This is a genomic window from Streptomyces sp. NPDC043878 (assembly GCF_056435735.1).
Genome location: NZ_JBWKDW010000028.1, coordinates 4,625 through 60,039, shown reverse-complemented (window position 1 = coordinate 60,039; position 55,415 = coordinate 4,625). Strand labels below are relative to the sequence as shown.

Sequence of the window (55,415 nt, the reverse complement as noted above, 5' to 3'; positions counted from 1 at the left end):
GTTCCGGCTGATCGTGAAGGACGCCGACAAGCCCGTCGAGACCTTCGACGTCAGCGCCAAGAAGGGCGGCCGCAACTACGTCGTCACGCAGGTGAAGGAGCGCTCGAAGCTCATCACCGTGCAGGAGGCCGCGCCGGCCGCGCAGCTCGTCCGGCCCGACAACCAGACCGTGGCGCTCGCGTCCCCGGCCACCGCGGCCGCCCCGGCCGCGCCGGCCGACGAGGACGACGCCCACCCCGGCCCCGCCGAGTACCTCGGTGACTCCGCCGACCGCACCGGCTTCGGCGGCCTGGAGGCGGTGGACGAGATCTCGATGGTCGCCGTCCCCGACCTGATGGCCGCCTACCAGCGCGGCGCGATCGACCTGGAGGCCGTCAAGGCGGTCCAGCTCGGTCTGATCGCGCACTGCGAGCTGATGGGCGACCGCGTCGCGGTGATCGACCCGCCGCCCGGCCTCAACGCCCGTCAGGTGCGCGTCTGGCGTCAGGAGACCGCGGGCTACGACTCCAAGTACGCGGCCCTGTACTACCCGTGGATCAAGGTCTTCGACCCCGCCTCCGGACAGTCCCGGGTGATCCCGCCGAGCGGTCACGTCGCCGGCATCTGGGCCCGCAACGACTTCGAACGCGGTGTGCACAAGGCGCCGGCCAACGAGGTCGTACGCGGTGCGGTGGACCTGGAGATCCAGATCACCCGCGGTGAGCAGGACCTGCTCAACCCCATCGGCGTCAACTGCATCCGCGCCTTCCCGGGCCGCGGCATCCGCGTCTGGGGCGCCCGCACCATGTCCTCGGACCCGGCCTGGCGCTACCTGAACGTGCGCCGGTACTTCAACTACCTGGAGGAGTCGATCCTCCTCGGAACCCAGTGGGTGGTGTTCGAGCCCAACGACCACGCGCTGTGGGCCCGGATCCGGCGCAACGTGTCGGCGTTCCTCGTCAACGAGTGGCGCAGCGGCGCCCTCTTCGGCCAGCGGCCGGAGGAGGCGTACTACGTCAAGTGCGACGAGGAGACCAACCCCCCGGAGTCGGTGGACGTGGGCCGCGTCATCTGCGAGATCGGTGTCTCGCCGGTCAAGCCGGCCGAGTTCGTGATCTTCCGGCTGGCCCAGTTCTCCAGCGGCGGCGGGGAGCTGGAGGAGTAGGTCCGGCCTGCGCCTCAGTCCCACGCGATCGTCACAAAGCCTTAGAAGGTTAGAAGGACAGCGAACAGATGACTCTCACCCAGGGTGACTCCCTTACCTCACACAATTTCGGTCTCCAGATCGACGGGGTGATGGTCGAGTACCTCACGTCGGTCGACGGCCTCAACATGGAACAGGACGTCATCAAGAGCCCGCAGAACTCCTCGCAGGGCCGGCCCGAGATCACCCTCATGCCGGGCGTGCAGAAGGACGGACAGGTCACCGTGGTGCGCGGGATGACCATGTCCTCGGCGTTCACGACGTGGATCAACGACTCCATCGCCGGCCGGATGGGCACGGCCCGCAAGAACGCGTCGATCATCATGATGGACTACGAGTACAACCCGGTGAAGCGGTACAACATGCGCCGCGCCTGGTGCAGCAAGATCTCCGCCAGCACCCTGAAGGCCGGCGAGGCCTCCGCGCTCACCGAGACCGTGACGATCGTCTTCGAAGAACTGGTCATCGAGTAATGCGCCGTACGGCTGCCAGGGCGGGCGCGGGCCCGATCGTGGACGTCCCGGCGCCGGAGGCGGCGCAGGGGCCGGAGCGGACCGCCGCACCGGCGCCCGCGCCCGCCCCGGCGCCGGTCCCGGCGGCGCAGCCGCTGCGGACCGAGTTCCCCTTCGAACTGCCCCGCGGCTACGTCGACGACGCGGGCACGGTCCACCGGGACGGCGTGATGCGCCTGGCGACGGCCCGGGACGAGCTGATCCCGCTGCGGGACGTCCGTGTCCAGGAGAACCCCGCCTACCTGTCGGTGGTCCTGCTGGGCCGGGTCATCACCCGCCTCGGCACACTGCCGATGGTGCACGACGGGATCGTGGAGAACATGTTCGCCTCCGACCTCGCGTTCCTCCAGGACTTCTACCGCCAGGTGAACGCCGAGGGCCACACCCGGGCGGCGGTGGAGTGCCCCCACTGCTCGGAGCCCTTCGAGGTGGAACTCGGCGGGAGCCGCCTGGGGGAATCGTGACGTACGCGACCGACCGGCTGCACGAGGAGATCGCGTACGTCGCCTACCACTTCCACTGGAGCCTGGAGGAGATCCTGGACCTCGAACACGAGGACCGCCGCCGCTACACGCAGCAGATCGCGTCCCTGGTGACGCGGGCCGGGTCGGAGGGCTGACCGATGGCGTTCCTGGACCGGCTGCGCGGGCGTACGAACACGACGGCGGCCACACCGCCCCCGGCCGGCACCGCCGCGCCCGCGCCCACACCCGTGTCCACGGGCGGTGGCCCGGTGGTGGCCGCCTCCTGGTCGGGGCTGCCGCCGATCCAGCGGGCCATGACCGAGGGGCGGGCCGCGGTCGCGGACGCCCGGTTCAGCGGGCGGCTGCCGACGTGGCAGAACCCGTCCTTCATGGGCACGGCGTCCCACGCGGTGCTGGACGGCCGGTCCGGCGCGATGCTGGGCGAGCCGGCCCACGCGCCCTCGGGCCGACCCGTGCCGGGCCTCGAACGCCCCACGGGCACCCTGCCGTTGGGCGGCGCCGAACCGACCGTGCAACGCGCTCCGGCGGTACCCCTGCGGGTCCTCCCGCACGGCGGACCGGCGTCCCCGGGACACCCCTCGCCCACGAAGAACCCGGCGCGGGCCACGCCCGTGCCGGTCGGGGGAGCCGGCGGGGCGGGTTCCCGTCCGGGTGCGGGTGCGGCGCGTGGCCCGGCCGCGCGGGCGGCCTCGGCGACGGCGGCGGCTTCTGCTGCTCGGACGAGTACGCCGTCGGGTGCGCCGGCTTCTCCGGCCGGGGTGAGCGGTCCGGGCGGACAGGCTCCCTCGGTCCAGCGTGCGGTCGCGGACGGTGTCGGTCCCGGTTCCTCGGTCTCCCCGGTGCTTCCTCCTCCCCCGGTTCCCTCCGTGGTTCCTCCGGTGGTTCAGCGGTCACACGGGGCGCAGGTCGCTCCGGCAGTGCAGGTGTCTCCCGGCGCCTCGGGGGCTTCGGCGGGTTCGGGGGCCTCGACGGCTGCCGGGGCTTCCGTGTCGTCGTCCGGCGGCGGTCCGGCGTCCGCGCCGGCTCCGGTCGCCACGACCGGGCCGGCCACCCCGGCGGTGCGGCCCGCCGTACGCCCTGCCCCCGGTGTCCGGGTGACTCCGGTGCCGGCGCAGCAGGCGTCCCGGCCGAGGTCCCTGACGACGGCGCAGGCCGCGCCGCACGCGGTACAGCGGCGGACGCTGCCGGTGCCGCGCCGGACACCCGCCCCGACAGGCGGTACGACGCCCGGGGCGGGCGGGCCGTCCTCCACGAGGTCGACGGAGGCGGGTGGAGCGGACGTTCACCCCGCCACGCCCGTTTCCGGAGGTCACACCCCCGTCCAGCGGGACGTGGCTCCGCCCGGTGCGGGTACGGCGGAACGGTCCGCCGCCACGGTGGCCGGCGGCGCTCCCGACAGCACGCCGCGCTCTTCCGGCACCGGCGGTACGGCCGCCGGTGGCGCACCGGTACAGCGGGCGGTGACCCGGCCGGCCGGCGACGGACGTCCGGCGACCGGCGGTCCGCCGCCGCCCTCGGGCACGACCGGCGGCCGGCCTCCCGCCCCCGGCGACCGGCCGAGCGGACCGACGCCGGCTCCCGCGGCTCCGCGTGCGGCGGACCCGGGTGTCGGCGGAGGGCAGCGCCCCGTCCAGCGGCGGACGACGTCCGGATCCACGTCCGGATCCACGTCCGGATCGGGCTCGGTGTCCGGCTCCGGCCAACCGCCCACTCCCTCGGCCGACCCGGGGACCGTGTCCCGGTCGACGCCCCCGGCAGGCTCGACGGCTGCGCCCGCTTCGACGTCTGCGTCTACGTCTGCTCCTGCTCCTGCTCCTCGTGAGACGGCCGCCGGCTCCGGTGGATCGACGCCCGCCGTCCAGCGGCGGCCCGTGTCCGACTCGGGTTCGGCAGCCGCCACGGCTCCTGTGGCCCCCCGCACGACCGGCTCCGGCTCCGGCTCCGGCTCCGGCTCCGGCTCCGGCTCCGGTGGGGCCCTGCCACCCGTCCAGCGCCGGTCGGCGGCCGACTCCGGGTCCGTGCCGGTAGCCCCCGCGGCCCCGCGTCCGGCCGGTGCCGGCGGCGGGTCCCGGCCCACCGTCCAGCGCCAGCCGGCTACCGGCTCCCCCGCCGCTCCGGCAGCCTCCACGCCCCCGGCGCCCCCCGCGGTCCCGCGCACGACCGGCACCGGTTCGGAAGCCGGGCAGCCCCCGGTCCAGCGCCGACCGGACTCCACCACCGGCCCGGCAGCCCCCACACCTCCCGCCGCCGTACGCGCGACGACCTCCGGCACCGACGCGGGCGCGGGCGAATCTCAGCCCACCGTCCAGCGCCGGGCCGCCTCCGGCTCCCGCCTGCCGCAGCCCTCGCCGTCCGGCGGTGGAGCGAGCGGCCCGGCGGCGACCCCGCCTCCTCCCGCTCCTGCCGTCACCCCGCACCAGGCGGCCACCGCTTCCGGTGCCGGAACGCCCCCCGTCCAGCGCCGCCCGGTGTCCGCGTCGGACGACAGCGGCCGTACCCCCTCCTCCACACCCGCGCAGGCACCCGCACCCGCACCCAGCCGTCCCGAGAGCCCCCCGGTGGCACCCGCCGGCCAGGCCGGCACGGCACCCGGATCCACCACCGTGCCCTCCGCCGGTGCCCGTCCCGCAGCCGGTGCGGTACAGCGGGCTGCGGTCTCGCCGAGCCCCGCGGGCACCCCGCCCACGCCCACCGCGCGGCCCGGGCACACCCCGAGCGCCGGCTCTCCCGCAACTCGTCCGGCCACGACGGCCGTACAGCGCGCGGCTGTCGGTCCCGAGAGCTCCGCGGCGACCGCGCACCAGCCAGTGACCGGCGCGGCCCCCTCCGGCTCTCCGCGCCCGACGGCCGGATCCACCCCGTCGGCCGCCGCACCCGCACGGCCCGCCGGGGACATCACGCCCCCGGCCACCGCACCGAGCGACCCCCAGGCCCTCGCGGCGCCGGCCGCCCGCTCCTACGGCGTGACCCCTCCCGTGCAGCGCAGCGCCTCCGGTCGCCCTCCGCGTCTGGGCCTCGGCGCCCCGATCTCCTCGCAGCCGGTCACCCCCGCGAACCCGCCGGCCCGGCCGGCCCGGCCGGTCCCACCGCTGCCGGTCAACTCGGCGTCGCCGCAGCCGCGTTCGGCGGACGTGTCCCACCCCGCGCCGCCGCCCACCACGTCACCGGTCGTCCAGCGGACCTCCGCCACGGCACCCTCCGTGCCCGGGCGCCGTCGCTCTCCCCTGGGCGCCCCCCTGAGCAGCTCACCCGCCGGCGCGGCCCCTCTCCAGGCGGCCCCGTCCGGTTCTGCGACACCGCCTGCCGGGGCACCGGGACAGCCGACGGCCCCCCTCGCCGCCGCCCCCGCACCCGCACCCGCGCCGCCCACCCCGGCCATACCCCAGCCGTTGCCCCAGCCCCAGCCCCAGCCCGCCTCAACGCCCCTCGTCACTCCGGCCGTTCAACGCCTGACGGCCCCCACCAGGGCCGTACCCCTGCGTCACCCGGCGCCCCCCACCTTCACCACCAGCGCGTCCACCACCAGCACCGGCAGCGCTCCCCTCCCCGTGGCTCCGCTCACCCGCCCCTCGCTTCCCGTGTCGGCGCCTCCCGCCGTCCCCGGCTCGGCCGGCGCTCCGGCGCCCGTCGTGCAGCGTCTGTGGAACCGGAGCAAGAACCAGGTAAAGGCTCCGCACAGGCCCCCCGTCAGGTCCTCGGCCACGGGTGCCCTCGCGGCCGCCGCCGCGGCCACCGTGCACAGCACGCTGCCCCTGGTGCCGCACCCGCCCGCGCGCGGACACCGGGCCGACCCGCCACCGCCGTACACGCCTCACGGCAGCACGTCCCAGCAGGCGCCGCCCCCGTACTCGCCCCCGGCGCGCACGTCGTCGTCCGCGCACGCGCCGACGCCACCGCCACCGGAGTACACGGCGGTCCCGGCCGGTGGGTTCGACCCGCGTGAGCTCACCGACTTCCAGCTCGACGAACTGGTGCACCGGATCATCGGCCGTATCACCCGGCTGATCCGCACCGAACTGCGCATGGACCGTGAACGGATCGGCAAGCTCCGCGACCCCCGCCACTGACCGGCCCCCGGCTCACACCGCCCCACCGGCACGAACGACCGGCACGAACGACAGAAAGGCCCACCCGCGATGCCCCGCCAGGACCCGGGCTCCACCATCTGGTTCACCCTCAGCATCGACGGCGAGAGCCTCGGCTACTTCAACGGCTGTGAAGGGCTGTCGTCGCAGGTGGAGGTCGAGCACCGCCAGGAGGGCGGCAACAACGGCTTCGTGTGGCAGCTGCCGACCCGTGTCACCTTCTCCACGATCCGGCTGACCCGTCCGCTGACCCCGGACACCACCAAGGTCGCCAAGTGGATCTCGTCTGTGCAGACCGGGATCAAGCGGCCGACCGCGCAGATCTCGGCGCTCCGCGCGGACGGGTCGGAGGTCGCGCGGTGGGGGCTGCTCGAGGTGCTGCCGGTCAGCTGGACGGGACCGAGCCTGGACCCGGCCAACCCGGCCGTCGCGACGGAGGTCCTCGAGATCGCCCACCACGGGTTCACGGACTGAGGGGGCGACAGACATGGCGACAGGCAGCAAGGGCGCGGGCAAGAGTCTGGTCCGCGCCACCCTCGCGATCCACGAGCCCCCCGTCGGGGGCAGCACCACGCCGGGCGGGATCATCAAGACCTTCAGCTTCGACTTCAACCCCTCCCAGCTGTCGCTGACCCGCCGCGCGCAGTGGAAGTCCACCCCCGCGCAGATCGAACGCGACGGTTCGCTCCCGGAGTTCATGGGTGCGGAGCCGCGCGAGATGAGCGTGGAGATCTTCCTCGACTCCTCCGACAAGCCGACCAGCAACACGGTGTTGAAGAAGGTGGAGTCGCTGCTCGACTGCTGCGAGGTGACCACCAAGAGCATCGCCGCCAAGCAGCCGTCGCCGCCCTGGGTGGTCTTCCAGTGGGGGTCGTTCTCGACGGCCCGCTTCACGGCGTACGTCAGTGCCGTGGAGGCCGCCTACTCGCTGTTCGGCACCACCGGTGTCCCCATCCGCGCGACCTGCCGGCTGCAGCTGCACGAGATCCCCAGCAAGACCAAGGGGCAGAACCCGACGTCGGGAGCGCTGACCGCGCAGCGCGTGCACCGGGTGGTGGCGGGGGACTCGCTCCAGTCGCTGGCCTGGCGTGAGTACGGCGACGCGAGCGCGTGGCGCTCCATCGCGAACGCCAACGGCATCGACGACCCGGGGCAGTTGCGCAACGGCGTGGAACTGGTGCTGCCCGCCGCCGACGAGGTGCGCGGCTGATGCCCCGGTACGCGTTCTCCAACGTCATCGGGGTGAAGATCGGCGGCGCCGACCTGCCGTCCGAATACGCCCGCGGCCTGGTCGAGAGCTGGGTCGACCAGGGCGCCGGTGTGCCCGCCGCGTTCCGGCTCACCTTCCGCGACCCCTACCGGCTGATCCTCGGCAAGCTGAACGTCACCTTCGGCACGAAGGTCGTCCTCACCCCGATGGCCGACGGCCAGGGCGCCGGGGACCCCCTGCTGACCGGCGAGGTCACCGGCCTGGAGGCCGACTACGACGGCACCGGCACCTTCACCGTCATCCGCGGCTACGACTACGGGCACCGGCTGCTGCGCCAGCGCCGGGTGGCCGCGTACCGCAACCAGAGCGCGGCCGACATCGCGCGCAAGCTGGCCGCCCAGGACGGGGTGCCGGTCGGGCGGATCCAGTCGACGAAGACGGTGTACGACTTCATCAGCCAGTCCAACGTCACCGACTGGGACTTCCTCGCGCGGCTCGCCGACGAGAACGAGATGGTCATGTCCGTCGACGCCGACGGCAAGTTCCAGTTCGTGGAGCCGAAACCGTCGTCCGGGGCCCCCTCGCCGAAGACCGAGGGAGACAAGAGCCCCTTCGTGCTCCAGGCCGGCCACGACATCCTGCGGCTGCGGTCCGCCGTCACCGCCGCCGACCAGGTCGCGAAGGTCGAGGCGCGGGGCTGGGACGTCACGACGAAGAAGAAGATCACCGCGACCAGCCCGGGCGACTCCAACCCGGGCATCACCATCGGCACCACGCCCGGCGCGGCGGCCGGCAAGTTCAAGGCGGCCAAGCTGGTCGAGACGGGCACGCCGTACGACAAGCAGAAGGAGGTGGCCTTCGGAGCCGCCGCCCTCGCCGACGACGTCACGTCCTCGTTCGCCGAGCTGGAGGTCATCGCCCGCGGAAACCCCAAGCTGCGCCCGGGAGTTCCGGTGGCGCTCGCGGACGTCGGCCCGCCCTTCGAGGGCAAGTACACGGTCACGTCGGTGCGGCACGTCTTCGGTGACGGCAAGCACTACGAGGCGTGGGTGACCGTCAGCGGACGCCAGTGGCGTTCGCTGTACGGGCTCGCCTCCGGCGGCGCGGGGACCTCGCCCCGGCTGCCCAGCGTGGCCAACGCGCTGGTGACAGACGTACAGGATCCGCTGCGGCAGGGCCGGGTGAAGCTCCAGTTCCCGTGGCTGGACGACGCCTACGTCAGCGACTGGACGCGGACCGTGCAGATGGGCGGCAAGGGCGGGGGCGGGATCTTCCCGATGGACGTCGGCGACGAGGTCCTCGTGGCGTTCGACCGGGGCGCGCTGGACCATCCGTTCGTCATCGGCGGGCTCTACAACGGCCGGGACAAGCCGACCGTGGTCAGTGACGTGCCGCTGCACGACGGGCTGAAGAAACAGGCCACCCGGCACACGGTGTCCGACCGCAAGGGCAACCGCATGGACCTGCTCAGCCAGCAGACCGGCGCCCGCAAGCAGGGCGTACGGCTGCGCACCGGCAACGACAAGCTGACCATCAACCTGGACCGCACCAAGACCGAGATCACGGTGGACAGCGCGGGCAAGGTCACGATCAAGGGCGGCACGTCCGTGTCGGTGGAGGCGGGCACGGACCTCACGCTCAGCGCCCGGCGCAACGTGACCATCAAGAGCGGCGGACTCGTCAACATCCAGGGCCGCGGCATGGTCAACGTCAAGTCCCTCACCGGTGGGGTGATGCTCGACGCGATGGGCGCCCTGAGCCTGAAGGCGGTGGGTGCCGCGACGCTCACCGCGGGCGGCGCCGTACAGGTCAACTCCATCGCCAACGTGGGCATCCGGGCCGTCACCCTCACACTCCAGGGTGCCGTGCTGGTCAACGCCAAGCCGTATCCGCTGCCGTGAACGGGTTCTCCGGAAGCTTCAGCCATGTCAGACACGTCAGAGGTTCGGGAAGGCGGGTGGCTCACTGATGGCCGAGCAGTTCGTCGGGTCCGGCTGGTCGTTCCCGCTGCGCATCGGGCCGACCGGCGGTATCGCCCTGGTCAGCGGGGAGCGGGAGGTCGAGGAGGCGATCCGGCTGGTGCTGTCGACGGCGCCGGGCGAACGCCCCATGCGCCCCGACTTCGGCTGCGCGATCCACGACCTGGTGTTCGCGCCGGTCAACGAGCAGACCGCGGGCCGCATCCAGCACGAGGTGTACGTCAGCCTGGACCGCTGGGAGCCCCGCATCGAGGTCGACGACGTCGAGGTCAGCACCGGTGACGACCAGAGCGTCCTCTTCATCGACGTCCGGTACTCGATCCGCGGCACCAACAACCCGCGCAGCCTCGTCTTCCCGTTCTACGTCATTCCGTCCCACGACGAGCCGGACAGCTCCGGCGCGGGCAACTCCCCCGAAAGTGACCGCTGATGGCCCTGCCCTCACCGAACCTCGACGACCGCCGCTTCCAGCAGTTCGTCGACGACGCCAAGCGCTACATCCAGCAGCGCGCCCCGGAGTGGACCGACCACAACGTCTCCGACCCCGGCGTCACCCTTGTCGAGACGGTCGCGCACATGGCCGACCAGATCGTGTACCGGCTCAACCGGGTGCCGGAGAAGAACCATCTGGCGTTCCTCGACCTGGTCGGGATCACCCTGTTCCCGCCGTCCGCCGCCCGCACCGACGTGACGTTCTGGCTGTCGTCGCCGCAGGAGGAGACCGTGGCGGTGCCGGTCGGCACCGAGGTCGCCACCCTGCGCACCGAGGGCGAGGAGGCGGTCGTCTTCGCCACCGAGCGCGACCTGAACGTCGTGTCCAGTGAGCTGCGCCATCTGCTGGTGCAGGAGCAGGGCCGGCCGGTGGTCGACCGGACGCACGACCTCGCCGAGGACGACAAGGACCTGCTGTGCTTCGCGGAGTCGCCCTCGCCCGGCGACTGCATGCTGCTCGGCCTGAGCGCCGCCGTGCCGCACTGCGCGCTCGCCCTGGACCTGGACAGCCGGGTGGACGGCGTCGGCGTCGACCCGCGGCAGCCGCCGCTGGTGTGGGAGGCGTGGACCGCGGACGGCTGGCAGCCCTGCGAGGTGGACCGGGACGGCACCGGCGGCCTCAACCGCCCCGGCGAGATCGTGCTGCACGTCCCCGGCGGACACGTCCTGTCCCGCAACGCCGGCCACCAGGCCGCCTGGTTGCGCTGCCGGGTCACCGAACCCCTGCCCGGCCAGCCCTTCTACACCACCTCGCCCACCATCCAGGCCGCCGAGGCGTTCACGATCGGCGGCACCACGACGGCCGTGCACGCCGAGACGGTGTACGACGAGGCGCTCGGCGAGTCCACCGGGCTGCCGGGGCAGCGGCTGCGGCTGGAACACGCTCCCGTGGTCGGCGACACCCCGCCGGTGCTGCTGCAGACCGCCGAGCACGACGGCTGGACGGACTGGGAGGTCGTCCCGCACTTCTCGGCCTCGGGACCGGAGGACCGGCACATCACGCTCGACGCGACGACCGGCGAGATCGCCTTCGGCCCGGCCGTGCGCGAACCCGACGGCTCGCTGCGCCAGTACGGCATGGTCGCCCCCAAGGGCTCCCCGGTCCGCGCCCGCCGCTACCGCACCGGCGGGGGCCGCGCGGGCAACGTGGCGCGCGGCGCCGTGCAGATCCTGCGGACCTCCATCCCGTACGTCTCCGAGGTCGTCAACCGGGAGGCGGCGCGCGGCGGTGTGGAGGGCGAGACCGTGCAGGAGGCGAAGGTCCGCGCCCCGATCACCCTGCGCGCCCAGGAGCGGGCGGTGACGCTGCGCGACTACGAGGAGCTGGCCCGCCGGGCCGCCCCCGAGACCGCGCGGATCACCTGCCTGGAGGGCGAGGAGGGTGAGCACGGGGCCTACGCGGTACGGGTGCTGGTGGTGCCGCAGGCGGTCCCGGACCCCGGCGGCCGGCTGCGCTTCGAGCAACTGGTGCCCGGCGACGCCCTGTTGGACCGCATCACCCGCCACCTCGACGAACGCCGGCTGATCGGCACCCGGCTCGCGGTGGGGCCGCCGTACTACCAGGGCGTCACCGTGGTGGCCTCCGTGCACGCCTTCCGGGGCGTCGACACCGACCGGGTGCGCCGGCAGGCCCACGACGCCCTCTACCGGCACCTCGACCCGCTCACCGGCGGCGCGGACGGCAGGGGCTGGCCGTTCGGGCGGCCCGTGCAGGCGGGCGAGGTGTTCGCGGTGCTGCAACGTGTCCCCGGCGTGGAACTCGTCGACGAGGTCGTCCTGCACCCCGCCGACCCGCTGACCGGCAAACGCGGCGAGGCGACCGACCGCATCGACCTGTCGCCGCCGTCCCTGGTGTTCTCCTTCGACCACCGTGTGCGCGTGATCGGGGAGGGCGCCTGATGACCAGCGTCCTCCGGCCCGGGAGCCCCGGATGAGGGGCTCCATCGACGGCCTCGGCTCGTCCGCGCCGATCGGCATGATGCTGCCCGCCGTGTTCGCCGACGACGACCTCGCCATGCGGTTCGTCGCCGGGCTCGACGAGGTGGTCGCGCCCATCCACAGCGTGCTCGACTGCCTCGACACCTACTTCCGGCCGTCCCTCGCCCCGCTCGACTTCACCCAGTGGCTGGGCAGTTGGGTCGGCGCCGAGACCGACGGCACCGAACCCGAACCGCTGCTGCGCGCCGCCGTGGCCGCCGCCGCGCATCTGCACCGCATCCGCGGCACGCGGCGCGGCCTCGCCGAGGCGGTCCGGCTCGCGTTCGGCGTGGAACCCGAGATCACCGAGAGCGGTGCGGCCGACTGGAGCGCCCGCCCGCTCGGCCCGGTCCCCGGCGAACCGCGCCCCCGTCTGCACGTACACCTGCGGCTGCCCGAGCCGACCCGCGCGGACCACCACCGCCTGGACAGCCTCGTGGCCGCCGCGCGCCCAGCCCATATGCCGTACACGGTCCAGGTGACCGCCGGCGAACCCGCCGAAAGGACCCCGGAGAGATGACGACCACCCAGAACTGCGCCGACTGCGGCACCCGCGCGGAGCCTGGCCAGTCGTTCTGCGACGCCTGCGGGGCCGTCCTCAGCTGGACGGACCGGGCGAACGCCCGGGGGGCGAGCGGGGCGTCCGGCGGTGCGTCCGGAGCGGGCGGTTCCTCCGATGGCGCGAGCGGTGCGTCCGATGGCGCGGGCGGTGCGGGCGGTTCCTCCGCCGCGCCGGCCGGCGACGGGGCGGCGGACAGCGGCGGGGAGGGGCCGGACGGTTCCTCCCCTGCCCCCCGCCCGGCCCCCGCCACGGTGGACTCCCTTGCTGCTTCCGGCAGTTCGGCCCCCTCGGGCCCCTCCGCCCCCTCGGCCGGCGACGGTCCCGGGTGGGACGCCTTCGCACGGTCCGACGGAGGTGCGGGACTGGCCCGCACCCAGCGCGAGCTGCTGGGCGCGAGGACGGCCACGGCGGAGCCCGCCACGGCCGCAGCCACCCCCGCCGCCCCGCCCGCCCCCGCCGACGATGCCGACGACACCGCACCGGCGCAGACGGACTCGGCCCGCCCCGCCCCGGGCAACACGCCCTCCTGGGTCCGCACGCAGACCGTCGCACCCGACGCGCCCCCCGCCACCACCACCCCGACGCCCGGCGCCCACCCCGACGCGCCCCCCACGGCCACCGCCACCCCGGCCGTGGACGAGACCGCCGAGACCGAGCCCCTGCGCACCACTGGTGCCCCGAGGCCCGCCCGACCGGCGGCGGGCGGCGACGACATGGCCGACCGGGCCCGCCGCCTGCTCGTCCCGGTCGACGACCCGGAGCCCCGCCCCGCCGCCGCCCCCTCCGTCGCGCCGGTCCTGCCCGGCCGCCCGGCCGCCGCGCGCCCGCAGGTCGTCAGGGCCCCGGGTGAGGAACTCGGCGCGGACGGCGGCATCCCCTGCCCGTGGTGCTCCACCCGCAACCGGCCCGAGCGGCACTTCTGCGCCCGGTGCGCGATGCCCATGACCGGCGACGGGCCCAGGCCGGGCGGTCGTCTGCCGTGGTGGCGCCGGCTCGGCTTCCGCAACCGGGAGGTCCCGTGGGCGGGCGATCGCCCCCGCCTGCGCCGTACCTTCGACCGGGTCCTGTCCTGGCTGGCGGGGGCGGTCGTCCTGACCCTGTTGATCGTGCTGGCGTTCAACATCCCGAAGGGGATCCAGGCGACCCGCGACCACTTCGCCAAACGCGCCTGGGTGGCCCCGGACAGCGTCAGCGCGTCCCGTTCCTATCCGGGCCACAAGCCCGACCTGGCCTTCGACCAGATCAGCAACACCTGGTGGGGGCCGGGGGTGTCCGAGTCGGGCAAGGGCCAGTGGATCGAGGCCCGCTTCGACGAGCCGACCCGGCTGCTCGACCTGATCATCACGCCGGGCGTCTCCTCCCGCGCCGACCAGAACTCGAAGGCGGCCCTTCCACACCGGCTCCAGGCCGTCATCACCACGGACAAGGGGAAGACCATCACGCGGAAGATCGTCCTCGACCAGGGGGCCGGCGGCCAGCTGCGCGCCTTCCGGGTCGGCACGGTCACCAAGGTCCGCTTCGTCATCGAGTCCGCCCACCGGGCCTCGCCGAGCAAGCAGGTGTCCATCGCCGAGATCGAGTTCTTCGGACCGTCGAGCGCCAACTCCTCCTGACTCCCCCACGCGACGAGGTGCCGGCACCCGGTGGGGGCCGGCACCTCGCGGTCGCGGGTCTCAGGGCCGGCTGCCGCCGGCGGACGGGACGCCGGCCTCCTGGCGTGCCGTGGACGGGGCGGGAGAGGCGGGGGTCGGTGCGGTCGACGGCTCCACCGACACCGGGACCTCCGGCGTGGGCGTGCGGAGGGAGGTCGGCCGGGCGGTCGTCGCGGCGGGACCGGCGGACGCGCTCCGCGGGTCCGGGACCGGAACGGCCGGCGCGGTCGTCGCGGCGCGGCCGCCGGACGGCGCCGAGGGTGTGCTCGCGGGCGGCGGGGCGAGCGGCACCACCGGAGAGGCGGGGGTCCCGGACGTCGTGAGCCGCAGCGGCAGCACGACACACGCGGCGACCGCGCACACCACGCCGGCCCCGGCCGCGGCACGGACCAGCCGGCGGCGGGCGGCGCCGCGGCGGATCGCCTCGTAACGGCCGGCCGGCGGGCCGAGGTAGCCGGAGGCGGGCCGCAGAATGACGGCGAGCGGGTCGTCGGGGTCGAAGTCCGGACCGTCGTCAGACTGTGTGATCAAGACTTCTCCTCAGGTGGGCGCGGAGCAGTTCGCGGGCCGCGTGGAGGTCGGCCTTGACGGTTCCTTCCTTGCGCCCGGTCAGCGCGGACACCTCCCGGATCGGCATGTCAGCGTAGTAGTGCAGCAGGATCGGCACGCGCAGCCGTTCCGGCAGCGACTGCACCAGCAGACGTACCGACGGATCGGCGGGTTCGGCCGGCGGGCGTACGGCGGCCTCGTGGGTGGCGCGGTGCACGGCCCGGCGCTCGCGCTCCAGCTTGCGCCAGTGGTCGCGGACGAGGTTCGCCGCGGTGACGTAGAGGAACCCTCGGGGCTCCGCCACGGCGGTCCAGCGGGCCCAGAGCCGGGTGAACGCCTCCGAGGCGATCTCGTGGGCCGTCTCGTCGTCGTCGACCAGGCGGCGGCACCAGCCGGCGAGGCGCGGGTAGAGGGCGGCGAACAGTTCGGACGCTGCCTTCTCGCGGGACCGTTTCAACGCTCTCCATGGTCGTGGGCGACTCGTGGGCGCCGGTGGGCGCTCACGGAGGAGGAGCCCGGGCCGGCGGCGTACGTTCCGCCGGCCCGGGAACCGTGTGCCGTCGGGTCAGGGGCTCGCGGACGCCGGCGCGGCGAACACGATCACGTTGTCGAGGTATCCGGCCCCGCTGCGGGGGCCGCCGCACGTGATGAGCCGCAGCTCCGGACGGTCCACGTCGCCGTAGACCTCGTCGGTCGGGAAGTCCGCCTTGGCCACCGTGCGGACGGAGGTGACGGCGAACTCCGCACGGCTGCCGTTCTCCAGGCGCGCCACGACACGGTCGCCCCGGCGCAGCTCCGCCAGGCGGCGGAAGACCCCGTCACCGTAGGCGCCGACCGTGACATGGCCGAGGATCACCGACGGGCCGACCTGACCCGGCGTCGGCGAGTGCCGGTACCAGCCGGCCCGGTCGTGGGCCTCGACCGGGGGCACCTGCATGCTGCCGTCGGCGGCCAGCCCCAGCCGCATGACCGGGGTGTCGACCCCGATGGCCGGGATGCGCAGCCCGACCGGCACCGAGCGGGCGAGGGTCCGCGGCGCGGCCTTCCCGGCGGACCGGGAGGGTGCCGGCGTGCGGGTGGGGCGCGCGGTCGCGGGACGGCCGCTCTCGTGGCCGGCGCAGCCCGCGAGCAGCGAGGCCGTCGCCGCGGTGACGAAGGCGCGCCTGGAGAGGGAGGTCATTCCCCGGTCGCCCGCCGGCGCCGTACGACGAGGACGGCCGCGCCACCGACGGCGAGCGCCGCGGCCGCGCCGCCGCCGACCGCCGCGGCCGGTGTTCCGGACCCCTGCGACGTCGGCGCCACACCGGTGTTGGGCGCCGTGCTCGGTACGACGGACACCTGGGCCGGGGCCGGGGTGGCCATCCGGGTGGGCTCGGCGCTCGGGGCGGGCGTGGCGGCGCGGGTGGGCGCGGCGCTCGCCGCCGGGGTGGCCGCCTGGGTCGGCGCGGCGCTCGGCCTGGTGGTGGCGGCCGGGCTCGCCCCGTCGGCGAACGCGGGCACGGTGCCGGCCAGTACGGCGGTGGCCGCGAGTGCCAGGGCGCTCAGAACAGTTCGGCGCATGGATCGCTCTCTTTCGTCGGTCCGCCCACCCGGTGGACGGGCGGGTCGGGCTGGGGATCGAGCGGAGAGACGAGGCAGCGGCCCGGCAGGTTGTAAAGAGAAGGCAAAGTACGCGAGGGGATGTCGACGGCCGCGCGGGAGCGGGGAGTTCGGCACCCTCCGGTTCGAGCCGGCTTCGTGTCCGGCTCGCGCTCGGTTCGTGTCCGGCTCGCGCTCGGCAGGCGTCCGGTTCACGCGCGACCCTCGTCCAGTTCACGCTCGGCCCGCGCCCTCTTCACGCTCACCTCGCGCTCGGCCCGCGCCCTCTTCGCGCTCGGCCCGCGGCCGGTTCACGCGCGGCTCGCTTCCTACGCGCGCGGTTCGCGCCGGCGGCTTTCTCCCGGCGCCCGCACGGGCACGCGCGGGTGACTCGATTCCTGTCCCGCCCGGGCACATTTCCCGGCACAGGCAACCCACAGGGCCCGTTTCGCTTCCTCCGGGGCGCGAGGGGCTCCCGGGACCGACGCGGCGCCCGCGCTCGAAACGTGAGGAGGGGACCCTTTGAACCACACCCGGCGCATAGGTGTCACCGCCGTGGCCGTGCTCGCGGCCCTGGCGGGCTCACCAGGGCTGGCCCAGGCCCAACAGCCGCCCCATGTAGGGGCGTTGGCGGTGGACGCGGACAGTCCACTGCCGCCGGGCTGGCGCGTCACCGGCAAGGGCGTGACGCGTGAACTGGTCTGGCGCTCCGACCGGCGCGTGCCCGCGGGTGACGCCCGCGTCGAGTTCCACGCGGACGGACGGCTGCTCGGTGTGCCGAAGGCCGCCGGGGACGGCCGCACCTTCCGGCTCGCCCTGACCGACGCCACCCCGCTCAAGGACCTCCAAGTCCTCGCCGCCGGACGCCGGTTGGACGCGTCCGCCGACGCCGCCGGCCGGAAGCCGAACAACTCGGCGGTGGCCGTGACGCCGCCGGCCCGGCTGCCGGCGAACCCCGTGGACCCGGGCAGGCCCGGCGCGTACCGCACGGCCACCGGCGAATACACCCTCGACTCCGTGAAGTTGCCGGGCTTCGCCCAGCCGGTCGAGATGCGGGCCGTCGTCGTGGCCCCGAAGGGCGCCACCGGCAAGCGGCCGCTCGCGCTGTTCCTGCACGGCCGTCACGCCACGTGCTTCAAGCCGGGCGGCACCGAGGACGACGTGACCATCGACTGGCCCTGCGCGCCCGGCACCCGGCCGATCCCGAGCTACAAGGGCTACCTGGAGGACCAGGAACTGCTGGCCTCCCAGGGCTATGTGACGGTGTCGATCTCGGCGAACGGCGTCAACGGCCAGGACGGGGAGGCCGAGGACGCCGGCGCGCAGGCGCGCTCCTCCCTGGTGCGGCAGCACCTCGCCACCTGGGCCCGCTGGGCCACCCACCCGCGCACCGCCCCCGCGGGCGTACCCGACGCGGCCGCGGCCGACCTGTCCCGCGTCCTGCTCGTCGGCCACTCCCGCGGCGGCGAGGGCGTCAACAGGGCGGCCATGGACAGCCTTTACCCGCCGCCCGCCGCGCAGGACGGATACCGGGGCCCGGTCCGGTGGAAGATCCGCGGGACCGTTCTCATCGGACCGACGATCTTCGGCCAGAATCCGGTCGCCGACGTGCCGTCCACGACGATCCTCCCCGGCTGCGACGGTGACGTCTCCGACCTCCAGGGCGAGGTGTACACCGACGGGACCCGCGGGGTCAGCCGGGGCACCGCCCTGCACAGCTCCGTCTACGTCGTCGGCGCCGACCACAACTTCTTCAACACCGAGTGGACGCCGGGCAAGTCCCAGGCGCCCTCCTCCGACGACTTCTACGAGGAACCGGGCAGTCCGCGGGACCGGTTGTGCTCCCCGGGCGCCCGCACCCGGCTGACGGCCGACCAGCAGCACCGGGCCGGCGCCACCTACATCGCCGCCGCCGCCCGGCTGTTCGTCGCCGGCGACGACCGGGTGCGCCCGCTGCTCGACGGCACGGGCCGGCGCGCGCCCTCGGCCGACCCGGCCCGCGTGCTCACCCACGCGGTGGGCGCCCGCCGCACGGGCGGCCTCCTGCCCGACACCCCGGGGGTGAAGGTGAGCGGCGGCAGGCTGTGCTCGGCGGTCGACCCCGACCCGGCGGTGGCCTGCCTCGCCCCCGACACCAAGGGCTCCTCGCCGCACTTCGCGTCGTGGGCGACCGAGAAGGAGGCGGGCCGCCGCGCGGTCGCGCTGAAGTGGTCCGCGCCCGGCACGGTGACCACGGTCCGCCCCGCCGCACCGGTGTCCCTCTCCGGCGCCCGGAGCCTGACGCTGCGCGTCTTCGTGCCGCCGAACACGACCGGCACCAAGCTGGACGTGGCCGTCACCGACTCCTCGGGACGCCGGGCGAAGCTCGGCCGGGTCCGGGTCGACGGACTGCCCGGCACCGGGCGCACCGCCTCCTACTGGGCGCGTGAGGTGCGCGTCCCGCTGACCGCGGCCACCCGCGCCCACCTCGACCTGAGGCACGTCAAGTCCCTCGACCTGACCGCGCGTTCACGGTCCGGGCGGGCCTGGCTGATGGACGCCTGGGGCTGGGCCCCCGGCACCCCGGCGGTGAAACCGGTGGCGCTGCCGCGCGTCGACATCGGCCGGCTCAGTGTCCAGGAGGGTGACTCCGGCACCCGCACCTACCATGTCCCGGTCCGTGTCTCCGGTCACGGCACCGGCAGGGTCCGCTTCTCCGTCCTCGACCCGGACACCGGTCGGGCCGAGGACAAGCTGGTCACGGTCCGGCCGGGCAGCACCCCGATCGACGTGCCCGTGGTGGTGAAGGGCGACACCCGCTTCGGCTACGACAAGCAGCAGGACCTCGTCGCCAAGGCAGTGCGCGGCGCCGTGGTCGGCTCGTACGTGGGCGGGGTCACCGCGCTGAACGACGACCCCGTGCCCGAGGTCACCCTCACGCCGGTCACGGACCGGGTGACCGAGGGCGGGACGCTGACCTGGCGGCTCTCCCTCCCCGAACCCGCCGACGTGGAGATCTGGCAGCCGATCCGGGTCGTTCCGGTCACCGAGGGCGCCGAACTGTCCACCAAGGACGTGGACCCGCAGTGGCTGATGGACTACGCCGGTGACGTCCCCGACCCGGAGCGCCCGCTCTCCCGGGCGAACCTGTGGGTGTGGACCGGCGTCCCGGCCGGCGCCACCACCGCCGACTTCGTGGTGCCGACGGTGAAGGACCACCTGACGGAGCCGACCGAGTCGGTGCGCCTCGCCCTGACCGACGACAACGCCAACCCCCTCCCCGGCCGTCCCACCCTGACGGGCACGGTGGAGGACACACCGTAACCACGTGTACCGGGGGCGTGGACAGGCCGGCCGAGTGCCCCTGTCCACGCCCTCACCCGTGCCCGGCCCGCACCTGCTCCGGAACCCGGCCGTCGCCCCCCGCCGAGCCCCCCGTCACCGCCTACAACCCCACAACCGCGTTCCACCGCCTCGCGAACTCCACCCGTTCCGTCGACGTGATGTCCCGGGCGACGGACAGCCGGCCGCGCATCGTGTCGTCCGGGAAGATCAGCGGGTTCTCGGCGAGGGCGGCCGTGTCCTCGTCGCCGGACGCGGCGAGTACGTCACGGGCGGCCGGGACGGGGCAGACGTAGTTCACCCAGGCGGCCAGTTCCGCGGCGGCCTCGGGCTCGTAGTAGTAGTCGACCAGCCGCTCGGCGTTGGTCTTGTGACGGGCCCGGTCGGGGATCATCAGGGAGTCCGACCACAGCTCGGCGCCCTCCTCGGGCACGACGAAGCGGATGTCGGGGTTGTCGGCCTGGAGCTGGATGACGTCCCCGGAGTACGCCTGGCAGGCCAGCACGTCTCCGCTGACGAGGTCCTTGGTGTAGTCGTTGCCGGTGAAGCGGCGTATCCGGCCGGTGCTGACGTACTTCTCGACCTGGTCGACGACCCGGTGGAAATCGTCCGCCGTCCAGGCCGTGATGTCCACGCCGTTGCCCTGCATGAGCAGCGCGAACGCCTCGTCCAGGCCCGACAGCAGCGTCACCCGGCCCTTCAGGTCGCTCGCCCACAGGTCGGAGACCTGGCGCAGTTCCCGGCCCAGCCTGCGGCGGTCGTAGGCGATGCCGGTGATGCCGGACTGCCACGGCACGGTGTAGCGGCGGCCCGGGTCGAAGGCGGGTGAACCCAGCAGCGGGTCCAGGTACTTGGTGACGTGCGGCTGACGGGCCCGGTCCATCTCCTGGACCCAGCCGAGCCGGACGAACCGCGCGCACATCCAGTCGCTGACGACGATCAGGTCCCGGCCGGTCTGCTGGTGGTTCATCAGTGCCGGGCTGATCTTGCCGAAGAACTCGTCGTTGTCGTTGATCTCCTCGACGTAGTCGACGGAGATCCCGGTGCGTTCGCGGAAGGCGTCCAGCGTGGGCCGGCCGGTGCTGTCCTCGTCGTCGGTGTCGATGTACAGCGGCCAGTTGGCCCAGGTCAGCCGTTTCTCGTCGGCGGAGAGGTCCGCGCCGGCCCGGTCGCCCGGCGCCACGTACGCGCCGGGCACCCCGCAGCCGGCGAGAGCGCCGAGCGCCCCACCCGCTCCCAGCGCGCGCAGCAGGGTCCGGCGGGTGAGCGAGGAGGTGGTGCGTGTCAGGCGCATGGACGCAGCCTGCCGGGGAGCCGGGCGCCGGACAATCGACGCTGCGTCGAGCACACCGCCCCCGCCCGGACACCTTGTCGAGAACCGAAGGCAAACCCCTCAGGGGCGCGGGGAACCGCGCGACCAGCCACAACGCACCGGCAGCCGCCCCGCACCCCCACAGGCAGCGAAACCCGCGGAGCGCTACGCGTCGAGCGAGGTCATGACGTGCTTGATCCGCGTGTAGTCCTCGAAGCCGTAGCCCGAGAGGTCCTTGCCGTAGCCGGACTTCTTGAAGCCGCCGTGCGGCATCTCGGCGACGAGCGGGATGTGGGTGTTGATCCACACGCAGCCGAAGTCGAGCTTCTTGGACATGCGCATCGCGCGGCCGTGGTCCTTGGTCCACACGGAGGAGGCGAGGGCGTAGTCGACGCCGTTGGCCCACTCGACGGCCTGCTCCTCGTCGGTGAAGGACTGCACGGTGATGACCGGCCCGAAGACCTCGTTCTGGATGATCTCGTCGTCCTGCTTCAGCCCGGAGACGACGGTCGCCGCGTAGAAGTAGCCCTTGTCGCCGACCCGCTGACCGCCCGCCTCGACCTTGGCGTGGGCGGGCAGCCGCTCGATGAAGCCGCTGACCTGCTTGAGCTGGTTGGGGTTGTTCAGCGGGCCGAAGAGCACGTCCTCGTCGTCCGGCTGCCCGGTCTTCGCCTTCGCGGCGGCCTTGGCCAGGGCGGCGACGAACTCGTCGTGGATGTCCTCCTGGACCAGGACGCGGGTGGCGGCCGTGCAGTCCTGGCCGGCGTTGAAGAAGCCCGCGACGGAGATGTCCTCGACGGCCTTGGCGATGGCCGCGCTGTCGAGGTCCCCGAAGACGACGACCGGCGCCTTGCCGCCCAGCTCCAGGTGGACCCGCTTGAGGTCCTTCGACGCGGACTCGGCGACGGACATGCCCGCGCGCACCGAGCCGGTGATGGAGGCCATCGCCGGGGTCGGGTGCTCGACCATGAGGCGGCCGGTGTCCCGGTCGCCGGTGACGACGTTGAAGACGCCCTTGGGCAGGATGGAGCCGACGATGTCGGCGATCAGGACGGTCGAGGCGGGCGTGGTGTCCGAGGGCTTCAGGACGACCGTGTTGCCGGCCGCGATCGCCGGCGCGAACTTCCACACCGCCATCATCATCGGGTAGTTCCACGGCGCGACCTGGGCGCAGACGCCGACCGGCTCACGGCGGACGATCGAGGTGAGGCCCTCCATGTACTCGCCGGCCGAGCGACCCTCCAGCATCCGGGCGGCGCCGGCGAAGAAGCGGATCTGGTCGATCATCGGCGGGATCTCCTCGTCCCGCGTCAGGCCGATCGGCTTGCCCGTGTTCTCCACCTCGGCCGCGATGAGTTCCTCGGCCCGCTCCTCGAACGCGTCCGCGATCTTCAGGAGGGCCCTCTGCCGCTCGGCGGGCGTCTTGTCGCGCCAGACCGGGAAGGCGGCGGCGGCGGCCGCCATGGCGGCGTCCACGTCCGCCTGCCCGGACAGCGGGGCGGTCGCGTACGCCTCGCCGGTGGCGGGGTTGACGACCTCGGTGGTCCGTCCGTCGGCGGCGTCCCGGAACTCACCGTCGATGTAGTTGCGCAGACGACGCAGCTCGGTGCTCACTGCCGGCCTCCTGTCGGTTTCTTACTGCTGGGGGTGTGCGTGCGATCCATGGGCACTCTCGGGGAGTGTCCACTCACTGAGACACCCACCCTAATCGGCAGGCCCACGTTTTCAACACCCCCGCTCCGCGCCTCGCTGCGAAATCCGCAGGTCTCGGTCACGTAAACAACGAATTTCATTGGTGCGGCCTTGCGGAACTGTCGAGACGTCGTGCACAGTGAAGCCCGTGGCCAGTCGAAGCGCAGACCCCAGGGACTCCCGCGAGTCCAGGAACGGCAGTCCCCAGCTGGACTCCGTCTCCCTCGCCATCATCGAGCAGCTCCAGCAGGACGGCCGCCGGCCGTACGCCGCGATCGCCAAGGCCGTCGGCCTGTCCGAGGCCGCCGTGCGCCAGCGCGTGCAGAAGCTGCTCGACCAGGGCGTGATGCAGATCGTCGCCGTGACGGACCCGCTCACCGTGGGCTTCCGCCGGCAGGCGATGGTCGGCATCCACGTCGAGGGCGACGTGGAGTCCGCGGCCGAGGCGCTGAGCGCCATGCCCGAGTGCGAGTACGTGGTGATGACCGCGGGGTCCTTCGACCTCATGGTGGAGGTCGTCTGCGAGGACGACGACCACCTCCTGGACGTCATCAACAAACGCATCCGGGCCCTGCCCGGAGTGCGCTCCACCGAGAGCTTCGTCTACCTCAAGCTGAAGAAGCAGACCTACATGTGGGGAACCCGATAACCGTGAGCTCCAAGGACCTCAGCCGAACCGCGTACGACCACCTGTGGATGCACTTCACCCGCATGTCCTCGTACGAGAACTCCCCCGTCCCGACCATCGTCCGGGGCGAGGGCACCTACATCTACGACGACAAGGGCAAGCGCTACCTCGACGGTCTCGCCGGACTGTTCGTGGTCCAGGCCGGCCACGGCCGCGTGGAACTCGCCGAGGCGGCGTTCAAGCAGGCGCAGGAGCTGGCGTTCTTCCCCGTGTGGTCCTACGCCCACCCGAAGGCCGTGGAGCTCGCCGAGCGGCTCGCGGACCACGCCCCGGGCGACCTGAACAAGGTCTTCTTCACCACCGGCGGCGGTGAGGCGGTCGAGACCGCCTGGAAGCTCGCCAAGCAGTACTTCAAGCTCCAGGGCAAGCCCACCAAGTACAAGGTCATCTCCCGCGCGGTCGCCTACCACGGCACTCCGCAGGGCGCCCTGTCCATCACCGGTCTGCCGGCCCTCAAGGCGCCCTTCGAGCCGCTGGTGCCGGGCGCGCACAAGGTCCCGAACACCAACATCTACCGCGCCCCGCTCTTCGGCGACGACCCGGAGGCCTTCGGCCGCTGGGCCGCCGACCAGATCGAGCAGCAGATCCTCATGGAGGGCGCCGACACCGTGGCCGCGGTCTTCCTGGAGCCGGTCCAGAACGCCGGCGGCTGCTTCCCGCCGCCGCCCGGCTACTTCCGGCGGGTGCGCGAGATCTGCGACCAGTACGACGTGCTGCTGGTGTCCGACGAGGTCATCTGCGCCTTCGGCCGCCTGGGCACGATGTTCGCCTGCGACAAGTTCGACTACGTGCCGGACATGATCACCTGCGCCAAGGGCATGACCTCGGGCTACTCCCCGATCGGCGCCTGCATCATCTCCGACCGCCTGGCCGAGCCGTTCTACAAGGGCGACAACACCTTCCTGCACGGCTACACCTTCGGCGGCCACCCGGTGTCGGCGGCCGTGGGCCTGGCCAACCTCGACCTGTTCGAGCGGGAGGGCCTCAACCAGCACGTGCTCGACAACGAGGGCGCCTTCCGCTCCACCCTGGAGAAGCTGCACGACCTGCCGATCGTCGGCGACGTCCGCGGCAACGGCTTCTTCTACGGCATCGAGCTCGTGAAGGACAAGGTCACCAAGGAGTCGTTCGACGACGAGGAGACCGAGCGCGTCCTGTACGGCTTCCTCTCCAAGGCGCTCTACGACAACGGCCTGTACTGCCGTGCCGACGACCGCGGCGACCCGGTCGTCCAGCTCGCCCCGCCGCTGATCTCCAACCAGGAGACCTTCGACGAGATCGAGCAGATCCTGCGCGCCACGCTGACGGAGGCGTGGACGAAGCTCTGATCTTCGGATCTTCGCCCGCCGCCGGGTCCCCGTCACCCACACGGGTCCCCCGGCGTCCCGGATCCTTCCGATCCTGTGATCAACACCGGCCCCGGTGCCGCCCATTCGAGTGAGAATGGGCCGCCCGGGGCCGTGTGCTGTCCGGCCTCCCCCCGCGCACTGCCTAGCGTGCCGAGTGACCGATCGGCCCTGTCTTCGTTCCCCCGCACGGGGGACAAGGCAGGGAAAAACGGATCAGAACGAGGTGTACGCACATGGAGGCCCCGCCCGACAACGACGTGCTGTGGGCACGCGCCCTGCACTTCCGGTACCAGGACGGATCACCCGGACTCACCGGCGTCTCCCTCGGCGTCCGCGAGGGCGAGATCCTCGCCGTCAACGGGCCGCGCGGCAGCGGGAAGACGACCCTGCTGCAGTGCCTGGCCGGTCTGACCCCGGTCCAGCGCGGCGAGGTCTGGTTCAACAGCGTGCCCGTGCACACGATGGGCCCGCTGACCCGGGAACGGCTGCGCCGCGACCGCTTCGGCTGGATCGACCCGGCCCCCGTACTGGTCCCCGAGCTGAACGTCTGGGAGAACGCGGCCCTGCCCCTGATGCTGCGCGGCACCAGCAGGCGCCGCGCCCGGACGGCCGCCCTGGAGTGGCTGGAGCGCCTCGACATCGGTGACAGCACCCGCAAGCGCCCGCACGAACTCCTCCAGGCGGAGCGGCAGCGCGTCTGCATCGCCCGCGCCCTCGCCCCCGCGCCCTCGGTCCTGTTCGCCGACGAGCCGACGGCGCCCCTGCACCGCGCCGACCGCGCCCACGTCCTGCGCACCCTCACCACGGCGGCCCGCTCGCACGGCATCACGGTCGTCCTCGCCACCCACGACCCGGAGACCGCCGCCCTCGCCGACCGCACGGTGTCGCTGCTCGACGGACGGCGCGTGCACACCGTGCACCTGCCGCCGGTCGCCGAGACGGAAGGCCGGGCCTCGTGCTCGCTGTCCGTCTGACGCGCGGCGCCCGTCCCGCCGTACAACTGCGCCGCCTGCTGGTGGCGGCGGCGTCGGCGGGCACCGGCTTCCTGTTCCTGTGCACCCTCGGACACGCGATGGGTCACCCGGAGGCCACCGCCGGCGCGCTCCTGCGGCTGGCCTGGTGCCTGACCCCGCTGGCCGCCACGGTGTACCTCGCGGTGGCCGTCGCCCGCACCGACCCGGGCACCAGGCCGCGCCCCGGGCTGTCGGCGATCGGGCTGGGCCCCGCCCGGCTGATGGCCGTCTCCGCCACGACGACCGCGCTGTCCTGCACGCTCGGCTCGATGCTGGCCCTCCTCTTCTTCCTGCACCTGCGCGGCGACCTGACGGGGATGCCGTTCGACGGGGCGGCGGCGGGATTCCTGGCCGCCGACGTGCCGCTGCCGCTGCCGGCGGCCCTGACCCTGCTGGCCCTGGCGCCGGTGATCGCCTCGGCGGCGGTGGCCATGACCCTGCGACCGCGGGAGACGCGGTCGTCGGGGGCGCGGGACGGGAGCGCCCCCGGCACGGCCCGACGGGTCCCGGCGCGCGGGTACGGCCGGTTCGGCGCGTACCGGCAGTCGACGGCGCGGGAGACCTTCGGGGCGTACGGCAGGTTCGGCGCGAGGCTCCGGGCCCGCCCGGCGACCGGCGCCCGGACCACCGGGGCGGCACCCCACCCCGGACCGGACAGCGCCCCGCACACGACGGTCACCGCGACCGCGGACACCACCGTGGCCACGACCGAGCCGGACGCGGACGGGCCCGCCGCCCCCCACGAGGCGCCCGGCGGGCTTCCCTGGGGCATCGCCGTCCTCGCCGCCGGTCTCGCGGTCGAGTCGTACGCGGGCCGGTCCGCGGGCGGCTCCGGCCTGAGCCTGCCCGGCGGCCTGACCACCGGCCCGGTCGGCGTCCTCGCCGGCTGGATCCTCGCCACCCTGGGCCTCGCCCTGGCCGGCCCCGGCCTCACCCATCTGTGCGGCCACCTCCTCCAGGCCGCCGCTCCCGGTCCACTGCGACTGCTGGCCGGCCGGGTGCTGATGGCGGAGGCCGGCCGGATCGGCCGCCCGCTCGGCGTCGTCTGCGCGGTCGCCTCCGCGGCGTACGCGGCGGGCGCGCTGGCCGAGGGCCCGTCGTTCGGCCCGCTGAGCACCCTCGGGGCGCTGGTCGTGAGCGGCTGCGCCGTCGCCACCCTGCTCACCGCGGCCGTCGAGGCCAAGCACGCCCGCGCCGACACCACGTCGGCCCTGTTGAGGCTCGGCGCACCGGCCACGATGCTGCGCGGCGCCGCCGCCCTGCGGGCCGGCGCCCTGCTCGCGCTGTTCGTCCCGCTCACCCTGGCCGTCGCCCGGCTCGCGGCGCTTCCGCTGACCCGCTGACCGGCCCGGCGGAAGAAGCCGCGCGGACGGCGATGAGTTCCGGGCCGGCCCCCGGTCTACCCCACCGAACAGCACGCACCCGACGGGAGAGGCCCCCATGTACCAGCAGATGATCTTCGTGAACCTGGCCGTGAACGACGTCGACGTCTCGAAGAAGTTCTTCACGGAACTCGGCTACACGATCAACGCGCAGTTCAGCGACGAGAACAGCGCCAGCGTGGTGATCAGCGACACCATCGTCGCGATGCTGCTGAACAAGCAGCGCTACGCGGACTTCACCAAGAAGGAGATCGCGGACTCGACGAGGACCAGCGAGGTCCTGCTGTGTCTGAGCGCCGAGAGCCGCGAGAAGGTCGACGAGCTGTGCGACCGGGCGATCGCGGCGGGCGGCTCGGCCTCCGGCGAGACCCAGGACCACGGCTTCATGTACGGGCGCGCGTTCGACGACCCGGACGGCCACACCTGGGAGATCATGTGGATGGACCCGGCGGCGGTCCAGGGCTGAACCCACCGGACCGACCGCCGGTGCCCGGTGCCGCGACCGCCCTCTCGCGGCTCCGGCCGAAAGCCCCGGTACGTCCGGTACGGGGACGTCCGGCCGGCACGCCGAGAGCCGGCACCGGACGCCGCTCCCTGACGGGCAGACGTCGCCTGTCGCGGCCCTAGCATGGGCGGGTGCATCCGACACCCGCCCAGCCGGCCCACCCCTTCCAGCTCGCCGAGCCGCACGCCGGCTCGCGCGACCGCGAGATCGAGTCCCTCGCCGAGTTCGACGAGGTCGTCTCCACGCACCGCTCGCTCACCCACCACCGCGTGCAGGCCGTCGACCTGACGGGCCGTGGGGACGTCCTGCTCACGGTGGACGTCACGGGCGCCGTCTTCCTCGGCTGCCCGATGGACCCCGAGGCGACGGCCCGCATCCGAGCCGCCGGCGCCCTGGTCTTCCCGCCCGTCCCGGGGCTGCCCTTCGATCCGTACCGCGGTTTCGTGTACTCCCCCGACGAGTTGTTCGCCTCCCTCGACCAGGGGTACGAGGCGACCCCGGACGCGCTGGCGTACGCCTGGTTCCAGCGGACCAAGGCGGACGGCGACATCTTCGCGTCCATGCTCCGCTCGATCCACGACGACGCCGTCTCCGACGCGCTCGACGAACTCCTCGCCGGCGCGCGGGTGGTGGGCGTCATGGGCGGCCACGCGATGGAGCGCGGTACGCAGGAGTACGCGGGCGCCGCCCGGCTGGGGCGTGAACTGGCCCGCTCCGGCTTCACGGTGGCCACCGGCGGCGGTCCGGGCGCGATGGAGGCGGCGAACCTCGGCGCGTACGCGGCCCCGTTCGAGGAGAGCATGCTGCGGGAGTCCCTCCAACTGCTCGCCAAGGCGCCGTCGTTCCGCCCGTCGGTCGCCGACTGGGCGCGCGCCGCCTTCGACGTCCGCGCCGCCTGGCCCGGCGGCGGCTCCTCGGTGGGCATCCCCACCTGGTTCTACGGCCACGAGCCGCCGAACGCCTTCGCCTCGGACATCGCCAAGTACTTCGCCAACGCCACGCGTGAGGACGGCCTGCTGGCCCGCTCCAACGCCGGCGTGGTCTTCCTGCCGGGCGCCGCCGGCACCGTGCAGGAGATCTTCGACAACGCGACGCCGAACTACTACGAGTCGCGCGGCGAGCCGACGCCGATGGTCCTCGTCGACCGCGCGCACTGGACGGAACGGCTGCCCGCGTGGCCGCTTCTGCGGGCGCTGGCCCGGGAGCGGGCGATGGAGTCCCGTATCGCCCTCGTTGACCGAATCGAGGAGGCGCCCGAGGCGTTGAAACGTCTCGGCGGTTAATAAGCAGGCAAAGTCAGGGTACTTGGGGGGCATATTCATTGACATTGCTTATGGAACGCTTATAGACCTGTGAGACTGCTGGGGGTGGTGACGCCTCACCTCAAGCTCGCGTCATCTCCCCCTGAGACCCCCCTCAGTTGCGCATCCCGTGAAGGGCAAACGTGTCCATAACTCGTCGCACCGCACGTCGTTCCGTGCGCATCCTCGGTGTCGCCTCCGCCTCGGCCGCGCTCGCGCTCGGTGTCGCCGGACAGGCGCTCGCCTGCAACATCAGTGAGTTCTCCGCCGAAGCCACCTGCGACGGCGCCAACGGTGTCATCACCGTCACCGACAAGGACGCCTCCGGCACCCCCGCCACCGTCACCGTGTTCCTCGAGAACAACGGCGGCGACGTGAAGAAGGTGGGCGAGCAGGAGATCAAGGGCTCGCGTGAGGGTGTCACCATCACCTTCACCGAGAACTGGAAGCCGGACGCGGTCTACCGCGTCCACGTCCTGGCCGGCAAGCAGGTCGACAAGGACATCAGTCCGAACCTGACCACCCCCTCCACCGCCTGCGAGGCGGAGGACACCGGCACCCCGACTCCCACCCCGACGGGCACGCCGTCGCCGTCGGAGTCCGCCTCGACCCCGGCCGGGGAGTCGAAGTCGCCGACCCCGTCGGCGTCGGAAGGCGGGAGCACCGCCCCCGCCGACACCTCCAGCAACGCCCCGTCGCCCGCGGCCGGTGACTCCCACCTCGCCGAGACCGGTGCGAACTCCAACACCGGCCTGATCGCCGGCATCGCGATCGCCCTCGTCGCCCTCGGCGGCGGCGCGGTCTTCTTCGGCCTCCGCCGCCGCGGCACCTCCCGCTGACCCAGGCCGCACCAGCGCAACGGCCCGCCCCCGCACCGGGGGCGGGCCGTTCGGCTGCCGGGCCCGTGCGGTCGTCAGCCGAGGACGACGATCTCCGCCGGGTCGAACTGCGCCCCGACCGGGTCGCCGACCTCCGGTGCCGTGCGCAGGGGGCACGCCGCCTCCAGGGGCGGCGCGTCCTCGGGGCGCAGGCGGACGGCGACGTGGGTGCCCTTGAACGTGCGGGCGGTCACCGTGCAGGGCAGGCCCTCGCCGGGGGGTACCAGCCGTACGCCCGCGGGGCGCACCAGCAGGGTGCGGGGGCCCTGCGGCGCGTCCGCCGGGACCGGCAGCTTGCCCCAGGGGGTGCCGGCCACCTCGCCGGCCACCGTCCCCTCGACCACGTTGTCGAAGCCGAGGAAGCGGGCCACGAACTCGTCGGCCGGGCGCTGCCACACGTCGAGAGGCGTCCCGGACTGGGCGATCCGGCCGTCGCGCATCACCACGACCCGGTCGGCGAGCGCGAACGCCTCGCCCTGGTCGTGCGTCACCGCCAGCACGGTCGTGCCCAACACGGCGAAGAGTTCGCGCAGTTCGACCACCAGGCGCTCCCGCAGCGAGCGGTCGAGCTGCCCGAGCGGCTCGTCCAGCATCAGCAGCCGAGGCCGGGGCGCGAGAGCGCGGGCCAGCGCCACGCGCTGCTGTTCCCCGCCGGACAGGGAGGCGACGGCCCGGCGGCCGGCGCCCGGCAGCCCGACCAGGTCCAGCAACTCCTCCACGCGCGCCAGCTGTTCGCCCTTCGGTGCCCGGCGCACGCGCAGCCCGAAGGCGACGTTGCCGGCCACGTCCCGCTGCGGGAACAACTGGTGGTCCTGGAACATCAGGCCGACACCCCGCCGGTGCGCCGGCACGCCCGTCTGGTCGCGCCCGTCGAGCAACACCCGGCCGGAGTCCAGGGGTTGCAGTCCCGCCACCGCCCGCAGCAGCGTCGACTTCCCGCTGCCGCTGGGCCCGAGCACGCACACGACCTCGTGCTCGGCGACGCCCAGGCCGACGGCGTCCAGCACGGCCCGCCCGCCGAACCGCACGGTCGCGTCCTCCAGGCCCAGCAGCATCAGAACTCCCCCGTCCGGTCGGTCCGCAGCCGCTCCAGCACCAGCAGCGCCACCGCGCACACCACCATCAGAATCGTCGAAAGGGCCATCGCCTGGCCGTAGTTGAGTTCGCCGGCCCGGCCCAGCAGTCGCGCCACGGCGACCGGCAGCGTCGGGTTGTCGGGCCGCGCGATGAACACGGTCGCCCCGAACTCCCCGAGCGACACCGCGAACGCGAACCCGGCGGCGATCAGCAGCGCCCGCCGCACCATCGGCAGATCGACCTCGCGCCACACCCGCCACGGCGACGCCCCGAGCACCGCCGCCGCCTCCCGCAGCCGCCCGTCCACGGCCCGCAGCACGGGCAGCATGGTCCGTACGACGAAGGGGACCCCGACCAGCGCCTGCGCGAGCGGCACCAGGATCCACGACGACCGCAGGTCCAGCGGGGGTTCGTCGAGCGCGATCAGGAAGCCGAAGCCGACGGTCACCGCGGACACCCCGAGCGGCAGCATCAGCAGCGCGTCGAACCCGCGGACGAGCCGGCCCGCGTCCCGCCGGGTCAGGGCGACGGCGGCGAGCGCGCCGACCAGCACGGCGATCCCGGTGGCGGCGGCGGCGTACTCCAGCGAGTTGCCGACCGCCTCGATGGGCGCGACGAGGAAGAGCCCGCCGTCGTCGCTCGTCAGCGCCCGGTAGTAGCCGAAGTCCGGCGCGTCGAGGGAGCGCCGCACCAGCACGGCCGGCGGCAGCACCAGCAGGACGGCGACGGACCCCAGGACACCGGCGAGCAGCGCCCACTGCCCGGCGCCGCGCGGCCGGCGCGCGGTCAGGGAGGCGTCCACCAGCCGCAGGGCCGTCTCCCTGCGCCGTACGCTCCAGGCGTGCAGGGCGAGGACGGCGCCCACCGCCGCGAACTGGATCAGCGTCAGCACGGCGGCCGTGGACAGGTCGAAGATCTCCGAGGTCTGCCGGTAGATCTCCACCTCCAGCGTCGAGAAGGTGGGCCCGCCGAGGATCTGCACCACGCCGAAGGACGTGAAGGTGAACAGGAAGACCATGAGCGCGGCGGCGGCCACGGCGGGCCCGAGCGCCGGCAGGGTCACCCGCCGCCAGGCCGCCGCCGGCGAGGCGCCGAGCATCCGCGCCGCCTCCTCCTGCCGCGGGTCGAGTTGCGCCCACAGCCCGCCGACCGTCCGTACGACGACCGCGTAGTTGAAGAAGACGTGCGCGAGCAGGATCGCCCACACGGTGGTGTCCAGCCGTACGCCCCACAGCTCGTCCAGCAGCCCGCCGCGTCCGACGAGCGCCAGGAACGCCGTACCGACGACGACCGTGGGCAGCACGAACGGCACGGTCACCACGGCCCGCAGGACCTGCTTGCCGGGGAAGTCGAGGCGGGCGAGGACATACGCGCCCGGCAGCGCGACCAGCAGGGTCAGCGCGGTGGAGGCGAGCGCCTGCCAGGTGGTGAACCACAGGACGTGCCGAATGTCGGGCTGCGTCAGGACGTCCGCGACGCGGCCGAGCCGCCACACACCGCCGACGTGCAGGCCGCGCGCGAGGATCGCGGCGACGGGGTAGGCGAAGAAGACCGCGAAGAACGCGACCGGTACGACCATGAGGCCGAGCCGGGCCGCGCTCCCGCGCCGGGTGCCGGCGGCCCTGGCTACTTCAGTACGAGTGAGGTCCACGACTTGACCCACTGGTCGCGGTGGCCGGCGATCGCGGCCGGGTCCATGGTCTCGGGGTGCGCGGCCTGCGGACCGTACTTCGTGAACTCCGCCGGCACCCGGGCGCCCTCCCGCACGGGGTAGACGAACATGTTGAGCGGCATGTCCTCCTGGAACTCCTCGGTGAGCAGGAAGTCGAGGAGCGCCTTGCCGCCCTTGGTGTTGCCCGCGTTGCCCAGCAGCCCCGCGTACTCCGTCTGGCGGAAGCAGGTGCCGGTCGCGACCCCGGTCGGCGCGGTGGCGGGCCGGGGGTCGGCGTAGATGACCTCGGCGGGCGGCGAGGAGGCGTAGGAGACGACCAGCGGCCGGTCGGCCTTGGCCTTCTTTCCGCCGGCCGAGCCGGAGAACTCCTCGTTGTAGGCCTGCTCCCAGCCGTCGACGACCTTGACGCCGTTGGCCTTCAGCTTCTTCCAGTACCCCTCCCAGCCGCCGTCGCCGTAGGAGGCGGCGGTACCGAGCAGGAAGCCCAGGCCCGGTGAGGAGGTGGCGGCGTTCTCGGTGACGAGGAGGTTTTTGTACGCCGGCTCGACCAGGTCGGCGAAGGAGGCGGGCGGGGTCAGCTTGTGCGCGCTGAACCAGCCCTTGTCGTAGTTGACGCAGATGTCGCCGGTGTCGATCGGCGTGACCCGGTGCCTGTCCCCGTCGACGCGGTACTCCGCCTTGACCAGGCCGGCGCCCTTCGCCTCGTACGGCTGGAACAGACCGTTGTCGAGCGCCCGCGACAGCAGTGTGTTGTCGACGCCGAAGAAGACGTCGCCCTGCGGGTTGTCCTTGGTGAGGATGGCCTTGTTGACGGCCTGCCCGGCGTCGCCGTCCTTGAGGACGCGCACCGTGTAGCCGGACCGCTTCTCGAAGTCCGCGAGGACGCTCTTGGAGACGGCCCACGAGTCGTGGCTGACCAGCGTCACGGTCCGGGAACCGGAGCCCGAGCCGCTGCCGTCCGAGCCGGACGAGGACCCGCACGCGGTGAGCGCGGGCAGCGCGACGAGGCCCAGCCCGACGGCCGCGGCCGTGAACTTCCTGGTGGTGCTCACTGATTCCTCCTGGCTGACCAGGAAGAGACGCGGCCCCGCCCGGACCGGCGGACGGTCGCGGGCAGGGCGCAACAGCTTGAGTGATGACCGAACTTCCTACCCAGAATGACCTGGGCGAGGTTCAGAGGGTCTGCGGTCTGTCCCGCACTCTCAGCGCTGTGGCGCTCCCCTGTCGGAATATGAAGACGAGTATGAAGTTGTCCTGACCCGATCAGACTACCGCTCGGTCGCGGCGAGCTGACCACACGCCCCGTCGATCTCCTGACCACGGGTGTCCCGGACGGTCACCGGTACACCGTGCGCGGCGATCGACTCGACGAACGCCTTCTCGTCCTCGGGCCGCGAAGCGGTCCACTTGGACCCCGGTGTGGGGTTCAGCGGGATCAGGTTGACGTGCACCGGCTTGCCCTTGAGCAGCCGGCCGAGCCGGTCACCGCGCCACGCCTGGTCGTTGATGTCCCGGATCAGCGCGTACTCGATGGACAGCCGGCGCCCCGACCTGGCGGCGTACTCCCATCCGGCGTCCAGCACCTCGCGCACCTTCCACCGCGTGTTCACGGGGACGAGGGTGTCACGCAGCTCGTCGTCCGGCGCGTGCAGCGAGATCGCGAGCCGGCACTTGAAGCCCTCGTCGGCGAAACGGTGGATCGCCGGGACGAGCCCGACCGTCGAGACGGTGATCCCGCGCTGGGACAGCCCCAGCCCGTCGGGCTCGGGGTCGGTGAGCCGCCGGATCGAGCCGACCACCCTGTTGTAGTTGGCGAGGGGCTCGCCCATGCCCATGAACACGATGTTGGACAGCCGTGCGGGACCGCCGGGGATCTCGCCCTCCCGCAGGGCCCGCATGCCGTCCACGATCTGGTGCACGATCTCGGCGGTGGACAGGTTCCGGTCGAGGCCCGCCTGCCCCGTCGCGCAGAACGGGCAGTTCATCCCGCAGCCCGCCTGGGAGCTGATGCACATGGTGACCCGGTCCGGGTAGCGCATGAGCACCGACTCGACGAGGGTTCCGTCGAACAGCTTCCACAGCGTCTTGCGGGTGGTGTCCTGGTCGGTCGACAGATGCCGCACGACCGACATCAGCTCCGGCAGCAACGCCTCCCGCAGCCTGCCGCGCGAACCGGCCGGGATGTCGGTCCACTGCTCCGGGTCGTGCGCGTACCGCGCGAAGTAGTGCTGCGACAGCTGCTTGGCGCGAAACGGCTTCTCCCCGATCGCGGCGACGGCTTCCCGTCGCTCGGCGGGCGTGAGATCGGCGAGATGCCGCGGCGGCTTCTGGGCTCCGCGGGGGGCGACGAAAGTGAGTTCTCCGGGCTTCGGCATAACCCTTCCAGTGTCGCAGATCGAACGGGGTGCCCCGGGGCCCCGGCGGACGGGGGTGATCGCCGCTGGTCATCCGGGTCGTCGCGCCGACCGGGAGACGACCCGGAGACGGCCCGAGGACGGCCTGAGGACCGCCCGAGGACCGCCCGAAGACGGCCCGAAGACGGCCCGAAGACGACGCGGAGGCGGCCCCGCGCCGCGATCCGCGCGACGCCCTCCGCCGCGCGGACGCGCGGCGCCCGGTGTGATGCCGGGCGCCGCGCGGTGCGGGCGCCTGCTCAGGGGCGTTGCCGCACCCGGTCGACCACCCCGTCGGCGGCCACGTACGACCACTGGTCGTACGTCCTGCTCCCCGCTGTGCGCCGGTCATGCATGCCGAGGTACCGGTACGTCCTCGCGTCGAAGACCAGGACCGGTCCGCCGTCCGCCCAGGGCGTGCCGGGCTTGCCGACGTACTGGACGCCGATGCCCGCCCGGCCGCCGGCGTCCGTCCGGCCCGGCAGCACCCTGATCCCCGGGACGGTGGCCAGTGCCTCGAACGCCGCGGGGCGCAGTCCCCCCGGCAGCACCGGGGTGCGGAGCAGGCCGGAGAGGAAGACATGGATCATCGGCCACTCGTCGGCCCTCGTCGGCCGGCCGAAGTCCGGTGTTCCGCCCATGTCGCGCAGGGTGACCGTCAGCCTGTCCGGGTCGGTGGGCAGCCGCTTCAGCTCCGACCACCTTCTGGGCGGCCAGCTGCCCTGCCCCGGCCGGTCCGCCGGGACCCACTGGGTGCGGCCCAGTTCGCTGACGTAGGACTTCCGGGAGCCGTCGACCGAACTCCAGCTCTCGTCGACGTACGTCCTGCTCGAGCCGCCCCCGGCCGGGGTCTCCTTGATGACCTCCTTCGTGTAGACGAACTGGTCGTCACGCGGCGCGAGCGGCTTCTCCAGCCTGCGTTCCTCGGCCGCCGCCCCGTGCAGCACGGTGGCCGCGCCGACCGTCCGGACGTGCGGCGAGGTCCCCGTGTCCCCGGCGACCACCACGGTCGCGGTGACCGCCGCCGCGGCGGCGCAGGCCACCGCGATCCGCAGCAGCGGACGGCGGGCAACGACCGCCGGGGCGGCGGGCGCCAGCATCACCTGGTGGAGGCGGGCGCGTGTGCGGACACGGACGGAGTCCGCGAGCGGAGGAACGTCCGCGTCCCACTCCCTCAGCAGCTCGATCTCATTCATCGTCGGTTTCCTCTCGGAGAGCGGTCGGATCGGACATCGTCGGGTTCCTCACGGAGAGCGGTCGGGCCGGACATCGTCGGGTTCCTCTCGAAGAGCGGTCGGATCGGATCCACCCAGGGCCTCACGAACATGTCTGCGAGCCCGGTGCAGCCGTGACCGGACCGTCCCCACCGGCACGCCGAGGGCCCGCGCGACCTCCTCGTAGCCGAGGTCGGCCCAGGCGACCAGCAGCAGCACGTCCCGGTGCCTGGCGGGCAACCGGGCCAGCGCACCGGCGAGTTCACTGCGTACCGCGTGGGCGCTGACCCGCGCCGCCACCCGGTCCGCGACCGTCTCCTCGGCCTGGGCGCCGGGGGCGGCCGACGGCAGCCGTCCGAGCGCCCTGAGCCGCCGGGCCTCGGCGCGCCGGTGGCGGCCTATGAGGTTGGTGGCGATGCCGAACAGCCAGGGGCGGGCGTCGGCGAGCTCCGTGTTGTACCGGAACCGCTGCTGGAACGCGGTGGTGAACGTCTCCGCCATGACGTCCTCGCCCGCTTCCGCACCCAGCCGGCGCGCCGCGTAGCGGTGGACGGCGACGGCGTGGCGGTCGAAGAGCACGGCGAACACCTCGGGCTCGTCCCACGACCGTTCGACCATCGAGGCGTCACTGTCCTGCCCCAGCCTGACGCCGGATTCGACGGTCATCGGGGCCTCCTTTCACCGGTTCGAACGCTTTGCTTCTCGGGCTCACACCGGTACTTCGCCGATGGCCGCGATCGGGTTCCCCGCACCGTCACCACGCCTCGCGGGTGCGGGGGTCGCCCGTCCGGCGGGGTGGCGGCACGCGCGGGTCGCGAGGCGGTGGTTCAGCCCGCTCCACCGTCGGTCCGGGAGGCCGGTCCCTCGTGGTGGCGGCTGCGGGGCGGGATCGTCGGAGACGCCGGGCGCTTCCCCCGGCAAGGGCCGTCCACCGACCCAGGTGCCGACCCGATGCCGATCCATGTGCCGCCCCATCCGCCCCATCCGCCCCTGAGAAAGGGAACCTCCCATGGCCGCGAAACACCGACGCCGTATCGCCAGCCTCGCCACCGCGGTGGCCGCCGCAGGACTGATCGTCGGGCTGACAACCGGTTGCGAGGACGCCGACAGGTCACAGGACTGCGCAGGCGACCACCGCACGATCGCCGACGGTCTCAAGGCCCTGCACGAGGCCGGGCTGGACGCGGCGAGCGATCCGTCGAGGACCGACGAGTCCATCGCCACCATCGAGAAGAACCTCGACAGGATCCACGCCGGGAACGACGACGCGCGAAGCGGCAAGGTCGACCGGGCCCTCAAGGACCTCGACCGGGCGGTCTCGGACTACGACAAGGCCGTCCTGAACGGCGAGAAGCCCGACTCCGGCGAGGTCGACGCCGCGGCCGACGAGCTCAGGGACGTCTGCGGATCATGACGGGTGGGACCGGTACCGGTGCCGTGCCGTGCCGTGCCGTGCGAGCGTGCGGGCGCACGCTGGCGAGACGCGGGAGCCCCCGCCCTCGAGGAACGAGGGCGGGGGCTCCGACGCGCGTACGCGGACCGGTCGGCGGGATCCTCAGCCGGAGCCGACGAACAGCACCAGCAGCAGCCACACCACCGGCGCCGTGGGCAGCAGGGAGTCCAGGCGGTCCATGATGCCGCCGTGCCCCGGCAGCAGCGTGCCCATGTCCTTGATGCCCAGGTCCCGCTTGATCATCGACTCGCCGAGGTCTCCGAGCGTGGCGCTGGCCGCGACCGCCAGGCCCAGCACCAGGCCCTGCCACCAGACGCCGTCGTCGATGAGGAACTGCATGCACAGCGCGCCCGCCACCATCGCGAACGTGACCGCGCCGACCAGGCCCTCGCGGGTCTTGCCGGGGCTGATGCGCGGGGCCAGCCTGTGCTTGCCGAAGCGCCAGCCGACGGCGTAGGCGCCGGTGTCGCTGACCACCGTGAGCAGCAGGAACGTCAGTACGCGCCACGCGCCGTCGTCGGCCGTCAGCATCATCGCGACGAAGGTGGCGAGGAAGGGGACGTAGAAGGCCGCGAAAACGCCCGCCGTGACGTCCTTGAGGTAGCCCTCCGGCGGCTCCGTCATCCGCCACACCAGGACGGCCAGCGCGGTGAGCGCCATCGCCACCCAGGCGCCCTCGGCACCGCGGACGTAACCGGCGACGACCATCGCCGCGCCGCCGACCGCGAGCGGGACGAGGGGCGCCTTGATGCCCTTGCGCTCCTCCAGCCGACTGGTGAGCTCCCAGAGTCCCACCACGACGGCGACCGCGACCACACCGACGAACACGGCCTTGACCACGAACAGGGACGCGACGATCACCGCGCCGAGTCCGACCCCGACGCCTATGGCCGCGCCCAGGTCCCGGCCCGCGCTCTTCTTCTGCGGCGCGGGCGCCGGCTGCGAGGCGTCGGGCATGGGCTCCGGATTCTGCGGCACCGCCCCGTAGGGCTGCGCCTGCGGCGTGTCGTAGGGCCCGTCTGAGTGGGCCTGCGGCGGGTCGTACGACGGAGTCCGCTGTGGGTCGTACGGCCGCGGCTGCGGCGGTTCGTCGCGGAACAAGGGGCCGCTCAGCCGAGCGGCCCCCCGATCGTCATCCTGGTTCCCGCCACTCGCGGGTACGTCGGGCACGATGGGCATGGGGCGAGTGTGCTGCGCGTCATGCGCATCGTACGCGGGACCCGCCGGGGCAGCCCCCTGGGCAGGCCCCTGGTCGGACGGCCCCCAGTACCCGGCTTGTGGCGGCGCTCCCCAGGAAGAGTCGTTCATCAGACCTCGAGCAGCTCCGCTTCCTTGTGCTTGAGCAGCTCGTCCACCTGGGCGACGTACTTCGCGGTGGTGTCGTCGAGCTCCTTCTCCGCACGGCGGCCCTCGTCCTCGCCGACCTCGCCGTCCTTGACCAGCTTGTCGATGGCGTCCTTGGCCTTGCGGCGGACGGCGCGGATGGACACCTTGGCGTCCTCGCCCTTGCTCTTGGCGACCTTGATGTAGTCGCGGCGGCGCTCCTCCGTGAGCTCGGGGAACACCACCCGGATGATGTTGCCGTCGTTGCTCGGGTTGACGCCCAGGTCCGAGTCGCGGATCGCCTGTTCGATGTTGCGCAGCGCGCTCTTGTCGAACGGGGTCACGACCGCCATGCGCGGCTCCGGCACCGAGAACGAAGCCAGCTGGTTGATCGGCGTCGGCGCACCGTAGTAGTCGGCCACGATCTTGTTGAACATCGCCGGGTGCGCACGGCCGGTGCGGATCGCGGCGAAGTCCTCCTTGGCGACCACGACGGCCTTCTCCATCTTCTCCTCGGCCTCGAGGAGGGTCTCTTCGATCACCACTTGCTCCTGCGTGTCTTGAGTAGGCCCGGCTGCGGTTCCGCCACGGGGCGGCGGCCGGCTGCGTCGCGTCTTGTTCCTGCACGGTTCCCGACCGTCAGGACATTGTCCATCCCCCGGTCAGGGTCCGTCCGCCGTCCTGGTGTTGCGCCACGGACAGGTGTCGTACGGCGGACGGGGTGGTGCACCGGTCAGTCCCGGCTGCCCTGGTCACCCACAAGCGTGCCGATCTTCTCACCCTTGACGGCGCGTGCGATATTGCCCTCCGCCAGAAGCTCGAAGACCAGGATCGACAGCTTGTTGTCACGGCACAGCGTGATGGCGGTCATGTCGGCGACCTTGAGGTCGCGGGTGATGACCTCGCCGTAGCTGAGCGAGTCGAACTTGACGGCCTCGGGGTTGGTCTTCGGGTCGGAGTCGTAGACCCCGTCCACGCCGTTCTTGCCCATGAGCAGGGCCTCGGCGTCGATCTCCAGGGCGCGCTGGGCGGCGGTGGTGTCGGTGGAGAAGTAGGGCATGCCCATGCCGGCGCCGAAGATGACCACGCGGCCCTTCTCCAGGTGACGCACGGCGCGCAGCGGGATGTACGGCTCGGCGACCTGGCCCATGGTGATGGCGGTCTGCACCCGGCTGTCGATGCCCTCCTTCTCCAGGAAGTCCTGCAGGGCGAGGCAGTTCATCACCGTGCCGAGCATGCCCATGTAGTCGGAGCGGGCCCGGTCCATGCCGCGCTGCTGGAGTTCGGCACCGCGGAAGAAGTTGCCGCCGCCGATGACGACCGCGATCTCCGCGCCGTCCCGCACGACGGCCGCGATCTCACGGGCGATCTTGTGCACCACGTCGGGGTCCACGCCCAGGCCCCCGCCACCGGAGAAGGCCTCTCCGGACAGCTTCAGCAGAAACCGGCCGTGTACTTTGCCGTCGTCGCTCTTCTGGGCCTTGGTGGTCATGGCGTTCTCCTCATGGTGCACATACGAAGAAGGCCATTGCCGGTGGGGTGTTCGCATCCCATGCGCGGCAATGGCCTCCTCGTCAGATCTGCTGTCGTCCGCCGCACGCGCCTGTGCGACGGCGTACCCGGACGACTGCTGTCGACCCTAGCGGGCTTCCGCCGGGGATCGCGCGCCGATCGCGGTACGGACTCAGATGCCGACCTTGATGCGCGTGAAGCGCTTCAGGGTGACACCCGCCTCGTCCAGGACCTTCTGGACGGACTTCTTGTTGTCGAGCGCGTACGGCTGGCCGAGCAGCGTGGCGTCCTTGAAGAAGCCGTTGAGGCGACCCTCGACGATCTTCGGCAGGGCGGCCTCGGGCTTGCCCTCGGCGCGGGTGGTCTCCTCGGCGATGCGACGCTCGGACTCGACGACGTCGGCCGGCACGTCCTCCTTGGAGAGGTACTTCGGCGCGAAGGCGGCGATGTGCTGGGCGATGCCCCGGGCGACGTCGGCGTTCGGCTTGTCCAGCTCGACGAGGACACCGATCTGCGGCGGCAGGTCGGGCATCGTGCGGTGCATGTACGCCGTCACGTAGCCGTCGGTGTACTGCGCGAAGCGGTCCAGGACGATCTTCTCGCCCAGGTTGGCGTTGGCCTCGTCGACGAACGCCTGCACGGTCTTGCCGGCCTCGATCTCGGACGCGAGCAGCGCCTCGAGGTCGGCCGGGGAGGTCTTGGCGACGTGCTCGGCGATCGCGTTGGCGACGGCCTGGAACTTCTCGCCCTTGGCGACGAAGTCCGTCTCGCACTTCAGCTCGACCAGGACGCCGGAGGTGTTGTCGTCAGCGATGATGGAGACCACGGCGCCGTTCTCGGCGGAGCGGCCCTCGCGCTTGGCGACACCCTTCTGGCCCTTGATACGGAGCGCCTCGACGGCCTTCTCGACGACGCCCTCGGCCTCGTCGAGCGCCTTCTTGCAGTCCATCATGCCGGCGCCGGTGAGCTCACGGAGCTTCTTGACGTCGGCGGCGGTGTAGTTCGCCATGATTCCTGGAATCTCTCTCGAAGTCTGAAGATCTACGGGCCGAACGGCGGGGGCTTCGCGGCCCCCGCCGTTCACTGACCTGAAGCGGTGAGGTGTCAGGCCTGCTCGGCGTCCGCGGCGGGAGCCTCGGCAGCGGCCTCGGCCGGCGCCTCGGTCTCGGCGGGAGCCTCAGCGGCGGTCTCGGCGGGAGCCTCGGCGTCGGCCTCAGCAGGGGCCTCGGCAGGTGCCTCGGCAGCAGCCTCGGCGGCGGGGGCCTCGGCCTCGTCGGCCTTCTTCTCACCCTCGAGCAGGTCGCGCTCCCAGGCGGCCAGCGGCTCGCCCGCGGCCTTGTCGCCCTTGCCCTCGGTGGCGACACCGGAGCGGGAGATCAGACCCTCGGCGACCGCATCGGCGATCACACGGGTGAGCAGGGTGACGGAGCGGATCGCGTCGTCGTTGCCCGGGATCTTGTAGTCGACCTCGTCGGGGTCGCAGTTGGTGTCGAGGATGGCGACGACCGGGATGTTGAGCTTCCGGGCCTCACCGACCGCGATGTGCTCCTTCTTGGTGTCCACGATCCAGACGGCGCTGGGCACCTTGGACATCTCGCGGATACCACCGAGGGTCTTCTCCAGCTTGGCCTTCTCGCGCGAGAGCACGAGAAGCTCCTTCTTGGTCAGACCCGACGCGGCGACGTCCTCGAAGTCGATCTGCTCGAGCTCCTTGAGGCGCTGCAGACGCTTGTAGACGGTCGAGAAGTTGGTGAGCATGCCGCCCAGCCAGCGCTGGTTGACGTAGGGCATGCCGACGCGGGTGGCCTGCTCGGCGATGGCCTCCTGCGCCTGCTTCTTCGTGCCGACGAACATGACCGTGCCGCCGTGGGCGACGGTCTCCTTGACGAACTCGTAGGCGCGGTCGATGTACGACAGCGACTGGAGCAGGTCGATGATGTAGATGCCGTTGCGCTCGGTGAAGATGAAGCGCTTCATCTTCGGGTTCCAGCGACGGGTCTGGTGACCGAAGTGGACGCCGCTTTCCAGCAGCTCCCGCATCGTGACGACGGCCATGGCCGTTCTCCTTGGTGTTCTCGGTTGTACCGCGGGTGCCGGACGGCACTCACGCCTGACGCCCGCATGCGCCGTGCCACGAAGGACCGAGGGGCGCAGACACCGGCCGGAAACCGACCCGATGCCGGGGCGTGCGAAGTCGACCCGGTGACCCGGATCGCCAGGAGAAGTGTACGGGACCCGCGGGCCCCCGGGTGACGCCGCTGTCCACAACCCGGGAGTAGTCCACAGACACCGGTCGGTCCGGGCGCCGGTGCGGGACGGTTGTCGTATGCGAGCCAAGCGATGGATGGGTACGGGGCCGGGATCGTTGCTGGTGGCGGCGGTGCTGATCACCTCGGCGGCCGCTCACGGGAGCGGCGCGGGCGGACCGGCCTGGGAGCCGGCCGGCCGCCGTGCGGCGCCCGTCGGACCGGTCCCGCAGGTCGGCCGCGGGTGGCCGGTGGGCACGCGCCCGGTGATCCTGCGCGGCTGGGAGCCACCGGCGACGGCGTACGCCCGGGGCCACCGCGGGGTGGATCTGGCGGCGCCCGCCGGAACTCCGGTACGGGCGGTGGCGGCGGGCCGGGTCTCCTTCACGGGCCGGGTGGCCGGGAAGGGGGTGGTCTCGGTGGAGCTGGCGGGCACGGGCGCCCCACCGCTGCGGACGACCTACGAACCGGTGCTGGCGGCCGTGCGCAGGGGTCAGGAGGTGGCCGCGGGCGAGGCACTCGGCACGGTGCAGGCCGCGGGCTCGCACTGCCGGGCCGCCTGCGTGCACTGGGGTCTACTCAGGGGGAGTACGTACCTCGACCCGCTGTCCTTGCTGCCCCCGTGGCTGCTGCGGGCCGGCCCGTCACGTCTGCTGCCGGTACTCGGCGTCCCGCCGCCCGCCGGACCGGCGGACCGCCGGGACAGCCATGGGCGCTGAGGGCGGAGGCCGGTTTTCGCGTCAGCCCCGCACCCCCCGCAGGGCCATGGCGACAGCCGTGGGCACTGAGGGCGCAGGCCGGTTTCACGTCAGCCCCGCACACCCCCGGGCCATGACGACAGCCGTAGGCACTGAGGGCGCAGGCCGGTTTTCACATCAGCCCCGCACACCCCGCAGCGCCATGACGACAGCCGTAGGCACTGAGGGCGCAGGCCGGTTTTCACATCAGCCCCGCACACCCCGCAGCGCCATGACGACAGCCGTGGGCACTGAGGGCGCAGGCCGGTTTTCACATCAGCCCCGCACACCCCGCAGGGCCATGGCGACAGCAGCCTCGGTGATCGTCCCGGGGTCCTCGGCCGCCCCGAGCTCGATCCGTCGTACGGCGGCGTCGACCACGCCCTGGAGCAGCATCGCCGGCAGCCGCGGTTCCGCGTGCCCCATCTCGCCGAGTGCCTCGACGATCAGCGCCACCAGCGCTCCGTGGGCGGCCCTGATCTTGTCCCGGGCGCCCGCGTCGAGTTCGCTCGCGGAGATCGCCACCACGGCCCGGTGCCGCCGGTCCCCGACCAGCGCGAGCTGGCGGCGCACATACGCCTCGACCCTGCCCTCGGGTGAGTCCGCGCGCTCCATCGCCGCCGAGACCTCGTCGGCCCACACCGGGAAGTCGACCTCGCACAGCTCCTCGACCACAGCCGCACGGGACCGGAAGTACTCGTACACCGAGGACCGGGCGAGTCCCGTCCGCTCGGCGAGGGCCGGGAAGGTCAGCGCCTCCGTCCCGCCCTCGGACAACAGGGCGCGGGCCGCGTCCAGCAGGGCGGCTCGCTGCATCGACCGGTGCTCGGCCACGGAGGCCGCTCGAATCCTTGGCACGCCGTCCACTGTACGGACGGACCACCGCCGACCGGGGCCACTCCCCCGACCCGGGGCCTGGAGCCCGGGCCCCGCCCGCGCTCCGGCCGGACCGGTCCGTGCCGGCGCCCGACGCGGCCCCAGCCCCCGGCCCCGGCCCCCTCAGCGACCGAAACTCGCCAGCTTCGCCCGCAGCTGCAGGACCGACTTGGTGTGGATCTGGCTCACCCGGCTCTCGGTCACGCCCAGTACGTTGCCGATCTCGGCGAGGGTGAGGCCCTCGTAGTAGTACAGCGTGACCACGGTCTTCTCCCGCTCGGGCAGTGTGTTGATCGCCCGGGCCAGGAACCGCCGCAGCTCCCGGTCCTCGGCCACCGCCACGGGGTTGTCGGCGGCGGTGTCCTCCAGCGTGTCCATCAGGCTGAGCCGGTCCCCGCCCTCGCCCCCGACGTGCAGCAGCTCTTCCAGGGCCACCACGTTCGCCAGCGACAACTGGCTGAACACGGCGTGCAGTTCGTCCACCGCGATGCCCATCTCGGACGCCACTTCGCTCTCGCTCGGGGTCCGCCGCAGCCGCGCCTCCAGCGTGGCGTAGGCCCGCTCCACGTTGCGCGCCTTCTGCCGCACGGACCGCGGGATCCAGTCCAGCGCCCGCAGCTCGTCGATCATCGCGCCCCGGATCCGGGTGATCGCGTACGTCTCGAACTTGATCTCCCGGCCGATGTCGAACTTCTCGATCGCGTCGATCAGCCCGAACACCCCGGAGGAGACGAAGTCGGCCTGCTCGACGTTGGGCGGCAGACCCACGCTCACCCGGCCGGCCACGTACTTGACGAGCGGCGAGTAGTGCAGGATCAGCTGCTCGCGCAGCCGCTCGTCCCCCGTCGACTTGTACGACCGCCACAGCTCGTCGAGTGTCGAGGGAGCGGGCGGCCGCACGCTGCCACCGTCACGGGCGGCTGCGGGGATCGCCGCCCGGTCGGACCCGGAGGTGTGCTGGGGCATTCGTCGCCTTGCGTCGTTCTGCTGCGAAGTGGTGGTACCTGGGTGAGCTGTCGGTCTGGTGGGATATCGCCGGTGTGCGCCTGAATCCATGTGAGCGTAGCGTGACTGGGGTGTCGCAGTGAGCGAAGAGCGACCCACACCGCACGCACGGACGACGTCCGGCAGTCGCTTCGCCGGTGCGGGGCGGTCCCCGTGTGTGATCACCGGATGACACCAACTCCGGGATTTCTCAAGGGCGTCCGGGTTCCCCCGGACGGCCGAACACGTCCGGTCGGCACCGACTGTGATCACCGCGGACCGAGATCACCGCCTGGCGTGTCAACTTCCAGCCGTCGCCGTGTCGTTCGACGTAACCGAGCGAGCGGAGTTCGTACAGTCGGGCGACCGCGTCGTCCCGCGTCGTCTGGGCGCCGCGCGCGATCTCGTCCACCGCCGCCGCGCGGGCGCCCGGCAGGGCGGCGAGGACGCGTCGGGCTCCGGCGGCGAGCAGGTCGCGCGGCACGACCGGTCCGCGCCGGTCCGGGGCCAGCTCGCCCATGTCGCCGACCAGTTCGGCGACCTCCGCCGCATCCGTGACCAGCACCGCCTCCCCGCGCAGCAGCTCGTGCACGCCCGCGGACAGGGCGCTGGTGGCCGGCCCGGGTACGCCCATGGTGTGGCGTCCCAGGCGTTGTGCGGCCCGCGCGGTGACCAGCGAGCCGCTGCGATGGGCCGCCTCCACCACCACGGTTCCCCTGGTGAGCGCGGCGATCACCCGGTTCCGCAGGACGAACCGGCTCGGAGTCGGATGCTCCCCCGGCGGCAACTCCCCGATCACCAGACCCTGTTCCGCGATCCTGCTCAGCAACTCGGTGTGTCCGCGCGGGTAGGGCCGGTCGACCCCGCAGGCCACGACGGCGACGGTGGCGCCGCCGGCGCCGAGCGCCCCCCGGTGCGCGGCCCCGTCGACCCCGTAGGCGCCGCCGGACACCACGACCCATCCGCGTTCGGCGAGCTGGGCGGCGAGACCGGCCGCCATGTGGGCGCCGTACGCCGTACAGGCGCGGGCGCCGACGACCGCCACCGAGCGCAGCGCCCACATCCTGAGGCTCGGCCGGCCGCGCACCCACAGGCCCAGGGGCCGTGCGTCGCCCAGGTCGTCGAGCTGCCCCGGCCATTCGGTGTCGCCCGGGCACACGAACCGCGCCCCGGCCTCCCGAGCGACCTCCAGGTCACGGCCGGGCTCGGCCCGTTCCGCCCGGGCCAGCAGCCCGGCCCAGCGCCGCTCGCTCACGCCCGGGGGGCGCGGCGCCCCCGCCCGCAGGAGGCGGACGGCCTCCTGCGGCCCGCACCGGCGCACCCAGCGGCCGCCGGCCTCGTCGCCCGGCTCGACGACCCGGGTGAGGAAGACCCTGGCGAGGAGTTCGCCGGCCGGAGCGGTGTCGGCGCTCACGTCGGCGCCCCGATGGCCATCGGCACGCCCCGTGGCACACCGGTGCGCAGTTGCAGGGCGAGGGCGACGTCGGTCGCGTCGGGCCGGTCGTGGCCGGCGAGGTCCGCGACGGTCCAGGCGACGCGCAGCACCCGGTCGAGTCCCCGCGCGGTCAGGACGCCCCGCTCCAGGCTGCGTTCCGCCTCGTCCATGGCGCCGGCCGCCGCGTGCCAGCGGCTGCGCAGCTCCCGTCCCGGAACCTCGCTGTTGGCGCTCCACGGGGTGCCGGCCAGGCGTGCCGCGGCCCGCTCCCGGGCGGCCCGCACCCGGTCGGCGACGGTGGCGGTGGACTCACCGTGGGCGCCGCGCGCGGCGAGCTGCTCCCGTGTGACGGCGTCCACCCGGACCCGGAGGTCGACCCGGTCCAGGAGCGGGCCGGAGAGCCGGGCCTGGTAGCGGCGGATCGCGGAGGGCGGGCACTCGCACAGGGTGTCCCGCAGCGAGAAGCGGCCGCAGGGACACGGGTTGGCCGCGAGGACCATCAGGAACCGGGCCGGGAAGCGGACGACGCCCGCACTGCGCGCGATCACCACGTGCCCCGATTCGAGGGGCTGCCGCAGCGCGTCGAGGGCCCGGCCGCTGAACTCGGGGGTCTCGTCCAGGAACAGCACACCGCGATGGGACAGCGAGACGGCTCCGGGCCGCGCGATGCCGGGGCCGCCGCCCACCAGGGCCTGCATGGTCGCCGAGTGGTGCGGGGCGCAGTAGGGGGCGAGGTCGATCAGCGGTTTGCCCGCCGGGAGCAGGCCCGCCACCGAGTGGACGGCGGTGACCTCGAGGGACTCCTGCCGGCCGAGCCGGGGCAGGACGGCGGGCAGCCGCTCCGCGAGCATGGTCTTGCCGGCGCCCGGCGGTCCTTCCAGGAAGAGGTGGTGAGCGCCGGCCGCCGCCACCTCCACCGCGGTGCGTGCCGAGGTCTGGCCCACGACATCGGCCAGGTCGTGACCCTGGTCGTGGTGTGTGGCGCCCATGCCGTGCAGGCCGGTCGCGGCGCCCGTGCCGGGCAGGCGCAGGCCGGCGAGGAGCGGATCGGGGCGGCCGAGGTCGTCGGGTTCCTCCTCGGGCACGGGTTCGTCGGCGAGGACCGCGATCAGCTGGCGCAGGCTGCGCACGCCCAGCACGGAGACGCCCGGCACCAGGGACGCCTCCGCCGAGGCGGACTCGGGGACGACCACCTGTTCGTAGCCGGCCTCCGCGGCGGCCAGCACGGACGGCAGGATGCCCCGCACGGGACGCACCCGGCCGTCCAGGCCGAGCTCGCCGATCATCACGATGTCCGCGAGCACGCGGGGGTCGATCCGCTCGGCGGCGCCGAGGACCGCGCAGGCCACCGCGAGGTCGAACCCACTGCCGCCCTTCGGCACCGACGCCGGGCTGAGTCCGACGGTGAGCTTCTTCTGCGGCCACTCACCGCCCGAGTTGACCACGGCGGCGCGGACCCGGTCCCGGCTCTCCGTCAGACTCTTGTCGGGTAGTCCCACCAGCGTGAACGCGGCGACTCCCGGTTCGAGGTCGGCCTGGACCTCGACGACGACACCCTCGACGCCGACCAGCGTCACCGCACACGTACGGGCGAATCCCATCACGCCACCCCCCGCGCGTGCTCGACCACGGCGGCTCCGCGCCGGGGCAGGAGGACACCCACGAGGTCGATGCGGACGCCTCCCGGCGGGGCCCCTCCATGGGTCTGGATCCAGCGCTCGGCGAGGCCGCGCAGCCGCTGGGCCTTGTCGGGTGTCACCCCGGCCATGGGGTGCTCGAAGGCACCCGTCCTGCGGGTCTTGACCTCGCAGACGACCAGGACGTCACCGTCCCGCGCGACGATGTCGATCTCTCCGGTCCGGCCGCAGCGCCAGTTGCGCTGCAGCACCGTCATCCCGGCCTCGGCAAGCCGCCGCGCGGCCAGCTCCTCGCCGTACCTGCCCAGTGCCCTGCGTGCCTGATGCGTGTTCATGTCGGCACCACCTCCGGCGCCAACCGTCACGCATCCGCACCCACGAAGTGGATCTTGGTGGACCACTCAGCGGTTGTGGACAACTCCGTCACCCCCGCGGGTGAGAGTCACCCGCCCGGCAGCTCCAGGTCGCTCTTGTTGAGCTCCTCGATGTTCACGTCCTTGAACGTGAGCACGCGCACCTGCTTGACGAAGCGGGCCGGCCGGTACATGTCCCACACCCAGGCGTCCGCCATCGACACCTCGAAGAACACCTCGCCCTGGACCGAGTGCACCTGCATCTCGTAGTCGTTGGTGAGGTAGAAACGCCGCTCGGTCTCGATCACGTATTTGAACAGACCGACGACATCGCGGTACTCCCGGTAGAGCTTCAGCTCCATCTCGGTCTCGTACTTCTCGAGGTCCTCGGCGCTCATGGCATGTTCCCCTTCAGCCGTGCGATCCCACCATTGTGCGCCAGTCCCGACCGCCCCTAGGCGATTTCGGTGTCCAGGGTCACGGGTCTGGCCGGGGGACCGTCGTCGAGCAGCCTGCGCAGCAACCCGGCGAGTCTGGTCGGATACACCGTCTCATGTGCCTGGGTCAGTTCCTGACACGTCCACCAGCGCGCTCCGCTGAGGCTGCGCCGCTCCAGCTCGGTGAGGCCGGTGGCCCCGGTGGCCGTCTGGGTCGTACGGGCCAGGTAGTACCACTCGTCCTGGTCCCAGCGGCGCCCCGCGAACGGGAAGGAGCACCTTCGCCGCCACAGCACCGGGCCCAGTTCGACCTCGGTGATGCCGGTCTCCTCCGAGAGTTCCCGACGAGCGGCCTCTTCACGGGTCTCGTCGCCCTCCAGGCCGCCGCCGGGTGTGAACCACCAGTCGTTCGCCGGATCGTCCGGCTCGTGGCCGTGCAGCAGCAGGATGCGGTCCTGCGGGTCGAGCAGCACCAGGCGGGCGACTTTGCGCAGCCCGCCCCCGGAGGCGGCCGGATCCCCGCCGGTGTCCGCGACCCGGCCGGTGTCCGCGTTCCCGCCGGTGTCCGCAATCCAACCGGTGGCCGCGTTCGCGAAGGTGTCCGCGTTCCCGCCGGTCCCGGGCGCCTCAGCGGGCACCGGGCGACTCCGTCCGCGTGCGGGCACGGCCGCCGCCCGCACGCTTGGCGATCGGGCCGTAGGCGCCACCGGCGAGGATGAGCACCGCGCCGGCCACGATCAGGCCCACCACCACGCGGAGGGGCCCGGGCTGCGAGAGGGTGCCGAGCGTCTCGAAGCCGGTCGGCCGCTTCAGCATGCCGTTCATCGGCCACACGACCGCGTCGACCCGGGCGGAGACCGCGCTGCGGGCCACGGTGCCGCCGGCCGCGTCGGTCAGGTGGGCCGTGGAGTCCAGCGAGCCCTGGCGCTCGTCACCGAGCAGGAACAGCCGCCCCTTCGGCACCGTCACGGTGGGGAAGTCCGTGATCTCGGCCAGGCTCCCCTTGGGGAGATACGGTTCCTCGATCTGCTTGCCGTTGATCGTCAGCTTGCCGTTCGTGCAGCAGGCGACGGTGTCGCCGCCGACCGCGACGACCCGCTTGACCACGGCGGAGTTGCTCACCCAGGACTTGTCCGTGAAGACCACGACGTCACCGCGGCGCACCTCGGAACCGTCGACGCGCTGCGCCAGTACCCGGTCGCCCGCGGCGATGGTCGGACTCATGGAACTGGTGGGCACGGTGTACGGCCGGTAGGCCACCGCTCCCCAGCCGAATCCCCCGAGGAACAGCACCAGACCCAGTGCCACGGCCAGACCGGACAACCGCTGTCCGGTCCGGCTGCCCACCGGTTCGCTGCCCGTGCCGCCGCTGCGCGGGGCCGTACGCGTCGCACTCTCGCCACCCATGGGTCCGCACCCTACCCGGCGGTACCTGACCCGGTCAGCCCCTTCCGCCGCGGCCCGGGTCACAGCTCCACCTGGGATCCACGAGCCCCGGACGTACGGCGGAAGGACCGACTCCGGTCGGCCGGAGCCTCAGCGGGTCGCGTCGGGAGCGATCCTCCTGCGGCGCCACAGCGCCACCGGCACCACGCCGACGAGGGCGATGCCGTTCGGCGCCACGGTCAGGGCGGCGGAGGCCGAGGACTGGTCGTCCAGCCCGTTCTGGTCGAAGGTGTCGGGAACCGGGAGCGTGCCCCAGCGGTTGATCGGCCAGGCCTTGACGATGGCGCGGCCGACGACCTCCTTCACCGGGACCATGCCCTTGTGCTCGTCCGCCTGGTTGTAGCGGGAGTCGCGGGAGTTCTGCCGGTGGTCGCCCATGACCCAGATGGAGCCCTTGGGGACCTTCACCGTGAACTGGCCGCCCTGGTCGTCGACGCTGCACGGGGTGTTGCCCGCGTACACATAGGACGTCTCGTTGAGCACCTTGCCGTTGACCTTCAGCGGGCCGGTGCCCTTGCACGAGACGGTGTCACCGCCGACGCCGATGACGCGCTTGATGAGGTCCTTCTCCTCCGCGGACGGCATGAGGCCGATCCAGCTGAGGAAGGTCTGCACGGCGTTCGGGTTCGCCGTGGGCTCGCCGGCCAGCCAGTTGTCGGGGTCGTGGAAGACGACGACCTCGCCGCGCTTCGGCTCGGAGCCGAACCACGGGGTGAACTTGTCGACCAGGACGCGGTCACCCTGCTGGAGGGTGTTCTGCATCGAGTCGGAGGGGATCGAGAACGCCTGCACCAGGAAGGTCTTGATCAACAGCGCGAGCACGAGCGCGATGACGATCAGGATCGGCAGCTCCTTCCAGAAGGAGCGGGACTTCCTGGGCCCCTGCGCCGACCCCCTGATCTCCCGGTCGCCGGGACCGGGGCCACCGGGTCCCTGCGTCCTCGGCTCCTCGCCCGTCCCCGGACCGTCCTCCGTGGCTCCGGCGTCACTCCCGGAGGTCACGGCCCCGTCCACGGACGGGGCGGCCGACTCCGCGGGGCGTCCGCGGTGCTCCTCGCCGTCGTGTCCGGACCGTGCGCCAACCGCAACATCCCCCACGCCAACTCCTCACTCTGTGCCGCTGCCTGCCCCAGACGCGGCGCAGGCCCACCACTCCCATAACGAGCGGGAGTTCCGCAGGGCTCGGGAGTCGGATCGTTCCGTTGAGATCCTCGGAGGCAACCCTATGCGACAGTTCGGGAGCCGCGGTCGTCCCGGCTGCCGAGTCGGACACGGAGGCGAAGGTTTTCGGCTCGTCGAGCGAGGTCCAGTGCCCGAGCGGCCAGGCGATGACCTTGGCCCGGCCCACCACGGAGTCGAGGGAGACCGTGCCGCCGTAGTCGGTGTTCTGGTGCGCGCGGGAGTCCGCGGAGTTGCCCCGGTGATCGCCCATCACCCACAACCGCCCCTTCGGCACGGTGATGTCGAACTGCGATTCGGAGGGGACGTTTCCGGGATAGAGGTATGCCCCCTCCTCCAGGGGGACCCCGTTGACGGTCACCCGTCCCTGCGCGTCACAGCACTTGACCCGGTCGCCGCCGACGCCGACGACCCGCTTGATGAGGTCCTTCTCGTTGTCGGAGGGGAGCAGGCCGATGAAGGTGAGACCCTCCTTGACCTGCTTGACGACGATCGGGTCGTGCTTCTTGGTGGTCTCCTCGCCCTGGAGCCAGCCGCCGGGGTCGTGGAAGACGACGACGTCCCCGCGCTTGGGCTCGGAGCCGAACCACGGGGTGAACTTGTCGACCAGGACGCGGTCACCGATACGGATCGTCTGCTCCATCGAGCCGGACGGGATGACGAACGCCTGGAGGAGGAAGGTCTTCAGGACGAGCGCGATGAGGACCGCGACGCCGACGAGGAGCGGTATCTCCTTGACCGCGCCGCGCCTGCGGCGCCGCTTGACCTTGCGCTGGAGCTTGCGCCGCTCGGCGCGCGAGCGGCCGTTCGCGGCCGAGCCGCCGGCCCGCCTGGACCCCGTGGGCAGCAGGTCCTCGGTCGCGCTGAGGCCCGTACCGCGCCGTCTGCCACGGTTACCCATGCGCACCGTCCGAGGCGGGCACGCGCGCGTAGGCGGCCGGCCGCTCCAGGCGGGTCCAGTGCGCGGTGGGCCATACGATCCAGTCGGCGCGGCCGATGACCTCCCCGACGGGGATCATGCCGCCGCCGGGTGAGCCGAGATGGTCGCGGGAGTCGCTGGAGTCGCTGCGGTGGTCGCCGAGGACGAAGAGGGTGCCGCCGGGGACCCTGATGTCGAAGGGCACGGTGGACGGGCTGTCACCGGGGTACAGGAAGGTCGACTCGTCGACCGGCCGGCCGTTCACCCGGACCCTCCCCTCCTCGTCGCAGCAGACCACGTGGTCTCCCCCCACACCCACAACGCGTTTGACGTAGTCCCCGTCCCCGAAATAGCCGGTGCCGTCGAACACGACCACGTCGCCGCGCCGCGGCTCGGCACCGAAACGGTACGCCAACTTATTTACGAGAACCCGGTCCCCGATCCTCAATCCGGATTCCATGGATCCGCTGGGGATCTGGAACGGCTGCACCACGAATGTGTTGAGGGCGAGCAAAAACAGCAGGCAGACCAGGAGGGTCAGGGTGACGCGCCCGCCGGGGAGCAGGTCGGTGATCCTCGGCACCAACGCGAAACGCGACCGGCCCTCCGGCCCCCTGGGGTCCGAGATCTCGGACCCGCGGGGGCGGGAGGAGCGGTCGCGCTCCGTCGGCTGTGCTTCGGTGTCCATCGGGGCCAGATGCTATCCGGCCCTCCTGTGGCAACCGGCGCGCGATCAGCGGTCGCGCTTCTCCTTGATCTTCGCGGCCTTGCCGCGCAGCTCGCGCAGGTAGTAGAGCTTCGCGCGACGCACGTCACCGCGGGTGACGACCTCGATCTTCTCGACGATCGGGGTGTGCACCGGGAAGGTGCGCTCCACGCCGACGGAGAACGAGACCTTGCGGACCGTGAAGGTCTCCCGGACACCGGCGCCCTGGCGGCGGATGACGACGCCCTTGAACTGCTGCACACGAGAGCGGTTGCCCTCGATGACGCGGACGTGGACGTTGACGGTGTCACCCGGGCGGAAGGCCGGGACGTCGCCGCGCAGCGACGCGGAGTCGACGGAGTCGAGCAGGTGAGACATTTTGCGTCTGCTTTCTTCGCCCATGCCACAGGTCATCGACGGAAGTTGGGTGATCTGGATGAGAGCCGTGCGGGTCGGGGCGGGCGTCGTGTCCCCCTGTGGCAGGGGCGCACGCCGGACGGCGCACAGCAGCGCCCTATTGTTCCATGCCGTGCGGCCTGCGCCAAAATCGGCCGTACGGCTCCCCCTCGGGGTCCGGGGCCCAGCCCAGGATGGAGAGCATCTCGCGGTCCTTCTTGTCGAAGGCCCTGGGGTCGCACCGTTCGATGAGGTCGGGCCGGTTGGCCGCGGTGCGGCGCAGCGCCTCGTCGCGGCGCCAGCGGGCGATCTTCCCGTGGTGCCCGCTGAGCAGCACGTCGGGGATGCCCTGGCCGCGCCACTCGGGGGGCTTGGTGTAGACGGGCCCCTCCAGGAGGTTGGCCATGGCCCCGGGTGCGAAGGAGTCGTCGCGGTGCGACTCGGCGTTGCCGAGGACACCGGGCAGCAGTCGCGCCACGGCCTCGGTGACGACGAGGACGGCCGCCTCACCGCCGGCGAGGACGTAGTCGCCGATGGAGACCTCGTACACGGGCAGCCGGGTGGCGTACTCGTCGACGACGCGCCGGTCGATGCCCTCGTAGCGGGCCGGTGTGAAGACCAGCCACGGGCGCTCGGACAGCTCGACGGCGAGGTCCTGGGTGAAGGGGCGGCCGCTGGGCGTGGGGACGATGAGCGCCGGCGCGTGGGAGCCCGTCTCGTAGCCGTCGGCCAGGACGGAGTCCAGCGCGTCGCCCCACGGTTCGGTCTTCATCACCATGCCGGGACCGCCGCCGTAGGGGGTGTCGTCGACGGTGTTGTGCCGGTCGTAGGTCCATGAGCGCAGGTCGTGCACGTGGACGTCGAGCTGTCCGCGCGCGCGTGCCTTGCCGACGAGGGAGACGTTCAGCGGCTCCAGGTACTCGGGGAAGATCGTGACGACGTCGAGCCGCATCACGCCTCTTCCCCGGAGTCGGCGGCTGCCCCGGAGGTGTCGTCGGCCTCGGACGCGTCCCGCGAGGAGGCGGTCTCGGCCTGGTCGTCGATCAGGCCGGGCGGCGGGTCGATGACCGCGCGCTGCTCCGCCAGGTCGATCTCGGTGACGATCTGCTCGACGAACGGGATCAGCACCTCGGTGCCGTCGGGCCGCTCGACGATGAAGAGGTCCTGGGAGGGCAGGTGGGAGATCTCGGTGATCCGGCCCACCTCGACGCCGTCCTTGGTGACCACGTCCAGGTCCATCAGCTGGTGGTCGTAGTACTCGTCCTCCTCCTCGGGGAGCGCCTCGGGGTCCACCTCGGCGATCAGGAGGGTGTTGCGCAGCGCCTCGGCGGCGTTGCGGTCCCGCACGCCCGCGAAGCGCAGCAGGAGACGGCCGCTGTGGACGCGGCCGGTCTCGATGGTCAGCGGCCCGGCCGAGGCCGGGTCGGTGGCCAGGACGGCGCCGGGGGCGAGCCTGAGTTCCGGCTCGTCGGTGCGTACCTCGACGGTGACCTCGCCCTTGATGCCGTGGGCGCGGCCGACGCGAGCGACTACCAGCTGCACTTGTGTTGATCTCCTGTCGTACGACCCGTCGCAGACCCCCGCGGGTCATACGACGTCGGGGCGGGGGGGGGAAAGGGGACCCCCCAACCCGAGCCAGGGGTGTGGTTTTGGGTTCGCGGAAGGGGGCCACGCCCCAGAGGGGGAAGCGCACTCCCCCGGCGCCCACAGGGAGC

General features: G+C 72.8%; 56 protein-coding genes (1 of these 56 cut by a window edge). 22 read left to right on the top strand and 34 right to left on the bottom strand.

Annotation, left to right across the window (positions count from 1 at the left end; genetic code table 11):
- From AC07AZ_RS31365 to AC07AZ_RS31350, 4 genes are all read left to right on the top strand, one after another.
- Positions 1 to 1,144, top strand: partial view of a phage tail sheath family protein gene (locus AC07AZ_RS31365; RefSeq protein ID WP_478853717.1) — the 3' portion only. The gene continues 440 nt to the left of window position 1, outside the view; 1,144 of the gene's 1,584 nt are visible here — the last part of the coding sequence; its start codon lies beyond the left edge, outside the window; its stop codon occupies positions 1,142 to 1,144.
- A 68-nt stretch (positions 1,145 to 1,212) separates the two neighbouring features.
- Positions 1,213 to 1,656 carry a phage tail protein gene (locus AC07AZ_RS31360; protein WP_356034870.1) on the top strand — a complete coding sequence of 148 codons (444 nt, stop codon included), beginning with the start codon at positions 1,213 to 1,215 and terminating at the stop codon, positions 1,654 to 1,656.
- Positions 1,656 to 2,159 carry a hypothetical protein gene (locus AC07AZ_RS31355; protein WP_478853715.1) on the top strand — a complete coding sequence of 168 codons (504 nt, stop codon included), beginning with the start codon at positions 1,656 to 1,658 and terminating at the stop codon, positions 2,157 to 2,159. The genes AC07AZ_RS31360 and AC07AZ_RS31355 overlap by 1 nt, the downstream gene beginning before the upstream one ends.
- Positions 2,156 to 2,314: a DUF6760 family protein gene (locus AC07AZ_RS31350; RefSeq protein WP_356034875.1), complete on the top strand. Its 159-nt coding sequence runs from the start codon at positions 2,156 to 2,158 to the stop codon at positions 2,312 to 2,314. Before AC07AZ_RS31355 ends, AC07AZ_RS31350 begins: the two co-directional genes overlap by 4 nt.
- Here the strand turns inward: AC07AZ_RS31350 and AC07AZ_RS31345 are convergent.
- From AC07AZ_RS31345 to AC07AZ_RS31335, 3 genes are all read right to left on the bottom strand, one after another.
- Complete coding sequence (locus AC07AZ_RS31345) at positions 2,263 to 2,655, bottom strand: hypothetical protein (RefSeq protein ID WP_478853712.1); 393 nt, start codon at positions 2,653 to 2,655, stop codon at positions 2,263 to 2,265. The two genes, AC07AZ_RS31350 and AC07AZ_RS31345, sit on opposite strands and share 52 nt — an antisense overlap.
- A gap of 1,818 nt (positions 2,656 to 4,473) precedes the next feature.
- Positions 4,474 to 4,782 (bottom strand): hypothetical protein, encoded by a 309-nt coding sequence (locus tag AC07AZ_RS31340; protein ID WP_478853710.1) that lies wholly within the window; start codon positions 4,780 to 4,782, stop codon positions 4,474 to 4,476.
- A gap of 354 nt (positions 4,783 to 5,136) precedes the next feature.
- Entirely contained in the window at positions 5,137 to 5,370 is a 234-nt protein-coding gene (locus AC07AZ_RS31335; RefSeq protein ID WP_478853708.1) for a hypothetical protein, read from the bottom strand.
- Positions 5,371 to 5,935: 565 nt separating this feature from the next.
- On the opposite strand from AC07AZ_RS31335, the gene AC07AZ_RS31330 reads away from it, so the two are divergent.
- The 8 genes from AC07AZ_RS31330 to AC07AZ_RS31295 all read left to right on the top strand — a co-directional run bounded on the left by AC07AZ_RS31330 (position 5,936) and on the right by AC07AZ_RS31295 (position 14,098).
- Positions 5,936 to 6,247: a hypothetical protein gene (locus AC07AZ_RS31330; protein ID WP_478853706.1), complete on the top strand. Its 312-nt coding sequence runs from the start codon at positions 5,936 to 5,938 to the stop codon at positions 6,245 to 6,247.
- A gap of 69 nt (positions 6,248 to 6,316) precedes the next feature.
- Positions 6,317 to 6,739, top strand: a complete 423-nt coding sequence (locus AC07AZ_RS31325; RefSeq protein WP_478853704.1) for a phage tail protein — start codon at positions 6,317 to 6,319, stop codon at positions 6,737 to 6,739.
- 13 nt (positions 6,740 to 6,752) lie between these two features.
- Positions 6,753 to 7,475: a CIS tube protein gene (locus AC07AZ_RS31320; RefSeq protein WP_478853702.1), complete on the top strand. Its 723-nt coding sequence runs from the start codon at positions 6,753 to 6,755 to the stop codon at positions 7,473 to 7,475.
- Complete coding sequence (locus AC07AZ_RS31315; RefSeq protein WP_478853700.1) at positions 7,475 to 9,376, top strand: VgrG-related protein; 1,902 nt, start codon at positions 7,475 to 7,477, stop codon at positions 9,374 to 9,376. The genes AC07AZ_RS31320 and AC07AZ_RS31315 overlap by 1 nt, the downstream gene beginning before the upstream one ends.
- A gap of 67 nt (positions 9,377 to 9,443) precedes the next feature.
- The gene (locus AC07AZ_RS31310) at positions 9,444 to 9,884 is read left to right on the top strand and encodes a GPW/gp25 family protein (protein WP_478853698.1); all 441 of its coding nucleotides are present in this window, start codon (positions 9,444 to 9,446) and stop codon (positions 9,882 to 9,884) included.
- Positions 9,884 to 11,845: a putative baseplate assembly protein gene (locus tag AC07AZ_RS31305; RefSeq protein WP_478853696.1), complete on the top strand. Its 1,962-nt coding sequence runs from the start codon at positions 9,884 to 9,886 to the stop codon at positions 11,843 to 11,845. The genes AC07AZ_RS31310 and AC07AZ_RS31305 overlap by 1 nt, the downstream gene beginning before the upstream one ends.
- A 31-nt stretch (positions 11,846 to 11,876) precedes the next feature.
- Positions 11,877 to 12,443 carry a phage tail protein gene (locus tag AC07AZ_RS31300; RefSeq protein WP_478853694.1) on the top strand — a complete coding sequence of 189 codons (567 nt, stop codon included), beginning with the start codon at positions 11,877 to 11,879 and terminating at the stop codon, positions 12,441 to 12,443.
- Complete coding sequence (locus AC07AZ_RS31295) at positions 12,440 to 14,098, top strand: NADase-type glycan-binding domain-containing protein (RefSeq protein ID WP_478853692.1); 1,659 nt, start codon at positions 12,440 to 12,442, stop codon at positions 14,096 to 14,098. The genes AC07AZ_RS31300 and AC07AZ_RS31295 overlap by 4 nt, the downstream gene beginning before the upstream one ends.
- A 60-nt stretch (positions 14,099 to 14,158) precedes the next feature.
- Here AC07AZ_RS31295 and AC07AZ_RS31290 read toward each other — a convergent pair whose 3' ends face one another.
- The 4 genes from AC07AZ_RS31290 to AC07AZ_RS31275 form a co-directional block, all read right to left on the bottom strand.
- Entirely contained in the window at positions 14,159 to 14,668 is a 510-nt protein-coding gene (locus tag AC07AZ_RS31290) for a hypothetical protein (protein ID WP_478853690.1), read from the bottom strand.
- Positions 14,652 to 15,143: an RNA polymerase sigma factor gene (locus AC07AZ_RS31285; RefSeq protein ID WP_356034911.1), complete on the bottom strand. Its 492-nt coding sequence runs from the start codon at positions 15,141 to 15,143 to the stop codon at positions 14,652 to 14,654. Before AC07AZ_RS31285 ends, AC07AZ_RS31290 begins: the two co-directional genes overlap by 17 nt.
- Positions 15,144 to 15,251: 108 nt before the next feature.
- Complete coding sequence (locus AC07AZ_RS31280; protein ID WP_478853688.1) at positions 15,252 to 15,866, bottom strand: class F sortase; 615 nt, start codon at positions 15,864 to 15,866, stop codon at positions 15,252 to 15,254.
- On the bottom strand, positions 15,863 to 16,246 hold the full coding sequence (locus tag AC07AZ_RS31275) for a sortase-dependent protein (protein WP_478853686.1): 384 nt from the start codon (positions 16,244 to 16,246) through the stop codon (positions 15,863 to 15,865). The genes AC07AZ_RS31280 and AC07AZ_RS31275 overlap by 4 nt, the downstream gene beginning before the upstream one ends.
- A 540-nt stretch (positions 16,247 to 16,786) precedes the next feature.
- Between AC07AZ_RS31275 and AC07AZ_RS31270 the strand changes: the two genes are divergently transcribed.
- Complete coding sequence (locus tag AC07AZ_RS31270; RefSeq protein ID WP_478853684.1) at positions 16,787 to 19,567, top strand: alpha/beta hydrolase family protein; 2,781 nt, start codon at positions 16,787 to 16,789, stop codon at positions 19,565 to 19,567.
- 121 nt (positions 19,568 to 19,688) lie between these two features.
- Here AC07AZ_RS31270 and AC07AZ_RS31265 read toward each other — a convergent pair whose 3' ends face one another.
- Together AC07AZ_RS31265 and AC07AZ_RS31260 are read right to left on the bottom strand one after the other, a co-directional pair.
- Positions 19,689 to 20,879: a polyamine ABC transporter substrate-binding protein gene (locus AC07AZ_RS31265; protein ID WP_478853682.1), complete on the bottom strand. Its 1,191-nt coding sequence runs from the start codon at positions 20,877 to 20,879 to the stop codon at positions 19,689 to 19,691.
- Between the two features lie 183 nt (positions 20,880 to 21,062).
- Positions 21,063 to 22,511 carry a gamma-aminobutyraldehyde dehydrogenase gene (locus tag AC07AZ_RS31260; protein WP_478853680.1) on the bottom strand — a complete coding sequence of 483 codons (1,449 nt, stop codon included), beginning with the start codon at positions 22,509 to 22,511 and terminating at the stop codon, positions 21,063 to 21,065.
- A 226-nt stretch (positions 22,512 to 22,737) separates the two neighbouring features.
- Between AC07AZ_RS31260 and AC07AZ_RS31255 the strand changes: the two genes are divergently transcribed.
- From AC07AZ_RS31255 to AC07AZ_RS31225, 7 genes are all read left to right on the top strand, one after another.
- Complete coding sequence (locus tag AC07AZ_RS31255) at positions 22,738 to 23,238, top strand: Lrp/AsnC family transcriptional regulator (protein ID WP_478853678.1); 501 nt, start codon at positions 22,738 to 22,740, stop codon at positions 23,236 to 23,238.
- Positions 23,223 to 24,605: an aspartate aminotransferase family protein gene (locus AC07AZ_RS31250; RefSeq protein ID WP_478853676.1), complete on the top strand. Its 1,383-nt coding sequence runs from the start codon at positions 23,223 to 23,225 to the stop codon at positions 24,603 to 24,605. The genes AC07AZ_RS31255 and AC07AZ_RS31250 overlap by 16 nt, the downstream gene beginning before the upstream one ends.
- 254 nt (positions 24,606 to 24,859) lie before the next feature.
- Positions 24,860 to 25,600 (top strand): ABC transporter ATP-binding protein, encoded by a 741-nt coding sequence (locus tag AC07AZ_RS31245; protein WP_478853674.1) that lies wholly within the window; start codon positions 24,860 to 24,862, stop codon positions 25,598 to 25,600.
- A complete protein-coding gene (locus AC07AZ_RS31240) occupies positions 25,582 to 26,982 on the top strand; it encodes a hypothetical protein (protein ID WP_478853672.1) in 1,401 nt (466 codons plus the stop codon). Before AC07AZ_RS31245 ends, AC07AZ_RS31240 begins: the two co-directional genes overlap by 19 nt.
- Before the next feature lie 97 nt (positions 26,983 to 27,079).
- Positions 27,080 to 27,487 (top strand): VOC family protein, encoded by a 408-nt coding sequence (locus tag AC07AZ_RS31235; protein WP_478853670.1) that lies wholly within the window; start codon positions 27,080 to 27,082, stop codon positions 27,485 to 27,487.
- A 170-nt stretch (positions 27,488 to 27,657) separates the two neighbouring features.
- Positions 27,658 to 28,809 (top strand): LOG family protein, encoded by a 1,152-nt coding sequence (locus AC07AZ_RS31230; protein WP_478853668.1) that lies wholly within the window; start codon positions 27,658 to 27,660, stop codon positions 28,807 to 28,809.
- Between the two features lie 161 nt (positions 28,810 to 28,970).
- The gene (locus tag AC07AZ_RS31225) at positions 28,971 to 29,666 is read left to right on the top strand and encodes an LAETG motif-containing sortase-dependent surface protein (protein ID WP_478853666.1); all 696 of its coding nucleotides are present in this window, start codon (positions 28,971 to 28,973) and stop codon (positions 29,664 to 29,666) included.
- Between the two features lie 74 nt (positions 29,667 to 29,740).
- Here the strand turns inward: AC07AZ_RS31225 and AC07AZ_RS31220 are convergent, their stop codons facing one another.
- The 6 genes from AC07AZ_RS31220 to AC07AZ_RS31195 form a co-directional block, all read right to left on the bottom strand.
- Positions 29,741 to 30,760, bottom strand: a complete 1,020-nt coding sequence (locus AC07AZ_RS31220) for an ABC transporter ATP-binding protein (protein ID WP_478853664.1) — start codon at positions 30,758 to 30,760, stop codon at positions 29,741 to 29,743.
- Complete coding sequence (locus tag AC07AZ_RS31215; RefSeq protein WP_478853797.1) at positions 30,760 to 32,361, bottom strand: ABC transporter permease; 1,602 nt, start codon at positions 32,359 to 32,361, stop codon at positions 30,760 to 30,762. The genes AC07AZ_RS31220 and AC07AZ_RS31215 overlap by 1 nt, the downstream gene beginning before the upstream one ends.
- A gap of 47 nt (positions 32,362 to 32,408) precedes the next feature.
- Complete coding sequence (locus AC07AZ_RS31210) at positions 32,409 to 33,506, bottom strand: thiamine ABC transporter substrate-binding protein (RefSeq protein WP_478853662.1); 1,098 nt, start codon at positions 33,504 to 33,506, stop codon at positions 32,409 to 32,411.
- 216 nt (positions 33,507 to 33,722) lie between these two features.
- Positions 33,723 to 34,829: a dual-specificity RNA methyltransferase RlmN gene (rlmN, locus tag AC07AZ_RS31205; RefSeq protein ID WP_478853660.1), complete on the bottom strand. Its 1,107-nt coding sequence runs from the start codon at positions 34,827 to 34,829 to the stop codon at positions 33,723 to 33,725.
- Positions 34,830 to 35,107: 278 nt separating this feature from the next.
- On the bottom strand, positions 35,108 to 36,043 hold the full coding sequence (locus AC07AZ_RS31200) for a CU044_5270 family protein (protein WP_478853658.1): 936 nt from the start codon (positions 36,041 to 36,043) through the stop codon (positions 35,108 to 35,110).
- Positions 36,044 to 36,091: 48 nt separating this feature from the next.
- The gene (locus AC07AZ_RS31195; protein ID WP_478853656.1) at positions 36,092 to 36,727 is read right to left on the bottom strand and encodes an RNA polymerase sigma factor; all 636 of its coding nucleotides are present in this window, start codon (positions 36,725 to 36,727) and stop codon (positions 36,092 to 36,094) included.
- 343 nt (positions 36,728 to 37,070) lie between these two features.
- Here AC07AZ_RS31195 and AC07AZ_RS31190 point away from each other — a divergent pair, with 343 nt between their 5' ends.
- Complete coding sequence (locus AC07AZ_RS31190; RefSeq protein WP_478853654.1) at positions 37,071 to 37,475, top strand: hypothetical protein; 405 nt, start codon at positions 37,071 to 37,073, stop codon at positions 37,473 to 37,475.
- 141 nt (positions 37,476 to 37,616) lie between these two features.
- On the opposite strand, the gene AC07AZ_RS31185 is transcribed toward AC07AZ_RS31190, so the two are convergent.
- From AC07AZ_RS31185 to rpsB, 5 genes are all read right to left on the bottom strand, one after another.
- On the bottom strand, positions 37,617 to 38,822 hold the full coding sequence (locus tag AC07AZ_RS31185) for a phosphatidate cytidylyltransferase (protein ID WP_478853652.1): 1,206 nt from the start codon (positions 38,820 to 38,822) through the stop codon (positions 37,617 to 37,619).
- On the bottom strand, positions 38,822 to 39,379 hold the full coding sequence (gene frr / locus AC07AZ_RS31180; protein ID WP_073499094.1) for a ribosome recycling factor: 558 nt from the start codon (positions 39,377 to 39,379) through the stop codon (positions 38,822 to 38,824). The genes AC07AZ_RS31185 and frr overlap by 1 nt, the downstream gene beginning before the upstream one ends.
- 191 nt (positions 39,380 to 39,570) lie before the next feature.
- Complete coding sequence (gene pyrH / locus AC07AZ_RS31175) at positions 39,571 to 40,329, bottom strand: UMP kinase (RefSeq protein ID WP_371668902.1); 759 nt, start codon at positions 40,327 to 40,329, stop codon at positions 39,571 to 39,573.
- Between the two features lie 192 nt (positions 40,330 to 40,521).
- The gene (gene tsf / locus AC07AZ_RS31170; RefSeq protein ID WP_478853649.1) at positions 40,522 to 41,358 is read right to left on the bottom strand and encodes a translation elongation factor Ts; all 837 of its coding nucleotides are present in this window, start codon (positions 41,356 to 41,358) and stop codon (positions 40,522 to 40,524) included.
- A 95-nt stretch (positions 41,359 to 41,453) separates the two neighbouring features.
- Complete coding sequence (gene rpsB / locus AC07AZ_RS31165) at positions 41,454 to 42,404, bottom strand: 30S ribosomal protein S2 (protein WP_478853647.1); 951 nt, start codon at positions 42,402 to 42,404, stop codon at positions 41,454 to 41,456.
- 271 nt (positions 42,405 to 42,675) lie between these two features.
- Here rpsB and AC07AZ_RS31160 point away from each other — a divergent pair, with 271 nt between their 5' ends.
- On the top strand, positions 42,676 to 43,314 hold the full coding sequence (locus tag AC07AZ_RS31160) for a peptidoglycan DD-metalloendopeptidase family protein (RefSeq protein ID WP_478853645.1): 639 nt from the start codon (positions 42,676 to 42,678) through the stop codon (positions 43,312 to 43,314).
- Between the two features lie 294 nt (positions 43,315 to 43,608).
- Here the strand turns inward: AC07AZ_RS31160 and AC07AZ_RS31155 are convergent, their stop codons facing one another.
- The 14 genes from AC07AZ_RS31155 to rimM all read right to left on the bottom strand — a co-directional run bounded on the left by AC07AZ_RS31155 (position 43,609) and on the right by rimM (position 55,242).
- On the bottom strand, positions 43,609 to 44,166 hold the full coding sequence (locus AC07AZ_RS31155) for a TetR/AcrR family transcriptional regulator (RefSeq protein ID WP_478853795.1): 558 nt from the start codon (positions 44,164 to 44,166) through the stop codon (positions 43,609 to 43,611).
- A gap of 165 nt (positions 44,167 to 44,331) precedes the next feature.
- The gene (whiG, locus tag AC07AZ_RS31150) at positions 44,332 to 45,174 is read right to left on the bottom strand and encodes an RNA polymerase sigma factor WhiG (protein ID WP_478853643.1); all 843 of its coding nucleotides are present in this window, start codon (positions 45,172 to 45,174) and stop codon (positions 44,332 to 44,334) included.
- 229 nt (positions 45,175 to 45,403) lie between these two features.
- Complete coding sequence (gene dprA / locus AC07AZ_RS31145) at positions 45,404 to 46,606, bottom strand: DNA-processing protein DprA (protein ID WP_478853641.1); 1,203 nt, start codon at positions 46,604 to 46,606, stop codon at positions 45,404 to 45,406.
- Positions 46,603 to 48,228 (bottom strand): YifB family Mg chelatase-like AAA ATPase, encoded by a 1,626-nt coding sequence (locus tag AC07AZ_RS31140; RefSeq protein ID WP_478853639.1) that lies wholly within the window; start codon positions 48,226 to 48,228, stop codon positions 46,603 to 46,605. The genes dprA and AC07AZ_RS31140 overlap by 4 nt, the downstream gene beginning before the upstream one ends.
- Positions 48,228 to 48,629 (bottom strand): YraN family protein, encoded by a 402-nt coding sequence (locus AC07AZ_RS31135; protein ID WP_478853637.1) that lies wholly within the window; start codon positions 48,627 to 48,629, stop codon positions 48,228 to 48,230. Before AC07AZ_RS31135 ends, AC07AZ_RS31140 begins: the two co-directional genes overlap by 1 nt.
- A 77-nt stretch (positions 48,630 to 48,706) precedes the next feature.
- Positions 48,707 to 49,015, bottom strand: a complete 309-nt coding sequence (locus AC07AZ_RS31130) for a DUF2469 domain-containing protein (RefSeq protein ID WP_003965949.1) — start codon at positions 49,013 to 49,015, stop codon at positions 48,707 to 48,709.
- Between the two features lie 56 nt (positions 49,016 to 49,071).
- Positions 49,072 to 49,548: an NUDIX hydrolase gene (locus AC07AZ_RS31125; protein ID WP_478853793.1), complete on the bottom strand. Its 477-nt coding sequence runs from the start codon at positions 49,546 to 49,548 to the stop codon at positions 49,072 to 49,074.
- Between the two features lie 133 nt (positions 49,549 to 49,681).
- Entirely contained in the window at positions 49,682 to 50,461 is a 780-nt protein-coding gene (gene lepB / locus AC07AZ_RS31120) for a signal peptidase I (RefSeq protein ID WP_478853635.1), read from the bottom strand.
- A 129-nt stretch (positions 50,462 to 50,590) separates the two neighbouring features.
- On the bottom strand, positions 50,591 to 51,598 hold the full coding sequence (gene lepB / locus AC07AZ_RS31115; protein ID WP_478853633.1) for a signal peptidase I: 1,008 nt from the start codon (positions 51,596 to 51,598) through the stop codon (positions 50,591 to 50,593).
- A complete protein-coding gene (gene lepB, locus AC07AZ_RS31110) occupies positions 51,486 to 52,580 on the bottom strand; it encodes a signal peptidase I (protein ID WP_478853631.1) in 1,095 nt (364 codons plus the stop codon). Before lepB (AC07AZ_RS31110) ends, lepB (AC07AZ_RS31115) begins: the two co-directional genes overlap by 113 nt.
- Positions 52,573 to 53,286 carry a signal peptidase I gene (gene lepB, locus AC07AZ_RS31105; RefSeq protein WP_478853629.1) on the bottom strand — a complete coding sequence of 238 codons (714 nt, stop codon included), beginning with the start codon at positions 53,284 to 53,286 and terminating at the stop codon, positions 52,573 to 52,575. The genes lepB (AC07AZ_RS31110) and lepB (AC07AZ_RS31105) overlap by 8 nt, the downstream gene beginning before the upstream one ends.
- Positions 53,287 to 53,331: 45 nt before the next feature.
- A complete protein-coding gene (rplS, locus tag AC07AZ_RS31100; protein ID WP_478853627.1) occupies positions 53,332 to 53,682 on the bottom strand; it encodes a 50S ribosomal protein L19 in 351 nt (116 codons plus the stop codon).
- A 136-nt stretch (positions 53,683 to 53,818) separates the two neighbouring features.
- Positions 53,819 to 54,652 (bottom strand): tRNA (guanosine(37)-N1)-methyltransferase TrmD, encoded by an 834-nt coding sequence (trmD, locus tag AC07AZ_RS31095; RefSeq protein ID WP_478853625.1) that lies wholly within the window; start codon positions 54,650 to 54,652, stop codon positions 53,819 to 53,821.
- Positions 54,652 to 55,242: a ribosome maturation factor RimM gene (gene rimM, locus AC07AZ_RS31090; RefSeq protein ID WP_478853623.1), complete on the bottom strand. Its 591-nt coding sequence runs from the start codon at positions 55,240 to 55,242 to the stop codon at positions 54,652 to 54,654. Before rimM ends, trmD begins: the two co-directional genes overlap by 1 nt.
- Positions 55,243 to 55,415 lie beyond the last annotated feature (173 nt).

What these genes read in the sequence shown, in the direction of transcription:
- AC07AZ_RS31315 (WP_478853700.1), top strand. Translation starts at nt 7,475, where the DNA reads ATGCCCCGGTACGCGTTCTCCAACGTCATCGGGGTGAAGATCGGCGGC.
- AC07AZ_RS31300 (WP_478853694.1), top strand. Translation starts at nt 11,877, where the DNA reads ATGAGGGGCTCCATCGACGGCCTCGGCTCGTCCGCGCCGATCGGCATG.
- AC07AZ_RS31185 (WP_478853652.1), bottom strand. Translation starts at nt 38,822, where the DNA reads ATGAACGACTCTTCCTGGGGAGCGCCGCCACAAGCCGGGTACTGGGGG.
- AC07AZ_RS31195 (WP_478853656.1), bottom strand. Translation starts at nt 36,727, where the DNA reads ATGACCGTCGAATCCGGCGTCAGGCTGGGGCAGGACAGTGACGCCTCG.
- AC07AZ_RS31245 (WP_478853674.1), top strand. Translation starts at nt 24,860, where the DNA reads ATGGAGGCCCCGCCCGACAACGACGTGCTGTGGGCACGCGCCCTGCAC.
- AC07AZ_RS31190 (WP_478853654.1), top strand. Translation starts at nt 37,071, where the DNA reads ATGGCCGCGAAACACCGACGCCGTATCGCCAGCCTCGCCACCGCGGTG.
- lepB (WP_478853635.1), bottom strand. Translation starts at nt 50,461, where the DNA reads ATGGGTGGCGAGAGTGCGACGCGTACGGCCCCGCGCAGCGGCGGCACG.
- AC07AZ_RS31200 (WP_478853658.1), bottom strand. Translation starts at nt 36,043, where the DNA reads ATGAATGAGATCGAGCTGCTGAGGGAGTGGGACGCGGACGTTCCTCCG.
- AC07AZ_RS31275 (WP_478853686.1), bottom strand. Translation starts at nt 16,246, where the DNA reads ATGCGCCGAACTGTTCTGAGCGCCCTGGCACTCGCGGCCACCGCCGTA.
- AC07AZ_RS31320 (WP_478853702.1), top strand. Translation starts at nt 6,753, where the DNA reads ATGGCGACAGGCAGCAAGGGCGCGGGCAAGAGTCTGGTCCGCGCCACC.
- AC07AZ_RS31140 (WP_478853639.1), bottom strand. Translation starts at nt 48,228, where the DNA reads ATGGGATTCGCCCGTACGTGTGCGGTGACGCTGGTCGGCGTCGAGGGT.
- lepB (WP_478853629.1), bottom strand. Translation starts at nt 53,286, where the DNA reads ATGGACACCGAAGCACAGCCGACGGAGCGCGACCGCTCCTCCCGCCCC.
- AC07AZ_RS31295 (WP_478853692.1), top strand. Translation starts at nt 12,440, where the DNA reads ATGACGACCACCCAGAACTGCGCCGACTGCGGCACCCGCGCGGAGCCT.
- pyrH (WP_371668902.1), bottom strand. Translation starts at nt 40,329, where the DNA reads ATGACCACCAAGGCCCAGAAGAGCGACGACGGCAAAGTACACGGCCGG.
- AC07AZ_RS31305 (WP_478853696.1), top strand. Translation starts at nt 9,884, where the DNA reads ATGGCCCTGCCCTCACCGAACCTCGACGACCGCCGCTTCCAGCAGTTC.
- AC07AZ_RS31215 (WP_478853797.1), bottom strand. Translation starts at nt 32,361, where the DNA reads ATGGTCGTACCGGTCGCGTTCTTCGCGGTCTTCTTCGCCTACCCCGTC.
- whiG (WP_478853643.1), bottom strand. Translation starts at nt 45,174, where the DNA reads ATGCCCCAGCACACCTCCGGGTCCGACCGGGCGGCGATCCCCGCAGCC.
- AC07AZ_RS31360 (WP_356034870.1), top strand. Translation starts at nt 1,213, where the DNA reads ATGACTCTCACCCAGGGTGACTCCCTTACCTCACACAATTTCGGTCTC.
- AC07AZ_RS31265 (WP_478853682.1), bottom strand. Translation starts at nt 20,879, where the DNA reads ATGCGCCTGACACGCACCACCTCCTCGCTCACCCGCCGGACCCTGCTG.
- rplS (WP_478853627.1), bottom strand. Translation starts at nt 53,682, where the DNA reads ATGTCTCACCTGCTCGACTCCGTCGACTCCGCGTCGCTGCGCGGCGAC.
- lepB (WP_478853631.1), bottom strand. Translation starts at nt 52,580, where the DNA reads ATGGGTAACCGTGGCAGACGGCGCGGTACGGGCCTCAGCGCGACCGAG.
- AC07AZ_RS31160 (WP_478853645.1), top strand. Translation starts at nt 42,676, where the DNA reads ATGCGAGCCAAGCGATGGATGGGTACGGGGCCGGGATCGTTGCTGGTG.
- AC07AZ_RS31220 (WP_478853664.1), bottom strand. Translation starts at nt 30,760, where the DNA reads ATGCTGCTGGGCCTGGAGGACGCGACCGTGCGGTTCGGCGGGCGGGCC.
- trmD (WP_478853625.1), bottom strand. Translation starts at nt 54,652, where the DNA reads ATGCGGCTCGACGTCGTCACGATCTTCCCCGAGTACCTGGAGCCGCTG.
- AC07AZ_RS31325 (WP_478853704.1), top strand. Translation starts at nt 6,317, where the DNA reads ATGCCCCGCCAGGACCCGGGCTCCACCATCTGGTTCACCCTCAGCATC.
- AC07AZ_RS31280 (WP_478853688.1), bottom strand. Translation starts at nt 15,866, where the DNA reads ATGACCTCCCTCTCCAGGCGCGCCTTCGTCACCGCGGCGACGGCCTCG.
- AC07AZ_RS31235 (WP_478853670.1), top strand. Translation starts at nt 27,080, where the DNA reads ATGTACCAGCAGATGATCTTCGTGAACCTGGCCGTGAACGACGTCGAC.
- AC07AZ_RS31355 (WP_478853715.1), top strand. Translation starts at nt 1,656, where the DNA reads ATGCGCCGTACGGCTGCCAGGGCGGGCGCGGGCCCGATCGTGGACGTC.
- AC07AZ_RS31310 (WP_478853698.1), top strand. Translation starts at nt 9,444, where the DNA reads ATGGCCGAGCAGTTCGTCGGGTCCGGCTGGTCGTTCCCGCTGCGCATC.
- rpsB (WP_478853647.1), bottom strand. Translation starts at nt 42,404, where the DNA reads ATGGCCGTCGTCACGATGCGGGAGCTGCTGGAAAGCGGCGTCCACTTC.
- tsf (WP_478853649.1), bottom strand. Translation starts at nt 41,358, where the DNA reads ATGGCGAACTACACCGCCGCCGACGTCAAGAAGCTCCGTGAGCTCACC.
- rlmN (WP_478853660.1), bottom strand. Translation starts at nt 34,829, where the DNA reads ATGCCGAAGCCCGGAGAACTCACTTTCGTCGCCCCCCGCGGAGCCCAG.
- AC07AZ_RS31130 (WP_003965949.1), bottom strand. Translation starts at nt 49,015, where the DNA reads ATGAGCGCCGAGGACCTCGAGAAGTACGAGACCGAGATGGAGCTGAAG.